Here is a 57449-nt window from a genome sequence, read left to right as displayed (position 1 = left end):
CACCAGCGTCGTCGGCCCCTACGACGTGACGGTGACCTGATGGCGGATCGTCCCTGGCCCTCCGTCCTCATCCCGTCGTCCGAGCAATGGGGGCTCAAGAACAGCTCACGCTCGGGCGGGCAGTCGTTCACCGGCGCCGAGCAGGTGGTCATGTCGCCGGCCGCCCGCTGGGCCGCCTCGCTGACCATCCCCTGCAACAACCGGGAGAAGATCCTGGCGCTGCGCTCGGCCACCCTGCTCGGCCGGGCGCAGAACTGGATCATTGGCCCCGTCGAGGTCACGCGCGCGCCCTGGTGGATCGATCCCATCTACGGCACGCCCGTGACCTACGGCATCGGGGCGCGGGATGCGGCGGTCGATCCGGCCTACGAGACCCACCCGGACACCGCCTCGACCCTGGATTTCCGCGCCGCGTCGCCGGCGCCGATGAACGCCACGCAGATGGCGGTCTACCGTTTCCGTGGCGGTCACCTGTTTCCGGGCCAGTTCTTCTCGATCGCCAACCGCCTCTACCAGATCGCCACGCTCGACAGCCCGGACCCGACCGACCCGAACACCGGGCTCGCGGTGCCCGAGGCCATCGTCATCTCGTTCCGCCCCTGGCTGCGCGCGCCCGTCTCCACGGGTGACGCGATCGAATTCGGCCGGCCGGTCTCCACGATGCGGCTCGCCTCCGACGACACCGGCGCCTTGGCGCTTCAGCTCTCCCGCCTCGGCCCCGCGACGCTCGACCTCGTCGAAGCCTGATCGCCGCCTGACCCCCATCCCCAGCACCTCGAGGACCGCATGGCTCTTCCCCGGGTCTCGCGCTCGCAGTCGCCTGCGCAGAACGACAACGCGATCAATCTCGGCATCGCGAGCCTCGACCAGCTGCTCGCCACGGTGTCGGGGCTCGCCACCACGGCCTACGCGGACGCGGTGGGGGCGACCGAGCGTCAGGCCCGGCAAGCCTTCGACGCGTCCCTTCAGCAGCAGATCACTGACGGTAACACGGCGCGTCAGGGCCTCGCTGCGCGCGTGCAGACCGTCGAGGCTGTGGTCGCCAAGACGCGGACGGCGGTGCTCTACGCGGCCGACCGGCCGGGAGACGGGGTCAGCTACTTTACCGGCGCCCCCGACAATCTCGGCCCCCTCGACGCCGTCGACATGGACCCGGCGCGTGTCGTCGTCACCAGCGAGGGGCAGGCGATCCGGCTGAACGGCCAGCAATGGGTGGTGTCCAAGTCGCGGTTCCAGGCCGAGCCCGGCCGCATCGGGCAGGCGCGCTTCGCCCTGTTCCGCTCGCAGAACGCGGCCGACCCGAGCAACGATACGATCCGCATCGGCCTGCTCTGCTACGACGCGGCCGGCGGCTCTCTGGCGGATTACCCGTTGGCCGATCTCGCCGACGTGACGACGGTCTCGGGTCGCGTCGAGCGCAGCTTTCGCTTCACCCGCGACGCTGCCCTTCGCGATGGGGTCGTCAACATCAACCCGGCCACGCGGTCGGTGCGCCTCTACGTCTACACGTTCGGCGGCGCGCAGCAGACCAACATCGAGGTGATGGAGTGGCAGGACGCCACCGACCTCATCACGTCGGGGAACGAGCAGCACATCGGCGGCGCGCCTGGTTTCGGCCCCGAGCTCGTCGCCGTCGCCAACGTGCGCCGCGCGTTCGCGAACGGCGTTCAGCCGGCCTTCGCCGACCGCGGGTTGCTGATCCCGGCCGGGCAGAGCGGCGCCGACTCGTACCTGATCCCGGGCCTGCCGGCCCAGGGGCTGTCCGTCGGCACGAAGGTGCGCCTCCGCTTCGACTTCCAGGCCAGCGCGGACCTGACCAGCGGGAGCGTGTTCAACGGCGTCGGCGGCACCGTCCTCAAGGCGGACGGCAGCGAGGTCGGCGGAAACGGGTCGGTCCTGACGGCCCTCGCGCCGGGCGCGTATCGCGCCGAGTACACCTACACCCTGACGGGCGGTGAGGCGCGGTTCGATTTCACCACCCGGATCTCCGGCTCGGCCCGCGCGACGCCCGCCTTCGTTGCGCTGCGCAGCGCCAGCATCGAGGTGCTAGCGACTCCCGACACGAGCACCGTCAACGCCGAGACGACCCGGCACATGGAGCAGGTCCGGGCTCGGCTGGCGCTGGTGCCGGGCTATCGTCGGATGATCAGGGTCGAGGCCGACGGGTCGTCGCTGGATGGCTTGGTCAAGGTCATCGACGGCGTCGCGCTCCTTTCGGCCGCAGGACCGGCGGGCGCCGACGAGCGCTCTGTCGTGGCTGTCGGACCGGGGAGCTACCTCGGTGAGTGCGCCCCCGGCGCCACGCCGGAGACGGCCCCTGCGATCTCGCCCGCGGATTATGTCGACGTTGTCGGCCAGGGGCGGCCCGAGGACGTGCAGATCGTCTCGCGCTTCCCGGACAACCAGTCCGGACAGGACACGATCCAGCCCTTCCGGATCCAGCGCACAGGCCGCATCGCCAACCTGACGGTGATCGGCTGCAACCTCCGTTACCCGATCCATATGGAGGTCGGCAACGCGCCGAACCGCGCGGTGCAGGTGGTCGAGGATGTGATCGCGATCCACGAGGGCGCGACCGGCTGGGCCTCGCCCACGGCGATCGGCGTCGGCCAGCACGAGGCCAACGACCAGACGTTCCGGCGCGTGCGCGCTCGCTCGCCCCAGGGCGCCATTGGCATCCACGACAACATCAACTGGAGCCGCCCCAGCCGCACCCTGATCGAGGACAGCGTCCTCCACGGGACAGGGATTGATGGGCGCTCGCTCGTGCTGACCAGCACTGGCTCCGGCCTCGTCTCGCCGGTGGTCGTGCGCGGCTCGACCCTAGCTGGGCACGTCCGCCTGGACTGCTCGTACCTGCCCGGCGCCCTGCTGACGAACCATAAGGCCAACCGTTTCGGCTACAGCCTCACCGTCTACGCCTCGTCGCCGATCGACGTGGTGGGCGTGTGCGACGTCTCAGCCCTGACGCTGACCTCGGTGGCAGGCGCCTCGTCGGCGGTGGCGGTGAGCGGCCCCGGCGCCGCGGTGCTGTTCGGCGCCACCCCGGACGTGCGCGACGGCGCGGCCGACTACGCGGCGCGGGTCTACAGCTACCACGCGGTGGACGTGCCGACGGGCGAGGTGGATCCGGGCGTGACCCTGGCGGCGCGGCTCGGCAATCGCTCGGGCTCCCCACTATCGCTCGGGGTGGCCTGGGACGGCCAGCAGCCGGTCACGGTCACCCTGTCGGCCGACTACCGTGGGATGAGCAACGCGGCGATCGTCTCGGCGCTGAACAACGCGCTCGCCTCCGCCATGGGCAATAACGCGGGCGGCCGGGCGTTCTCGCTCTCGCAGCCCTACAACAACCGCCCGCCGGTCCATCAGCCCGACCGCGAGGGCCGCGGGCTCAACGTCGGCTCAACCACGATCCTCCACGGCATGGCCCTGGCCTGGTCCGGGCACGACGTGCGGGCGATGACCTCGACGGACGCGACTTCGCTGTTCGCCGGGTTTGCGATCGGCGATGCGGTCCCGGGCCGGCCGGCGCGGTTCCTGCGCACGGGCTGGATCGGCCAGGCGCAACTCCGGTTCGACGGCACGCCTGACATCCAGCCCGGTGACCGGTTCCAGGTGTCGGCCTCGGTCCCCGGCGCGCTCGTCGAGGGCACCGACCTGCCGCTGCTCGTCGTCCGCTCGGTCGAGCCGCATGGTGCCTGTCTCGAAATCATCGAGAGCGTGCTGTTCACCGGCGACACGCAGCAGGCGGTCCGGGATGCGTTCGCGAGCATCACCTATCGCGATGTGCCGGGCCTTTCCGACGCGGTGGATGCCAAGGCATTGCGCGGCGCCAACCTGTCTGACCTGGGAGACCCCGCCGCAGCTCGCACCAATCTGGGCCTGGGCAGCGTCGCCAATCTGAGCCCTGCGCAGCTGGCGTCGCTCGGCAACGCGGTGGGCGACGCCATCGCGGGGCGCGTCGCCGACAATCAGGCCCTGGGCGGCGCGAGTACCGTGCCGCGCCCCTATCTCGCGCGAGCGCAGGATGCGCCGTGGAGCCTGCTGGAGTTCGGCAAGTACGGCGGTGTCAACACGGGCCACACGGATCTCGTGACCGCGGCCCTCCAGAGCAGCGAAAAGAATATCACGGTCCCCCACCGTGACTTCAACTTGGAAGATGCTGTTGCTCTGACGGTCAGCCAACAAAAAGTGCTCGGGTCCGGGCTGGGGTCGGCCTTCATCAACCGGCGGGCTTCCGGCTCCGCGGCCGTGCCGCTGCTGATCATCCCGCCCGGCGTGACCGACAGCGTCGTCGGCGGCATCGTGTTTCGCCACAACGGCGCCGACAAAGTCAATCCGGTGATCGGCGACGGCGGGCTTTACTCTGTCCCCTACGGCAGCGCGATCCTCGTCTGCGGGGACCGCTCGCACCTGCGCGACCTCTACGTCTATGACGCCTGGGACAACGGCATCGCCGTCCTCTCCAAGCCCTACGGGACCGGAGGGGCGGCCGGCAGCCCGGCCGACGTCGACATCGCCGGCTGCCGCACCTACAACTGCGGCGTCGGCAATCACCGGGCCGATGCCGGCGGGCCCGGCCAGATCGGATCGGGCGTCAACAACGTCTCCGGCGCCAACCTCCTGGTGCGCGGCCACATCGATCGCGGGTCCCGCGGGGCGGTGACGGCCGACGACGGCGGCGGTGCTTCGGGGCAGGCGATCGGGTGTCTCGCGTTCGAAAATCCCCGGGGCGGAACGGGACTTGGCGCGGCGTTCTACACGGGGACCAACGAGTTCAACTTCTACGGCTGCGACGCCTACTACCAGGATGGTTACGGTTTTTGGATCGCAGGCGGCGCCGTCGTCAGCGGTGGCCTGGTCAAGGGGTCCTCGGACGCCGCCATGTACATCACGCGCAATCACGTCATCGTCAACGGCCTGCAATTCAAGGACATCGGCTACACGTCCTCTTCCAGCCTTGCCGATGTCATTCGCGTAGATCCCCTGTTCGAGACCATCGACGATCTCAGTATCGAGAATGTGCGGTCGTATTCGAGCCAAAGCAATTTGCCGCGCTACGGCTACTACGAGGTCCCGGGGCGGCCCTACACGGTCGATGCGGACGTCTCTGGGCGCCTGCGGGGCCGTGTTGCGCACTACCTGACCCTCGGCACGAGCCGGGCGAGCGACCCCCGGCGCGTCGTGCGCCAGCAGCTCGGCCAGACCGGCTATCGCGTGTGGTCGGACGGCGAGATCGAGCAGTGGGGCTATGTCGGATCGAGCGATGCCGACCCGGCCGTGACCTTCCCGATCCCCTTCCGGGTTAAGGTCTGGGATTTGCAAGCCACCATGCAGAGCGTGTCGACGAGCTCGGGCGTGCTGGAGACGATCGGCACCAGCACGCCCAGCCTGACCGGCTTCACGGGATACCCGCGCTACAATAATGGCTCGACGACCAGCCATGCCGGCGAGCCGTGGACGTGGCGCGCCCGCGGGCAGTAGGCGCCGGGACCGGGATGCCGGTGTTCCGGAATGGCTCGGGCTGGCGCTCGACCGCTGGCGGCCCCGCAGCGAACTGACGAAGCCCTGACAATCCGGAGATCCTGATGACCGCGGACCTGGATCGCGCAGCCCTGCGGGCGCCGCTCACCCAGATACGCGAGCGCGAAGGATCTTGCCGGCCACAGCGCCCCCGAAGGCCTCTGTGATCTGCAGAGGGAAGCATCGAGCAAACTCGGCCACCGCCGCCTCGCGGAATGTGCGCTGTGCATCGGCGTCGCCGACCAGTCGGGAATCATCAATGCGGGGATGCCCGAACAGGCTGCCATCGCGGCGAACGCTGAACCGCACTCTGACCCAGGAGCCTTCGGTGCCGGGCGGAGCGCTCTTGAGGCGAGTGCAGGCCTCATACTGACTGCCGAGATCCCTGAGGCTGCTCGCCGGCTCGGCCTGCACCTCAGTGGCGACGAGCACCGCCGCTGACACGAACACACCCCTGATCGCCCTACGCACGTGCCGCTCCGTTCGTGCCTGATCAGGTCCCTCTACTCAATCGGCACCCCTTCCTACAATCTGGAGATCCTGATGACCGCGAGCACATTCGAGCGGGCGCTGCCGCTCGTCCTGAAACACGAGGGCGGATGGTCGGACGATCCGGCCGACCCGGGCGGGGCCACCAACCTCGGGGTGACGATCGGCACGCTGAGCCTGTGGCTCGGCCGGCCAGCGACAAAGGCGGAGGTGCGGGCGCTGACGGTCGCGACCGTGGCGCCGATCTACCGCCGGAACTACTGGGACGCGGTCCGGGCCGACGAGCTGCCGCCCGGCCTGGCCTACGCGCTGTTCGACTTCGCCGTGAACAGCGGGAAGAAGCGGGCGGTGATCGGGCTGCAGCGGGCGCTCAACGTCGCCGACGACGGCAAGCTCGGCGACATCACCCTGGGGGCCGTCGCGAAGCACGCGCCCGCCGACCTGATCGACGCCCTGTGCGATGGGCGGCTCGCGTTCCTGCGGCAGCTATCGACCTGGGCGCGGTTCGGGAAGGGCTGGGGCCGGCGGGTCGAGGAGGTGCGCAAGGCGGCAGTCGCCATGTCGGCCGAGCCCGCACCCGCGGCGCCGGCGAGGTGCCCGACCTGCGGCAAGGCGATGGCTGCCTGACCAACCTCCCGGGATTTCCGGGCAGTTCACCCGCGCCGGCCGGGCCAGCCGAGCCGAGCTCCCCTCTTTACGGGCCGAGCTCCCCTCTTTTGCCCCCGAGCTTACCTCCTAAGCTCCTCATCAAGGACACCATCATGCCCCGCATCCTCCTCGCGGCGCTGGCGCTCGCCTGCGTCTGCTCTCCCGCCATGGCTGGCGCCATCCCGGTCGCCGAGATCCTGCCCGCCACCGGCACCCCCGCCCACGGCCTCGCCTTCGGCCTCATCCTGCTCGGAGCAAGCGCCGTCTCGTTCGCCATCTTCGTCGCGATGGCCGCCTGGGGCGTTCGCTACCTGCTGGAGGGCGCTCCTCGCTGGCCCGGGTTCGCGCTGCTGGCGGCGCTGGTAGCGGTCGTCTGGGTCGGCTTCGGGTGCGTCGCCCCCGCCTTCGCCGCCGAACTCGCGGCCACCGACACCACCAGCGTGACCCTGTCGGCCGCGCCCTGGATCTCCCTGCTGCAGGAGATCGTCATCACCGCCGTGATTCCGGCGGTCGCCGCCTACGCGATCCAGGCCATCCGCAAGGTCTACCCCTGGGCCGCCTGTTCCTCACCCAGAGCCGGGTGGAGCAGATGGCGAACGCCGTGACCGAGTACGCCATCAACGCGGTGCCCGGCGCCGTGAAGGAGGGCAAGCTGTCGATCAACGTCGGCTCGGCCGTGATCGCCAAGGCAGTGCAGCGGGCGGTGGACGCGGCGCCAGCCAAGGCGCTCGAAGCGGCCGGCGGCCAGGCCGGGCTCGCCCAGATCGTGTTCCGGAAGCTCAACCTCGAAGACGGCGCCGACGAGCACAACACGCTGGCGCCCGTGGTGGCGAGCCTGCCGCGCGCGGGCAAGTGACGAACCCGGGAGGTTCCGATGGGGCTCTTCGAAGCGGACCCGTCCCACCCGGCGGGTCCCTACAGCAGCGAGCGGCTGTTCGAGTGGTGCATGGCGGTGATGATGGTCTTCATCGCCCTGACGCTGGCCGTGCCCGGCGACACCCTTGAGCGGGCGGCCCTCCGCCCCATCGCGGCCCTGGGCGCTACCGAGGAGAACATGGCGGTGTTCTTCTCCCTGTGCGGAGGCCTGCGGGCCTTCGCGCTCTTCATGAACGGGCACATCAACAACGGGCGCGTCTTCCCGTCCGGCGCCAACATCCGGGCGATTGGGGCGCTGCTCAGCGCGATGGTCTGGGGGCAGCTGACGCTCGCCCTCTTCCTCGACGCCTTCCAGGCCAACTCGGCCAGCCTGAACATCCCGATCTTCGGGACCCTGACGATGTTCGAGCTGCTGACCTGCTTCATCGCTCGCAAGGACGCGGTCCGGCGCAAGGACACCCTGGAGGGGCAGATTGTCGCCCTGAAGGAAGAGGCGGCAGGCCAGGGCGTGTCCCTCGTTCCGGCGCCACCCGGGCCGTCACCCGAGCAAGTCATATCCGACATTCGCGCGAGGAGGCGGGCGAATGCACGAGGAGAGCGGGCCGATGGGTGATGTGGGTTTCCTCAAGGCGATCTTCGACTCTCTGGCCGGCTTTCCCGTCCTCCAGGCCGCCGTCGGTGCCCTGATCCTCCTGGGTGGCCTGAAGCTCATGCTCAAGGCGGACAAGATCAAAGACACGGCCGTGGCGCCCGCTCCGGCCCCGATCCCCGATGCCCCGCAGATGCACCTCCAGGGCAACATCGCGTACCTCGACCTGCAACGGGAGAAGCGCGACCTGCATCGCGAGATGCGGGACCACCTCGGCCGGATCGCCGAGTGCGTGCGGATCATCCGGGAGGAATCGCGGCGCCAGACCGAACTCCTGGAGAGCATCGAGCGCGAGCAGGACATCCAGGGCCGAGCCCGGCAGCGGCATCACGACGACTGATCCGGAACCCGACCCACCGCCGGCCCGTTGACCGGCGACTTCAGTGGGACCCCGAACCTTCAGCCCCGCCGACAGCCGCCGAGCGGGGTTTTTGCGATCTAGGTCCAGGTTGCGGCCATCAATTATTTGTGCTCACTTCTGGTTGCAACAACAAAAGGGGGAAACGCATGACGCCATCATGGAAGACGCTGGCCGAGGTGGCCGCCGCACGCAATATTGGGATCGAGAAAGCACGCGCCCTGGTGGACGCCGCCAATTGCCCGAAGGTGTTCGGGCTGCACGGCACCACCTACCTGATCTGATCCATCGAATTTAGGAAAGCCCGCCCGGGTCACCCCGCGGCGGGCTTTTTGCTGTCCGACCTACGTGGCGATCCAGGCGAAGCGCTCTGACTCGTCCCAGGCGCAGGCCTCACGGAGGGACGTGGCGAACACGCCCGAGAGGCGCGCCCGCTCCGCTTCGACCACTGGACCGTCGGTCGCAACTGGCCGACAGCGACCATGCGCGTCTGCCGGCACGAAGTCGGGATCGACCAGCGCACCATCGACACCGGCAAACCACACGCGGCTGCCCATGTCGTAATAGCTCTCGGCGGGCAGGCCCTCAGCGAGCAGGATGTCGTGGGTGTCGAGCTCGACGTGCCAGTAGGTGACGGAGGCCACCGGCTCGCGAGCGATGGTGGTGCCGTTGATCAGGCACATGATCGGCACGAGGTGACCGCCCGTGCCGTCGGCATCGGCGCCGACGAGTACCGGGTGCCCGGGCGAGAGGCGGAGATCGCGGGCGGGCAGCCCTGGCCCGAAGGCGCCGGCGCGGATGCGAACCGGCTGCTGAGCCGCGGGCAGAGTCCGGCCGTCGGCTGCAAGACGACGATGGCCGATCCATGTCACCGTCCGGGTGGTGTTGGATGCAGTGATGGCCCGGTCACCGATTTTTAGATCCTCGACTGCCACTTCGCCGCGCGTCGTGCGTATCCGCGTTTCTGTCGTGAAGCAGACCGGAGAGAAAGGAGTGTCTGACACGGACGAAGTCGTCACGTCATAGCGCGTGATTTGTGGCTCGGTGCTGAACCTCCTTTGAAAAGACGACATATACGAGCCGCTGTCTATAAATTTCGGATTGGTGCCTGTGAAATTGAATGTTAAAATCTGACTACCGGTGCCACCAGACTCAATTGGTCTATAGATTTTTATTTGATACTTATCATCTCCTAAATTGGTCAATGAAAAAGTTGTGGTTATAAGGTTAGTTTGTGAGTCTAAACTTTGCCCTGGCGCGTATATCTCGCGATTATCAATTATTATTCTACCTCCAGCCGTGAGGTTGTTGAAATCTAGATCGAAATATCCATCAAACATGCGACTGTCAGAATAAGTACCCCTAACGTACTCGCGAGCCATGACGGTCACCCCTAATCAGATTTGATAAATTCCTCTGACGAGTCGGCGTGACTCCGATAGTGCACGCAAGACACGGAGGCCAATAAGTAGAGATGCCTTCAGCCCGCCCGGCTCACCCCGGAGCGGGCGTTTTGCTGTCCGGGCCCGGCCACGGCTTCGGATCCATCTTCCACCCGGTCTCGGCGGTGAGGCGCGCGTAGTGCGCGGCCATGTCCATCATCACGCCGATGCGCTTGCTCTGGCAGGTCGAGCAGCGCAGCCGGAGCGCGATGTCGGGGATGGGTAGGTCGGCCGGGAGCCGGTCGGTCGAGACGACCGCGTGATGCCCGCAGTCGTGGCAGTGGGCCGAGATCGTGGTCTCGCCTTGGGCGCGGGCGGATCCGACGGTGGGCGGAGCGATCTCGCGGCCCTCCTCGTCGTAGGCACGGCGTGGGTTGCGACCGCGCCTCACCCCTCATCCCCGCCGTTCATCTCCACCCGCGCCCGCGCCCGATCATAGTCATAGGCTCCCCGGATCAGCTCCTCGTCGAGCGGGTCGGCCGGATCCAGGTTCGCCCATGCCGGCCACCACGCGTGCCGCTCGCGGGCGTGGTGAAAGTTGTATCCGATTGATTTCTAAGCATTGCATGGAAACAAAGAGGCTGATACATCTGGCGAACTAAGCCTCAGCAATTTATCTCCAGCCGGGCCTAAAGCTTTCGCCTAAGTTGAACGAAGGCGAGCCATGGCGTACCCAGCGGCATCCAATATGTTTGCCCTTTCGGATCGCCTCACAACCCGTCAGCCCGGTGCTGGCGGGTTTTTTGTGTTTGTCCAGCCGGTCACGACACATCCCGGCCGATGACGAGGGTCAGCGGCCCGCGTGACTGCAAGTCGACATACCAGCCCGCCCGGCTATGCCACGACGGGCTTCTTTAGGGCCACATCAACAATGGACGATAGAAAGTAAGCTTGTAGATGATCGACAACAAAAATATAATCCAGGCTATGTGGATCAGGCCGATGGTAACAGCGAGAGCAAATCTCATTAAGTGGTGAAATCTATGAGGCTCTACATAGCTATGAGCATGACCCCTGTTAGCCTCGTGCCGCAACGCTCGTCCCCCTTAGACCCCGTTTCAGAACGAGTGTGCAAGCTTGGGCATTGGGTGAGCGGCAGGCGTCGCGGGTGTTGGGGGAGTGTCTGACGCTCACCCGAGAGACCCGATGTGGACGCCCGCCGCCCGTGCCGAGCTTGTGCGCGAAACCTTGCCGTATGCAACCTGCCTGAGCGACGCCGAATGGGCCGTGCTCGCGCCGCTGCTGCCCGCCCCGGCCCGGACTGGCCGCCCGTGGCTCTGGTCGCAGCGCGCCGTCCTCGACGGCATCCTCTACGTCCTGCGCACCGGCTGCGCCTGGCGCCACCTGCCGCTCGACTTCCCACCCTGGGGAACGGTGTACCGCTGGTTCCTGCGCTGGGCCGAGGCCGGCGTGTTTGAGCGGCTGGCCCATGCCCTAACCCTGGCTGATCGCGAGCGGGTCGGGCGCGAGGCCGGACCGACGGGGGCGATCCTGGATGCGCAGGTCGCGCGCTCGGGTGGCGTCGGGGTCAAGGGCGTGCGCGGCTACGATGCCGCCAAGCGCGTCGTCGGCCGCAAGCGCCATGCGCTGACAGACACCGACGGCCGCCTGCTGATGGCCGCGGTCTCGCCCGCCGACTTGCATGACAGCCACGGTGGTGTCGCGCTCCTGCGGGCCTCGCGCCAACTCTGGCCGTTCCTCGCCCACTGCTTTGCCGATCGCGCCTATCGGGGAGAGCGGGTCGGCACGTCCACCACCATCACCGTCGAGATCGTCGAGCCCGAGGACGGGCAGACAGGTTTTGCGGTGCAGCCAAGACGCTGGGTAATCGAGCGCACCCTGGGCTGGATCAGCCGCTGCCGCAGGCTGGCGCGCGATCACGAGGCCACCGTCTCCTCCGCGCTCGCCTTCTTCGTGCTCGCAGCCGCCATGGTTCTCGTCAGGCGTCTCGCACGAGCCTTATGAAACGGGGTCTTACGATACTGCGAGGAGTGCGTTACAGGCCAAGTTCTTCACGACAGCTCGCGAGAGGAAGTTTGTGCGTTCTCGCCTGATGATGACCCACCTCCGTGACAGCGCGGCACAAGCCTGAAGATGTCGTCGTTAGGCTGCGGCAAGTGGATGTTCTGGTCTCGCAAGGCCGGAGCGGGCCTGAGGCGATCCGGGCCATGGGCGTGACTGGCCTTCGAGACACCCGGTAGGCGTGACATCAGGGCGATGGGGAAGGACACCTGGTTCTCGCTCATGACTTGGGAGGTGAGGATCGAACCGGGCTCGTCGCGCGTCTTTTGGACTCTCGGGGTGTTCCGACATCCTCGGTTGAAGCGGTGCGATCCGCGGCAACGCCGGGCTCCAGCAGGGAAGCCTTGCACCCAACCCGCTTGCCAGCCGCGCATCCTGGACACATTCAGGACCGGTGCCGCCCCTCCCCCCTCCCCGCCCCTCCCCCGACATGCCCCCAACCGAACCACCGGCCCGCGAAGGCCTGCCGCCGGCCCGGCGCCGGCAGGCGATGGCCGCGGTGCTCGCCGGCGTCGCCCTCGCCACCCTCGACACCGCCATCGCCAACACCGCGCTGCCGACGATCGCGGCCGATCTCGGCGTCGACCCGGCCGATTCGGTCTGGATCGTCAACGCCTATCAGCTCGCCGTGGTGGCGACGTTGCTGCCGATCGCGGCGCTCGGCGAGATCGTCGGGCAAAGGCGGGTCTACGTGGTGGGCCTCGCGCTGTTCACGCTCGCCTCGCTGGTCTGCGCGCTCGCCTGGTCGCTGCCGGCGCTCGTCGCCGCGCGGGTCCTCCAGGGCGTCGGGGCGAGCGCGCTGATGGCGGTCAACGTCGCGCTGATCCGCTTCATCTACCCCACCCACGAGCTCGGGCGGGGCCTCGGGCTCAACGCCTTCGTGGTCGGCGTCGGCTTCGCGCTCGGGCCGACGGTGGCCTCGCTGATCCTGGTGGCGGCGCCCTGGCCGTGGCTGTTCGCCGTCAACCTGCCGATCGGCCTCGCGGCCCTGGCGCTCGCCCGGCGCGCATTGCCGGAGACGGGCCGGGCCGGCCACGCCTTCGACCGCGGCGGCGCGCTCCTCACCGCCGCCACCTTCGCGCTGTTCGTGCTCGGCCTCGGCGAGGCGGCCCATGCCGGGCCGCTCTGGCGCGTGCTGGCGGAATTCGCCGGCGCGCTCGCCTGCGGCGCGGCGCTCCTGCGCCGCCAGGCCGGCCACCCCGCCCCGATGCTCGCCGTCGACCTGTTTCGGCGCCCGCTCTTCGCGCTCTCGGCCGCGACCTCGGTCTGCTCCTTCGCCGCGCAGGGGCTCGCCTTCGTGTCCCTGCCGTTCCTGTTCCAGCATGCGCTGGGGCGCTCGCAGGTCGAGACCGGCTTCCTGATGACGCCTTGGCCGGTGGTGGTCGCCCTGATGGCGCCGATCGCCGGGCGCCTGTCGGACCGCTACCCGCCGGGCCTGCTCGGCGGCATCGGGCTCGCGATCCTGGCCGCCGGCATGGCCTCGCTGGCAGCGCTGCCGGCCGAGCCGAGCGTCGTCGGGATCGCCTGGCGGATGGCGTTGTGCGGGGCCGGCTTCGGCTTCTTCCAGGCGCCGAACCTGCGCGCCATCATGACGAGCGCGCCGCAATCCCGCGCCGGCGGCGCGAGCGGCATCGTGGCGACCGCGCGCCTCCTCGGCCAGACCACCGGGGCGGCCCTGGTGGCGGCCTGTTTCGCGGTCGCGGCGGCGCACGGCCCGGCCCTGGCGCTCGGGCTCGGCGCCGCCTTCGCGGGCATCGCCAGCGTGGTCAGCGTGGCGCGGCTTGCCGTGCGGGCGGGACAGGGGGCGGGGTGATCGCCCGACCGCCCGCGCGCGTCCCTCGTGCCGGTGGACGGGGTGTACCGGCCTAACCCCCGGCCCCTGTCGGAGCGGCCCGCGCCCGGATACCCTCGCGGGCGAGGCCGGGGCCACACCGGCCTTGGAGGGACGAGACGGGATGCCGACGCGCCGAACGATCATGCGGGGAGCCGGGGCCGGCCTGCTGCTCGGCCCCCTCCCCTTCCGGCGGGCGCGGGCCGGAACCGATGCGCTGCGGCTGAGCATGGGCTCGCCGATGCCGCAGGCCCACCCGGCCACCACCTGCCTCGTCGAGGCGCTCGACGCGATCCGCCGGGACAGCGACGGCCGGATCGACATCACGCTCTATCCCGACAGCCAGCTCGGTAGCGAGCCGAGCATGCAGTCGCAGCTGCGCTCGGGGGCGATCGCCTTCACCCTGTCCTCGGCGAGCTCGCTCCAGACCCTGGCGCCGCTCGCCGGCATCCCGGGCGTGGCCTACGCCTTTCCGGGCTACGTGCCGCTCTGGGCCGCCCTCGACGGCGGTCCGCTGAGCGAGCGCATCCGCGACTCCCTCGGGAAGTTCGGGCTGAAGGCGTTCCGGCTGGTCGATAACGGATTCCGTGACGTGATCACCAGCGTGCGGCCGATCGAGACGGTCGCCGACCTGCACGGCCTCAAGATCCGGGTGCCGCCGAGCCCGCTCCTGACCGCGCTGTTCCGGGCGCTCGGCGCGGCGCCGACCACCATCAACCTCGCCGAGACCTACGCCGCGCTGCAGACGCGGGTGGCCGACGGGATGGAGAACTCGCTGCCGCAGATCGAGGCGACGCGGGTCTACGAGGTCCAAAAGTACCTCTCGCGCACCGGCCACTCCTGGGACGGGTTGTGGATCCTCGCCCATGGCCGGACCTGGGACGCCCTGCAGGCCGACGCGCGCGACCTGATCGCGCGCCACTTCGACGCCGCGGTCGAGCGCCAGCGCCAGGCCTTCGTCCAGATGAACACCCAAGCCGAGGCGCGGCTGCGCGCCAAGGGCCTCGCGGTCAACGCGCCCGACCGCGCGCCCTTCCGGGTGGCGCTCGACCGGGCGGGCTACTACGCCGAGTGGAAGGCCCGGTTCGGGGCGGAGGCCTGGGCGGCGCTGGAGCGCCATACCGGACCGCTCGGGGGGTAACGCGCGAGCCCTGCCCTGCCGGGTCCCCTGCCCTGCCGCCGGGATCCTTGCCGAGGGAGCCCTGTCTCGGGCAGCCTGCCGGCGAACCGAACGAGCGGGGCTTTCTTCGATGGGTGAGCGGGCGGATTTCCTGGTGATCGGCCTCGGGGCGATGGGCAGCGCGGCGCTCTACCAGCTGGCGAAAAGCGGCGCCTCGGTGATCGGCCTCGATCGGTTCGCGCCGCCACACACGATGGGATCGAGCCACGGCGAGACACGCATCACCCGCCAGGCGATCGGCGAGGGCCGCGATTACGTGCCGCTGGTCCTCGAGTCGCACCGGATCTGGCGCGAACTGGAGGCCGAGACCGGCGAGGACCTGCTGGAGGCCTGCGGCGCGCTGGTGATGGCGCCCGGGACCGGGACCAACTCGCATCACGGCAAGCCGGATTTCGTGCAGAACTCGATTCGCGCCGCGCGCGAGTTCGGCATCCCGCACGAGGTGCTGGACGGGCGCGAGGTCGCCCGCCGCTTCCCGCACTTCCTCGGCCTGACCGGCAGCGAGGTGGCCTATTACGAGCCCGGCGGCGGCTATGTCCGCCCGGAACGCTGCATCGCCGCGCAGCTCGCCCGCGCGGCCGCGCTCGGCGCCACGATCCGCACCGGAACCGAGGTCCTGTCGATCGCGGAGGACGGCGACGGGGTGCGCGTCGAGACCTCGGCCGGCACGGTCCATGCCGGCGAGGTCGTGGTCTCGGCCGGCGCCTGGACGGCGCCGCTGCTGGCTGCGCCGTTCGACCGCCTGCTCGGCGTGAAGCGCCAGCTCCTGCACTGGTACGCCCTCGACGACGACAGCGCCTACCGGGCCGACGCCCCGGTCTATATCTGGATGCACGGCACGACGGACACCGACTACTTCTACGGCTTCCCGCCGCAAGCCGGCGAGGCCAGCGTCAAGGTCGCGACCGAGCAATACGCCGCCGGCACCACCGCCGATGCCGCCGACCGCACGGTCCGACCGGAGGAATCGGCCGAGATGTACCGGCGCCACATCGCCGGGCGCCTCGCCGGCGCGACGCCCCGGGTGGTCCGGGCCGCCGCCTGCCTCTACACCGTCACGCCCGACCGGGGCTTCATCATCGACCGGCACCCGGCCCAACCCCGCGTCCTGGTCGTGTCGGCCTGCTCGGGCCACGGCTTCAAGCATTCGGCCGGCATCGGCCTCGTCGCCGCCGAGCTTCTGACCGAGGGACGCAGCCGCATCGACGTCCGGCCCTTCGCCCTCGACCGGTTCGCCTCCGCGCCCGCCTGACCCCGGCCCGGGCCCGCTCCATAAAGACCTAACGGCTCGACGCTATCATCGAGGCCGCGATACGCTATCACGTCGAGCCGTCCAGGCTCGACCGCACGACCCCGCCGCTTCGATGATGCAGACCACGCCACCTCGTGGCGACCTCGCGATGCAATTGTTCGATCTCGCGCCCACCTCGCTGTGGCTGCAGGATCTGAGCGCCTTGAAGACCTGCCTGGACGGGTGGGCGCGCGAGGGCATGACGGACCTGCGCGCCTGGCTGCGCGATCCGCAGCGCCTGCTGACCTGCCAGACCCTGATCCGCATCGTCCGCATCAACCGCCAAACGCTTCTGACCTACGAGGCGCGGGACGCGGCCGAATTGTTCGGGCACATCCCCGCCCTCTTCCACGACCCGCACGCCACCGCGCTCGTCGACGTCCTGTGCCAGCTCTGGGGCGGCGCCACCCAGGCGCGGCTCGTCACCCGCAACCGCACCGTCACCGGGCGGGTGATCGACGTGAGCTATGCCGGCCAGATGCTACCGGGATCCGAGGCGGCCTGGGACCGCTACCTGATCTCGATCGAGGACATCACCGCGCGCGAGGAGCAGCGCCGGCGCGAGGAGGCGCGCCTGACGAGCTTGAGCCTCACCGATCCGCTGACCGGCCTCCTCAACCGCGCCGGCTACGAGGCGGATCTCGACCGGTTCGAGGGCGAGCCTCCGGTGCCGGTCTCGGTGATCGCGGCCGACCTCAACGGGCTCAAAGGAGCCAACGACCGCCTGGGCCACGAGGCCGGCGACGCGCTGATTCGCGCCTTCGCCATGATCCTGGTGAACCACGCCCCGGCGCCGGCCCGCATCGCCCGGGTCGGTGGCGACGAGTTCGTTGTCCTGCTGCCGCGGACCGGACCCGAGGCGGCGGCGGCCCTGGTGGAACGGATCCTCGCGGCGATCGAGGCCGCGGGCCCCGCCCCGCTCAGCGCCGCCCTCGGCGCCGAGACCTGGACCGGCGAAGGATCGCTCCGGGCCGCGATCGCCCGGGCGGACGCGCGGATGTACGCGGCCAAGCGCCGGCATTACGGCGTTGCACCGGACGCAGCGTGGAGCCCGGTTGACGGGCCGGACGGTCTGCCGCGCCACCACTGAAGCGGCGGTTTGACAGCCGTGCAGATCGGGAGAAAACCCTGATGCGTCCGAGGGTTGGTGCAGGTCTGTGGCTGCGGGCTATGGCCGCGGCACGAGTGCCGGCCCGTGTGGGCAGAGCGATCTGCAACCCTCTTGGTCATCCCGGGGCTCGCTGCAAGCGAGAACCCGGGATCCATAATCGCGGACGATGCAGAACCCGGCGATAACCGTTCTGCCTCACGCTGAGCTGCCGGCGGTTATGGATCCCGGTTTCCGCTGCGCGCCCCTGGGCTGACCGAGGAGGGCGTCATGGTCTTCCGCCGCCGCGATCGCACGCGCCCTCGCCGTTAACGATTCGTCAACCTTAAAAAGCTTGGCCGCAAAGCGGGAATCCCCTATAATAACGCTTGTGACGGGGATTCGCCCGGAAAAGCGTTACTCAGGGTACAGCGCGGATGGACATGCCGGTGCCAGCAGAGGGCATGGAGGCGGTCAGCTTCCATGACATCATACTCCGTCAGGGCGGCCTCATCTCCGACAAGCTGAGCATGCTCCGCATGGAGCATCACCCGCCCAACGCCACCAAGGGCCTGCGCCCGTTCACCCTGGCGGAAGCCGCGTATTTCCTCGGCGTCACGCCCTCCAACATCAAGAAGCTGCACCTCGAGGGCAAGGGGCCGGTCCCGGCCACCTCCTCGTCCGGCCGGCGCTCCTACTCGGCCGAGCAGATGCTGGAGCTGCGGACCTACCTCGACCGGCACGGGCGCTCCGACCTCAAGCGCTACGTGCCGCATCGCCGCGCCGGCGAGCGGCTGCAGATCATCTCGACGGTGAACTTCAAGGGCGGCAGCGGCAAGACCACGACGGCGGCGCATCTCGCCCAGTTCCTGGCCCTGACCGGGCACCGGGTGCTCGCCATCGACCTCGACCCGCAGGCCTCGCTCTCGGCCCTGCACGGCATCCAGCCGGAGCTCGACAAGGCGCCCTCGATCTACGAGGCCCTGCGCTACGACGACAACAAGCGGCCGATCTCCGAGATCATCCGGCCGACCAACTTCCCGGGCCTCGACATCGTGCCGGCGAGCCTGGACCTGCAGGAATACGAGTACGACACGCCGCTCGCCGCCTCGAACCGCAACCCGGAGGGGCGCACCTTCTTCACCCGCATCACCAACGCCCTGAAGGAGGTCGACGAACGCTACGACGTGGTGGTGATCGATTGCCCGCCGCAGCTCGGCTACCTGACGCTGACGGCGCTCACCGCCTCGACCTCGGTCCTCGTCACCATCCATCCGCAGATGCTCGACGTGATGTCGATGAGCCAGTTCCTGCTGATGCTCGGCGGCATCCTGAAGTCGATCGCCGATGCCGGGGCGGCAGTGAACCTGCAGTGGTTCCGCTACCTCGTCACCCGCTACGAGCCGACGGACGGGCCGCAGGCGCAGATGGTCGGCTTCATGCAGGTGCTGTTCCCGAAGAACATGCTGCGGACCCAGATGCTGAAATCGACCGCGATCTCGGATGCCGGCATCACCAACCAGTCGCTCTACGAGGTCGAGCGCGGGCAGATGATCCGCTCGACCTACGACCGCGCCCTCGAATCGGTGAACGCCGTCAACGAGGAGATCGCCAGCCTGATCCACCAGGCCTGGGGGAGGCGGGTTTGACAGCCGTGCAGAACACCGGATTCGTCTGCCGCCGCAACGGGATGGGAGTCACGCGCGATGCGTAAGAACCTCCTCGCCAACATCCTCGACGCGCCGGTCTCCACACCGAGCACCGATGTCGCCCATCGCGGCGCCGCCCGGTCGATGACGCGCTCGATCGAGGAGATGGCCGAGAACACGCGGCGGATGTCGGACGGCGAGGCGATCGTCGCCCTCGATCCCGCGCTCGTCGACGCCTCCTTCGTCTCCGACCGGATCGACGAGGACGACGAGGATTACGCGCGCCTGCGCGACGCGATCGCCGAGCACGGCCAGTCGACCCCGATCCTGGTGCGGCCGCATCCGGAGCGGCCGGGGCGGTTCATGATCGTCTACGGCCACCGCCGGGTGCGGGTGGCGCGCGAGCTCGGGCGCGAGGTCCGGGCCGTCGTGAAGTCGATCGAGGACATCGCCCATATCGTCGCGCAGGGGCAGGAGAACGCCGCGCGCGCCAACCTGTCCTTCATCGAGAAGGCGTTGTTCGCCAGGAAACTCTCCGGGATGGGACAGAGCAAGGCCACCATCAAGGCGGCGTTGACGGTGGACGACACGCTCCTGTCGCGGATGCTGTCGGTGGCCGAGACGGTGCCGGCCCCGGTGATCGACGCGCTCGGCGCCGCCCGGGGGATCGGTCGCGACCGCTGGGAGGAGCTGAAGAAGCAGGTCTCCCACCCGGCGAAGGCCGAACTCGCCCGCGAGGTTGTGCAGTCGTCCGACTTCCTGGACAAGGATGCACCCGAGCGCTTCGGCCACCTGCTGGCCGCGGTGAAGGCCGGGCGCAAGGCCCCGCGCCGGCCGGCCGAGCCGCATTCCGTCACCTGGGCGGCACCCGACCGCGCCGTCGAGGCGACCTGCCGGCGATCGGGGAAGAGCTTCAGCCTGTCCCTGACCTCATCGGAGGCCGGGGCCTTCGGCGAGTACATCGCGGCCCAGCTGGAGCGGCTCTACGGCGCGTTCCGGGAGGCGAAGGCCCGCGACCGGTCGGGGGAGTAAGGCGCGATCGTCTCCCGATGCGAAGCATCCCGACTCTGGACTAAAGTCTGCTCTCCCGCGCCGTTGCGGGCTTCGACAAATCGCAGCACAGATCGGACCACTCAGCGAGCGGTCCGAGCCGCCGCCCCGCTAGATGGGGCACCCCGCTCTCACGCGAAGACGATCCGGTTGGAGACGATATGAAGACGCGCGCGGCCGTTGCCTGGGAAGCCAAGAAGCCCCTCACCATCGAGACCATCGACCTCGAAGGGCCGAAGCCCGGCGAAGTCCTGGTCGAGGTGATGGCCACCGGTATCTGCCACACCGACGCCTACACGCTGTCGGGCCTCGATTCCGAGGGCAAGTTCCCGGCGATCCTCGGCCACGAGGGCGCCGGCATCGTGCGCGAGGTCGGGGCCGGCGTGACGACCCTGAAGCCCGGCGACCACGTCATCCCGCTCTACACGCCGGAATGCCGCAACTGTAAGTCCTGCCTGTCGCGGCGCACCAACCTCTGCACGGCGATCCGCGCGACACAAGGCCAGGGCGTGATGCCCGACGGCACCAGCCGCTTCCGCTGCGACGCGACCGGCGGGAGCCCGGGCGCGAACACCGTGTACCATTACATGGGCTGCTCGACCTTCTCGAACTTCACCGTGCTGCCCGAGATCGCGCTGGCGAAGGTCCGCGAGGACGCCCCCTTCGACAAGATCTGCTACATCGGCTGCGGCGTCACCACGGGCATCGGCGCGGTGATCTACACCGCCAAGGTGTGGCCGGGCGCCAACGTGGTGGTGTTCGGTCTCGGCGGCATCGGCCTCAACGTGCTCCAGGGCGCCCGCATGGTCGGCGCCGACAAGATCATCGGCGTCGACATCAACCCCGACAAGCGGGCGATGGCCGAGAAGTTCGGCATGACCCACTTCATCAACCCCAACGAAATCGGCACCGACAAGGTCGTGCAGGCGATCCTCGACGTGACCGGGGGCGGGGCCGACTTCTCGTTCGACTGCACCGGCAACGTCAACGTGATGCGCCAGGCGCTCGAATGCTGCCACCGCGGCTGGGGCGAGTCGATCATCATCGGCGTGGCCGAGGCCGGCCGCGAGATCGCGACCCGTCCGTTCCAGCTCGTCACCGGCCGGGTCTGGAAGGGCTCGGCCTTCGGCGGCGCCCGCGGCCGCACCGACGTGCCGAAGATCGTCGACTGGTACATGGAAGGGAGGATCAACATCGACGATCTCATCACCCACACCATGCCGCTCGAGGACATCAACCACGGCTTCGACCTGATGCACGAGGGCAAGTCGATCCGCTCGGTGGTGGTGTTCTGAAGGCCATGAGCCCGGCGGCGCGCCGCCGGGCTCGACCGAGAGGCGAGGGGGGATCACGGCATCATGGAAACAGTGTCCAAGGCGCGCGCGCACGGCGGCATCCAGGGCGTCTACCGGCACGAGGCCGAGGCGACGCGCTGCCCGATGACCTTCGCGGTCTACCTGCCGCCCCAGGCCGAGACCGGAAAAGTCCCGGTGCTGTGGTACCTGTCCGGCCTGACCTGCACCCACGCCAACGTGATGGACAAGGGCGAGTACCGCCGCGCCGCCGCCCGGCACGGCATCGCCATCGTCGCCCCTGATACCAGCCCGCGCGGGCCGGACGTGCCGGACGAGCCCGACAACTGGCAGTTCGGCTGCGGCGCCGGCTTCTACGTCGACGCGACGCAGGCGCCGTACGACCGCCATTACCGCATGTGGTCCTACGTCACCGAGGAGCTGCCCGCCCTCGTCGCCCGCGAATTCCCGGTCGACATGGATCGCCAGGGCATCTTCGGGCACTCGATGGGGGGCCATGGCGCGCTCACCATCGCCTTGCGCCACCCCGACCGCTACCGCTCGTGCAGCGCCTTCGCACCGATCGTCCAGCCCTCGACCGCGGGCTGGTCGAAGCCCGCCCTCGCCAAATACCTCGGCGAGGACGAGGCCGCGTGGCGGCGCCACGACGCCACCGCGCTGATCGCGGACGGCCACCGCTTCCCGGAATTCCTGGTCGACCAGGGCACGGCCGATTCCTTCCTGAACGACGGCCTGCGCCCCTGGCTGCTGGAGGAGGCGTGCCAGAAGGCCGGGATCGGGCTCACGCTCAACATGCGCGAGGGCTACGACCACTCCTACTTCTTCATCTCGACCTTCATGGACGACCACATCGCCTGGGCGGCGGAGCGGATGCGTTAGACGGGCCTCAACTCCCGACTTTGTACACCGCCCCCATGGCACCGGCCGGGTAGCGCGTCCCAGACGCGGCGCCCGCCGGCACGGCGGCGGCGATGCGGGCGAGATCCTCGGGCGAGAGCGCGACTCGCAAGCTCGCGAGATTCTCCTCGACGCGATCGAAGCGCCGCGTGCCGGGGATCGCCACCACGTCGTCGCCCTGCGCCAGCAGCCAGGCGAGCGCCAGTTGCGACGGCGTGCAGCCCTTGTCGCGGGCGATCTCCTCGACCCGTGCCACCAGGGCCCGATTGGCGGCAAAATTCTCTTCCTGGAAGCGGGGATGCGCCGCGCGCCGTCCGTCGACCTGGGAGAGATCCTGGATCGTCCCGGTGAGGAAGCCGCGCCCGAGCGGGCTGTAGGCGACGAAGCCGATGCCGAGTTCCCGGGTGGTCGCCCGGGTCGCCTCCGCCTCCTGGCGGTAGAGCAGCGAATACTCGGTCTGCACCGCCATGATCGGATGGACGGCATGAGCCCGGCGGATCGTGTCGGGCGAGGCCTCGCTGAGGCCGAGGAAGCGCACCTTGCCCTGCTCGACGAGCCGCGCCATCGCCCCGACCGTGTCCTCGATCGGCACGGCGGGATCGACCCGGTGCTGGTAGTAGAGATCGATCACCTCGACGCCGAGCCGCTTCAGCGAGGCCTCGCAGGCCTGCTGCACGTAGGCCGGCGTGCCGTTCGTCCCGTTGGGCCCGCCCGGATTCTGCACCTGACCGAACTTCGTGGCGAGCACCACCCGATCGCGCAGGCCTTTCAGCGCGCGGCCGACCACGTCCTCGTTCTGGCCCCAGCCATACATGTCGGCGCTGTCGAAGAAGTCGATGCCGGCCTCGACCGAGCGGCGGATCAGGTCGATCGAGGCGGCCTCGTCGGCCTCGCCGTAGACGCCCGAGAGCGACATGCAGCCGAGGCCGAGGGTGGAGACGAGGGGGCCGGCGCTGCCGAGGCGCCGGTGGGGCAAAGCGGTCATCTTGGGCGTCTCCCGCAGCTGTGTCAGGGTCTAACTAGGTTGCGGGTCGCGCCCGACGCCGCACGGGTCGGGGGCGCATTGCCGCATGCTCCGAAGGCCTCTGCCGCGTGATGCCGCTCTCTCGATGAAACTCGTAGATGTTCGAATAGCTCGACGATATCGACACCCTCCGGGTCATTCCGGGGCTCGCCGAAGGCGAGAGCCCGGAATCCAGAAACTCGAGTCGTTCAGAGTAGAGCGGCACGCGTTCCGCCTCTTTCCGCATCACCTGCGGTTCTGGATTCCGGGCTCCGCTGCGCGGCCCCGGAATGACCAGGAGGGTATGGAAATCGGCGGTAACCGATCAAACAGACATTCAGAAAAGCGGACCTCACCGCTCCCAGAACGCATCGCGCTCACGCTTGCTGAGCGCCGGCAGCTTGGGATGCGCCGCCTTGGCGAGCGCCTGCGCACGTAGCGCGGCAACCCGCTCACGCAGCGAGACTTCGCTCCCGGTGTGGTGCCCCGGGTTCTGCGGGCCGAGCTTGATCGCTTCAGGGAGGACAGGGGTGTCGGGCGTCTTCATCATCGTCTCGGCAAAGCATGCGAAACTCGCGATCGCAGGGCGTCCATACGAAGGGGCCTGCGGACCTGTCGATGCCGCTGCTTCGGTGCACGCGCCCTCACGGCAGCCCCGCGAGATAATGCGCCAGCGCCTTGATGTCGGCGTCGGACAGCGAGCCCGCGACCTCGGTCATCGCCGCGCCGCCCGAACTCGGGCGGGTATTGGCGCGATAATCGCCGAGCGCCTTGGCGAGGTAGGCCTCGGGCAGCCGCGCGACACGGGGCGCCGCCTGGATGCCCAGATAGGTGTCGCCATGGCAGGCGGCGCAGCGGTGCTGGAGCGCCGCCGTCTCGCCGGTCTTGGTCAAATCGGGCTGCGTGTCCGCCGGCGGCTTGGCGTCGGGGACGGGGAGGGAGGCGAAGTACTTGCCGAGCGCCCGGATGTCGTTGTCCGACAGGCCCTCCGCCACGCCCTGCATGATCTCGTTCTTGCGCCGGCCGGCGCGGAAGAAGACCAGCTGCAGCTGGATGTAGTTGCTGGAATGGCCGGCGATGGGCGGCGCCCCCTCGGCCAGGGCCTCGCCGTGGCAGGACAGGCAGGCCTGCGCCACCTCCGGCGCCTCGGCGGCCAGGACCGGGGCGCCGGCGAGGAGCGCGAGGAGGCTGAGCGCGGCGCGGGCCGGCCCGGAAAACCTCCGGGCCGGCTGGCGGGCGCTGGCGTTCGCGCCGCTCACTTGGTGTAGGCGATGCGATAGATCGCACCGGCCCAGTCGTCGGCGACCAGCAGCGCGCCGTCGGGCGCGACCAGGATGTCGGCCGGCCGGCCGGTATAGTCGCGGTCGCCCTTGAGCCAGCCGGAGGCGAAGGTCTCCATCTTGGCGTTCTTGCCGTCCGGATCGACCACCACCCGCTCGATGCGGCCGCCCTGGTACTTGTGCCGGTTCCAGGAGCCGTGCTCGGCGATGAAGATGTTGTTCTTGTACTCGGCCGGGAAGGACGAGCCGGTGTAGAACTTCATGCCGAGCGGCGCCACGTGCGCGCCGAGCTTCGCCACCGGCGGCGTGAACTCGGCGCAGGTGCGCCCTTGGGCGAATTTCGGATCCGGCATGTCGCCCTGGTGGCAGTACGGATAGCCGAAATGCTCGACGACCTTCGAGATCATGTTGAGCTTGTCGCTCGGGATGTCGTCGCTCATCCAGTCGCGGGCGTTCTCGGTGAACCAGTAGCGGCCGGTGCGCGGGTCGATGTCGCCGCCGACGCTGTTACGCACGCCGAGCGCGACGATCTCCGCCGCCCCGGTCTTCAGGTCGACGCGGCGCACCTGCGACACGCTGCTCGGCGGATTGCCGATGTTGAAGGGCGGGCCGAACGGCACGTAGACCCAGCCGTCCTTGTCGAAGGTCAGGTATTTCCAGCCGTGGGCCACGTAGGACGGCATGTCGTCGTAGACGACGACCGGCTCCGGCGGCTTGTCGAGATTGGCCTCGATGTTGTCGTAGCGAAAGATCTTGTCGATCGCCACGACGTAGAGGGCGCCGTCGCGAAAAGCGAGGCCGGTGGGCATGTTGAGGCCCTTGAGGATCGTCTTGACGACCTTCTTGCCGCCCTGATCGACGATGGCGTAGACGTTGGTGGCGCCGAACGAGCCGACGAACAGCGTGCCCTTGTCACCGAAGGCCATCTGGCGCGCCTCGGGCACGCCGCTGGCATAGACGCTGATCGTGAAGCCCGGCGGCAGCTTCACCGCCTTCAGGTTGTCGGCCAGTTCCTCGTCCGAGGCGGGCAGGGCGGGATTCGCGGGCGGCGCCAGGCCCTTCTGGGCGGAGGTCTCGTCGCCGAGGAACCAGTCCGGCGGCGGGTTCTTCCAGAACGCCTTGCCGCTCGAATCGTACTGCTTGAGGCCTTGGGCAAGGACGGTCCCGCCCATCAGGCCCGCCGCCAACAGGCTCGCCGCCACCTGGGCCGCCGCCGTCCAGGCCGCACGGCGCGTTCCGGTTCTCACGGTCATGTCCGCCTCCTCCCGATGTCGTTCGCGTCGCCCTTCTGGGCGCTCGTCGCGAGGCGCTCCTTGCGGCGCCGACCTCGCTTCGCCCACTGTCGAATTGGACGCGGCCTGTCGTCAAGGGGAGGGCGGATGGTCCCTCAATGCGGCGCCTGCGCCAGCAGCTTGCCGAAATCCTTATCCAGCGAGGCGAGACCGGCGTCGATCCGACCGCGTTGCTCGCCGATCCACGCCGCCTCTCCGGCCACCGCCCGGTCGGCGGCGTCGAGCATCCGCGCCATCTCGGCCGGCTGCGGCCCGCCGGTCGTCGCGCGGTTGCGCACGATCGCCACCGGGTCGAGGGTCTGGCGGAACTCCGCCTCGCTCATCGGCAGGGGGGCGGCGGGCAGGCTCATCTCGTGCAGCGTCCGCTCGTAGATGTTTTGCGCCTCCGCGTAGGGAAAGTCGCTCGGGCGGATGTCGTGCGCGCGGGCATAGTCGACGACCTCGGAGGCGAAGTGGTGCCCGGCGCGGAAGGGCAGGGCGTAGCGGCGCATCAGCACGTCCGCCAGTTCCTGCGAGGCGGTCCAGTCGCTGTTGAGCTCTTCGAGCGCGCGTTCGGGGCTGATGACGAGGGCGTTGAGCGCGCGGTCCCACAATTCGAGCATCCGCGTCGCGCCCGCCAGCACGGCGGCGTTGTCGCGCACGGTCTTGGCGTCGCTCATCCCCGGCGGGATGTTGTGGGCCTGGATCGCGCGCCCGATCCCGAGCGACAGGACCCGCGAGGCCTCGGCGCGGGTGTCGTTGAGGAGGCCCGGATTGCGCTTCTGCGGCATCGCCGAGGAGACGTAGGTGTTGCCGCCGCCCTCCCGCAGGAGGATCCAGGGCCGCGGCTGCGCGTATTGCGTCATCACGTCCTCGACGAAGGCGCCGCAATGCAGCGCGATCGCGGTCGCGACCGCACCGATCTCGACCGGAATCTCGGTCGCCGAGATCTGCGCGGCGTCGTAGGCGTTGTCGATGAGGGCCGGGAAGCCGAGATAGGCCGCCATCCGGGAGCGGTCGAGCGGCCAGCTCGTCCCGTTCAGCACCGTCGTGCCCATCGGCGAGCGGTCGAGGCGCGCGAAGGCCTGCCGCAGCCGCTCGGCATCGCGCGTGAGCCCGGCGACGTGGCCGAGGAGGTAGTGGCCGTAGCTGTTGGCCTGCGCCGCCACGCCGTTGGTGTAGTTCGGCACCACCGTGCCCTCGTGCGCCCGCGCCAGGCGGGCCATCGTGGCGGTGGTCCGGCGCAGGGCCTCGGCGAGCCGCAGCATCTCGTCGCGGATGATCGCCGCCCGTACGGTGGCGAGCATGTCCTGGCTCGAGCGGCCGGCATGCAGCAGCGTCGCCTCGACGCCCGCGGCCTGGATCAGCAGCGGCTCGAAGGTGATGACCAGGGTCGGCCGCTTTCCTCCGGGCTGGTCGCCGGCCCGCAGCACGGCGTCGAGCCCCTGGGCGATCCGCGGCGCGAGCGCGGGGTCGAGCAGGTGCTGCTCGGTGTTGATGACGGCGCTCGCCTTGTTGATCTCGCCGAGCCAGTAGAACTCGTCGCGGGGCGCGGCTTGCGGTGCCGCGAGGGCGTGGCCGCCGGCGAGCATCGCTCCGGCGAGCAAGGCGAATCTCAGCATCATCCACCCTCCGGCGGATCCTTCGCGCCCGCCCGCCGGCCGGGATAGCTGGCGGGACGGGGTGGGCTCAAGCGTGGAGCGCGGGTCAGGACCGCGAAACGACACGGAGACTTCGTACCACCGCCTCGACCGGCCGTGCCGGTCGATCCGATTGTCAGCGCAGGAAGCTCGACATCGCCGACAGGCAGTTGATCACCCGCACCGCCTCCGCGACGCTGCCGGCCTCGAAGCGGAGGGTGCTGCCGTCGAGGCGGTGCAGGCTCGGCCACTGGCAGAAGAGATCGGCGAGGGCCGGCGTCTGGGCGCGGACCTCGACGCCGAGCGGCGCGGGGATCCGGAACGGCGGCGGCAGCGGCCGGGTCAGCGCGGCCGTCACCCCCGCCCGGATCGCCGCGCAAGCGGCCTCCGGCGACAGGCTGATGCCGCTGTGGCAGCCGGTCGCCCGCTTGGTCTCGACGAAGACGGCGTCGGGGAAGAGCGCCCGGGTCTCGGCGATGAACACGTCGTCGCCGCTCGCCATCGCGACCGGTACGCCGAATTCGCCGGCGAGCGCGCCGTAGATCCCGGCCTCGCCGAGTTCCTGTCCGTTCAGCGCGATCGACGCGAAGGCGAAGCCGTTGATCGTGTGGGCGAGGATGCCCCGGCCATGGGCCCGGGAATGGTAGCCGACGAGGCAGACCGCATCGACCCCGAGATCCACCCCCGCCATCATGCCGAGGGGACGCGGCTTGCCCTGGATCGCGCGGGCACGGCGATCGAGGAGGTCTGCCGGCATGTTGCGGAAGTCGCCGTGCGAATCGTTGATCCACACCTCGTCCGCCCCGGCCGCGACGGCGCCGGCGATGGCCGCGTTGGCCTCCTGCACCATCCAGAGCCGCGCCCGCTCGTAATCGGGCGCACCGCGGCGGGTCTGGTCCGGGTGGACGACGCCCGCGACGCCCTCGATGTCGGTGGAGATCAGGACTTTCATGGCGCGTCCGGAGAGGGGAGGGCGGCCCAATCGGGTAGCACCTCGGTGAGGGCCTGGCGGGTATGGCCGTTGCGGCCGGTCACCGTCTCGGCGCGCCAGAGCGCGTGGAGGATCGCCTGCTCGATCCCGTCGGCGACCGCCTCGAAGAGCGGGTCGAGATGGGTCTCGTGCAGCATCGCGACCGCCGGCATCGGCGTGCCCGGATCCTGCGGCAGCGTGGTGGCGGTCGAGAAGGCGAGCGCGATGTCACCGCTGCCGTGACCGAAGACCGAGCCGGTGCGGGCGAGGCCCGCGCCCGCCCGGAGCGCGAGGCGCCGGAGCTGGCGCGCGTCGAGGGGCGCATCGGTGGCGATGATCAGGATGATCGAGCCCTTCTCAGGCTTCGCGACCGCCTGGGCGGTCTCCAGCCGATCGGCGAGGACGGGCCCGAGCGCCCGGCCGCCGATCCGCAGCTGCGACGGCCGGCCGAAATTCGCCAGAACCAGCGTGCCGACCGTGACCGCGCGCCCGCCCGCCTCGACCCGGCGCGAGGCGGTGCCGATGCCGCCCTTGACCCCGAAGCACGACATGCCGCGCCCCGCGCCCACCGCGCCCTCCGCCACGGTGACGTCGGCGGAATCGTGCGCCTGGCGGTAATGCGCCTCGGTGACGGCCATCCGGGCCATGTCGTTGAGGTGGCCGTCGTTGCACTCGAAGACGAGGGGGTTCACCGTCGGCAATTCGCGGCCGATGCCGGGATTGACCGCCAAGGCCGCCCGGATCTGGGCGGCGGCCACAGCCGGCACCCCGAAGGTGTTGGTGAGCGCGATCGGCGTCTCGAGGACGCCGAGTTCCTCGAGCTGCATCAGGCCGATCGACTTGCCGAAGCCGTTCAGCACCGCGGCTGCCGCCGGCACCCGGTCGTGGTAGAGGTCGCCTTCATGCGGCCGGATCACCGTCACGCCGGTCTGGATCGCGCCCTCAGACAGCGTGCAGTGGCCGACGGTGACGCCGGGCACGTCGGTGATCGCGTCGCGCGGGCCGCTGGGCAGCGAACCAACGCGGGGAGCCGTGTCGCTCATGCGCGGTCGAGCTTGGGGTCGAGGGCGTCGCGCAAGCCGTCGCCGAGGAGGTTGAAGGCGAGCACGGTCAGGAAGATCGCGAGGCTCGGGAAGATCGCCACGTGGGGCGAGGAGACCATGTCGGCGCGCGCGTCGTTCAGCATTGCGCCCCATTCGGGCGTCGGCGGCTGCGCGCCCATGCCGAGGAAGGACAGGCTCGCCGCGGTGATGATCGAGGTGCCGAGCCGCATCGTGAAGTAGACCACGATCGACGAGATCGTGCCGGGCAGGATGTGGCGGAACAGGATCGTGCGGTCGGAGGCGCCGATGCTGCGGGCGGCCTCGACGTAGGTGGCGCGCTTGAGGACCAGGGTGTTGCCGCGCACCAGCCGCGCGAAGGCCGGCACGCTGAAGACCGAGACCGCCACCACCACGTTGACGAGGCTGCTGCCGAGGATGGCGACGACGCCGAGCGCCAGCAGGATGCCCGGGAAGGCGAACAGCACGTCGGACAGGCGCATGACGATGCGGTCCCACCAGCCCTCGTAGTAGCCCGCGAGCAGGCCCAGCACCGTGCCGATGAGCCCGCCGATGGCCACCGACAGGAAGCCGGTGGCGAGCGAGATCCGCCCGCCGAGCAGGATGCGGCTCAGGATGTCGCGCCCCAGCGGATCGACGCCGAGCCAGTGCGCCCAGGACGGGCCCTCGTTGAGCCGGTCGTAGTCGAAGTAGTTCTCCGCGTCGTAGGGGGCGATCCAGGGGCTGAGGATCGCGAGCGCCACCAGCAGGACCACGAAGGCGAGCGCCAGGACGGCGACGGGCTGGCGGCGGAACTTGCGCCAGAACTCGGACCAGGGGGTGCGCACGGCGCCGGGAATGGCGGCGACGGCCTTGGTCGTGGTGAGAGCGGTTTGGGTCACGGCCGGCTCACTTGTAGCGGATGGTCGGGTTGATCAGACCGTAGAGCAGGTCGACGACGAGGTTGATCAGGATGAATTCGAGCGAGAACATCAGCACCAGGGCCTGGATCACCGGATAGTCGCGCTGGTTGACGGAATCGACGAGGAGGCGGCCGACGCCCGGCCAGTTGAACACCGCCTCGACGACGATCGAGCCGCCGAGCAGGAAGCCGAATTGCAGGCCCATCATGGTGACGACGGGGATCAGCGCGTTGCGCAGGCAGTGCTTGGCGATGACGACCCGCTCCTTGAGGCCCTTGGCCCGGGCGGTGCGGACGAAGTCTTCCCCTAAGACCTCCACGAAGGAGGCGCGGGTGAAGCGCGCCATCACGGCGGCCACCGCCGCCCCGAGGGTGAGCGAGGGCAGGACGTAGTGCTTCCACGAGCCGGCGCCGACGGTCGGCAGCCAGCCGAGGCCGACGGAAAAAATCTGCATGAGCAGCATTCCGAGGGCGAAGGCCGGGAACGAGATGCCGGAGACCGCGAGCGTCATCCCGAGCCGGTCCGGCCACTCGTTGCGGTAGACCGCCGAGACGATGCCGATGACGAGCCCGAAGGCGACCGCCCAGGCCATGCTGGTCAGCGTGAGCAGCAGGGTCGGCAGGAAGCGCTCGCCGATCTCGGTCGCGACCGGCCGGCGGGTGCGGATCGAGACGCCGGCATCGCCCCGCGCCATGTTCAGGAAGTAGCGGCCGAACTGCTCCGGCAGCGAGCGGTCGAGGCCGAGCTCGGCGCGCACCAGCTCCACGGTCTGCTGGTCGGCATCCTGGCCGGCGGCGAGCCGCGCCGGATCACCCGGCAGCATGTGCACGAACAGGAAGACCAGCACGGCGACGATCGCGAGCGTCGGCAGGAGGCCGAGGAGCCGTTTGAGGAAGAAGGTCAGCATGGCGCCGGAACGGGAAGGGAGGGGGAGGGGCGCCGTCTGAACGGCGCCCCGGATGCGTTACGGCGCGACCGCGACCTGGCGGCTGTCGATGTTGCCGTCGGGCATGACCACCACGCCGGACAGGCGCGCGGAGGTGGCGTAGAGGTTCTGCTCGATGACGAGCGGCGCCCAGGGCGCGTCCTTGAGGATCTGCTCCTGCGCCTTGGCGTAGAGCTCGGCCTTCTCGGAATCGCTCGTCGTGACCAGGGCCTTGGCGATCAGGGCGTCGACCTCGGCGTTGCTGTAGTAGGCCGTGTTGTTGAGCTTGGGCGGCCAGGCCTCCGTCGACAGCAGCGGCCGCAGGGCCCAGTCGGCCTCGCCGGTCGAGGACGACCAGCCGGCGTAGTACATCCGGACCCGGGCGGTCTTCGGGTCGGGGGCGGTCTGCACCCACTCGACGCGCTGGCCGGGCTCGAGCGCCTGGGTCTGCACCTTGATGCCGACCTGGGCGAGCTGCTGCTGGACGAACTGGATCGCCTTCTGCGCCGTGCTGGTGGTGTAGGCGCTCCACAGGACGGTCTCGAAGCCGTTGGCGTAGCCGGCCTCCTTCAGGAGCTGGCGCGCCTTGGCCGGGTCGTAGGGCCAGGCCTGCATCGGGTGGGCATAGAGCACGCCGGCCGGCACGATCCCCTTGGCCGGGCTAGCGTAGCCGCTGAACGCCACCTTGGCGAGCGCCTCCTTGTTGATGGCGTAGTTGATCGCCTGGCGCACGCGCAGATCGTCGAACGGCTTCTGCAGCATGTTCATGCTGATGTAGCGCTCGATGATCGAATCCTGCGCGATGACCTTCAGCTTCTTGTTCTCGGAGAGGGTCTTGGCCTGCTCGTAGGGCAGCGGGGAGGCGAAGTCGGCCTCGCCGGTCTGGAGCATCGCCGCGCGGGTGCCGTTCTCCGGCACCGGCTTCCAGGTGATGCCGTCGACCTTCGGCAGGCCGGCCTGCCAGTAGCCGGCGAATTTCGCGCCCTTGACCGAATCGGTCTGCTTCCACTCGACGAAGGTGAAGGGGCCGGTGCCGACCGGATGGAAGGCGATGTCCTTGCCCCATTTCTGGAGCGCGGCCGGCGAGATCATCGCGGCGGAGGCGTGCGCCAGCGAGTTGATGAAGGGGCCGAAGGGCTCCTTCAGGGTGATGCGCACCGAGAACGGGGAGACGACCTCGATCGTCTTGATCCGGTTGAACTGGTTGTAGCGCGCGAGGCGATTCTCGGGGTTGAGCACCCGCTCCAGGTTCGCCTTCACGGCGTTGCCGTCGAACGCCGTGCCGTCGTGGAATTTCACGCCCTCGCGCAGCTTGAAGGTGTAGGTGAGGCCGTCGGGCGTGACCTCGTAGCTCTCGGCGAGCACGTTCTTGACCTTCAGGTCCTGGTCGAACTCGAACAGGCCTTCGTAGAACGACTTGGTGACCGCGGTCGTGAGCGTGGTGTTGGTGTTGTAGGGATCGAGCGTCTCGGGCGGGACGCCGATGACGAGGACGGGGTCGCCGGCGGCGAGCGCGGGGGCGATGAGGCCGCAGAGCAGGCCGGTGGCGAGGAGCGAACGCGCGATCGTGGGCATTGTTCGGGTCATCGGAGGAGTCCTCTGGAAGTCTCGGAGCCTGTTTGAAGCAATCGATAGTCTTGATACCCACCGCGTCATTCCGGGGCTCGCCGCAGGCGAGAGCCCGGAATCCAGAACCGCGGATGATCCAGGATAAGGCGGGATGCTCCCCGCTTCTTTCTGAATGACCTGAGTGTCTGGATTCCGGGCTCCGCTGCGCGGCCCCGGAATGACGCGGTGGGTATCAGTCATGGCGAGGGCAATCACACAGGCTCGCAGGGTGAAGTCGGTCGGTCACGCCGCCAGCCCGCCGACGGCATGACGGGCGGTCCAGTGGCCGGGGCCGACCTCGACCAGCGGCGCCACCTCCGGCTCGTCGCCGAGGGCCCGGACCGGGCTCGGGATCTCGCCGGTGAGGAGGCCGCGCGCCTTGGCGTGGCGCCGGGCCGGATCGGCCACCGGCACCGCCGCCATCAGCTTCTTCGTGTAGGGGTGCTGCGGGTTCTCGAAGATCGCCCGGCGCGGCCCGATCTCGACGATCTGGCCGAGGAACATCACGGCGACCCGGTGGCTCACCCGCTCCACCACCGCCATGTCGTGCGAGATGAACAGGTAGGAGAGCCCCAGTTCGCGCTGCAGGTCGAGCATCAGGTTGACGATCTGGGCCTGGATCGAGACGTCGAGGGCCGAGACCGCCTCGTCGGCAACGATCACCTTCGGGTTGAGGGCGAGCGCCCGCGCGATGGCGATGCGCTGGCGCTGGCCGCCGGAGAATTCATGCGGGTAGCGCGCGCCTTGCGCCGGCGTCAGGCCGACCCGCTCCAGCAGCCAGGCCACCCGCGCCTCGGCCTCGCGCCGGGGCGTACCGTGCACGAGCAGCGGCTCCATGATCGAGAAGCCGACGGTCAGGCGCGGGTCGAGGGAGGCGTAGGGGTCCTGGAAGATGAACTGGATGTTCTTTCTGAGCGCCTGGAGCTTCGTCGGGGGAAGATCGCGGATGTTCTCACTGGCGAACTCGATCAGGCCGCTCTGGCTCTCGACGAGGCGCAGGAGCGAGCGGCCGGTCGTCGACTTGCCGCAGCCGGATTCGCCGACGAGGGCCAGGGTCTCGCCGGCCTGGAGATCGAAGCTGATCCGCTCGACCGCGTGGACGCGCCGGCGCACCCGGTTGAACAGGCCGCCGCGGATGTCGAACCGGGTGACGAGGTCGCGCACCCGCAGGATCGGCGGGCCGGGACGGCGCGTATCCTGAGCGTCGTCAACGGGGCTCGCGGCCGGCGCGTCGGCCCGCAGCAGGTCGAACTTGCGCGGCAGGTCGCTGCCCGCCATGGCGCCCAGCCGCGGCACGGCGGCGAGCAGCGCCTTCGTGTAGGCGTGGCGCGGGGCGGCGAAGAGGGGGGTCGAGGCGCCCTCCTCGACCTTGTCGCCACGGAACATCACCAGCACCCGGTCGGCGATCTCGGCCACCACGCCCATGTCGTGGGTGATGAAGACGACGCCCATCTTCATCTCGTCCTGCAGGCTGCGGATCAGCTCGAGGATCTGGGCCTGGATCGTGACGTCGAGCGCCGTCGTCGGCTCGTCGGCGATGAGGAGCTGCGGCCGGCACGCGAGCGCCATCGCGATCATCACCCGCTGGCGCATGCCGCCCGACAGCTGGTGGGGAAAGCGGGTCAGCACGTTGCGCGCCTCCGGGATGCGCACGAGGTCGAGCATCCGCAGCGCCTCGGCGCGGGCGGCCCCGTGCCCCTTGCCCTGGTGCACCCGGATCGATTCCGCGATCTGCTCGCCGGCGGTGAAGACCGGGTTGAGCGAGGTCATCGGCTCCTGGAAGATCATCGCGATCTCGGCACCGCGCATCTCGCGCATCTCGGCGTTCGAGGCCGTGGCGAGATCGAGGATCGCGCCGGAGCGCCGGCGGAACAGCATCCGCCCGGCGGCGATCGTCCCGCCGCCGTGCTCGACGAGGCGCATCAGCGCCAGCGAGGTGACGGACTTGCCCGAGCCCGATTCGCCGACGATCGCCAGGGTCTCCCCGGCCTCGACGTGGAAGGACAGGTGACGCACCGCCTCGACCGTGCGCTCGGAGGTGGTGAAGCGCACGCTGAGGTCCGAGACCGACAGGATGCGCCGGTCGGGCAGGATCAGCGACGGGGGAGGGGAGGGGGGCAGGGCGGTCATCGGTCAGAAGATCGCGGTCGTGGGCGCATCGCCGGCCCGGACGAGGCCGCGATACATGCCGGCGGTGTTGAACGGCATGGCGACCCGGCCCCGGGCATCGACGGCGATCAGTCCCCCCTGCCCGCCGAGCGGCGTGAGCCCGTCGCGCACCACGGCCTCCGCCGCGGCCTCCAGGTCCCGGCCCGCATAGGCCATGCGGGCGCAGACGTCGTAGGCGGCGGCCGCCCGGATGAAGACCTCGCCGGTGCCGGTGCAGGACACCGCCGCCGTGCGGTCGTCGGCATAGGTGCCGGCGCCGATCAGCGGCGAATCGCCGATGCGGCCGGGCCGCTTGTTGGTCATGCCGCCGGTCGAGGTCAGCGCCGCGAGATGGCCGTTCCGGTCGAGCGCCACCGCGCCGACGGTGCCGAATTTCTGCCGCTCGTCGAGGGGGGCGCGCTCGTCGTGGTCGAGGCTGACCCGCCCGCCGGCCTGCGCGGCCTCGAGCTGGCGGCGGCGCGCCTCGGTCGAGAAGAAGCCGGGCTCCACCATCTCGAGCCCGTGGGCCCGGCAGAAGTCTTCGGCCCCGGCGCCGGCGAGCAGCACGTGCGCGCCGTCCTCCATCACCGCCCGCGCCGCCCGCCCGGGCCGGCGCACCCGGGTGAGGCCCGCGACCGCCCCGGCGCGCAGGGTCGCGCCGTCCATCACCGAGGCGTCGAGCTCGTGGGTGCCGGCGCTGGTGAAGACCGCGCCGTAGCCGGCATTGAACAGCGGGCACTCCTCCAGGAGATCGACCGCGATCGCGACCGCTTCCAGCGCGCTGCCGCCATCGCGTAAGGAGCGTTCGCCGGCGGCGAGGATCTCGGCGAGGGCCGCGTGGTAGGGCGCCTCGCCGTCGCTGCCGGCGGCAGGCCTGGCGATCGTGCCGGCGCCGCCGTGGATGACGAGGACGGGGCGGATGTCGCTCATGATTCGGGATCCAGGTCGGGGGAGGAGGCGAAGTCGCCTTTGGGCGGCCAAGCGGCGTAGTCGCCGTCGAGCCAGGGCAGGACCGATTCGGTGAGCCGGGTCGCCGCGGCGACGAGCTCGCCCGAGGCATGCGCCACGGCGCTCGACAGGGCCTCGACCAGGGCCGCCAGACTGGCGTCGGAGGCGGCGAAGTAGCGGCTGTCGGTGCGCACGCAGAGGGTGATCGTGGCTTGCGCCGCCACCGGCGAGTGCGGCCCGTCGGTGAGGGCGAGCACCGTGGCGCCGCTTTCCCGGCTCTGCGTCGCCAGCCGCACCGTGTCGGCGAAGTAGCGCGGCGTGGCGAGCACGATCACGAGGTCGTCCGCCGTCAGCCGGCGCAGGGCGCGGGCCGCGAAGGCCGGGCCCTCGACGGTGGCGAGCAGGTGGACGTCCTCGCGGGTGAGATCGAGGTTGCGCGCCAGCAGCCCCGCCGGCCAGGACGAGCTGCCGAAGCCGACGACGTAGACCCGCCGCGCCGACCCGATCGCCGCCACCGCCCGCTCGCAGGCGCCCGCGTCGAGGCTGCTCCTCGTCGCCTCCAGGTTGCGCGCGACCGCCGCGAAGGTCGCGTCGAAGACGCTCGCCGGATCGGCCGGCCGCTCCAGGTCGCCGCGCAGCTTCTCCACCGGCGCCAGCGCGCCCTCGAAGCCGAGGACAAGGGCGGCGCGGAACTGGGCGTAGCCCTCGAAATCGAGGGCGCGGGCGAAGCGGTTGGCGGTCGCCACCGAGACGCCGACGAGCTCGGCCAGCTCGGCCACCGGCAGGGTCGCGACTTTGAGCGGATGGGCGAGCACGTAGCGCGCCACCTCCCGGTGCGACTGGCTCAGGCTCGGGAAGCTGCGGGCGATGCGCTGCGCGACGGAGGCGTCGCCGGGGAGAGGCATCACGGCCCCGCTCTCCCGCACGCTCTCCCGCCCAGGTGATCGAAAAATCTCATAGACGCGATAGAGGCGAGATTTTTGTGCCGATTGCAAGCCCGGGGATGGCGGGATTGCGGGCAGGGGCGGCCCGGAATGGCGGCAGGGGCCGCGGGTCGCGCCTCATCGTCCGGCGTCGAGGGGAAGTCCGCGCTTTGGATCTAACGGCTTTTCCTAGAACTTGTTTGATTGACCGCTACAGACTTGGCACGCTCCGCATCATTCCGGGCTCCGCTGCGCGGCCCCGGAATGACGTGGTGGATGTCGACACGGTCGAGACGGTCGAACAGGCTCTCCGTGAACCCGACCCAGGCCCCCGCCCTCACTCCCCGTCGCGACGCGTACCCAGGCCGCGCACCGCCTCGGCAAGCCGCGGGATCATCGTGCCGAGATTGGTGTGGCCGCCGAAGAACCAGCCCGCCCTGTCCTCCCCGCGCCAGCCGATCGCCGGGTCGTCGGTCCACGCGCCGGCCATGTCCCGCAACGTCCGGCCGACGGCGTCGAGATCGAAGGACTCGAACGCCGTGATGTTGTCGTGCAGGCGGGCCATGTCCTTGTTGCCGTAGTTGTTCGTCAGCACCCGCACGCCGGCATGGGCCAGTTCGAGCGGCGGATAGCTCGGATGGGGCGAGATCATCAGCGACATCGCGAGCGCCGCCCGGGAGGCGAGGTCGCCGTAGCGCGCGAGGGACAGGCGGCCCTGGATCTCGATGCGGTCGGTGCAGCGCAACTCGCTCGCGTCGAAATCCTCGCCGATCGCCACGAAGCGCCAGTCGCGCCAGAACTCCGGATCCGCGTCGATCACCGTGCGCACGGTCATGTCGAGGAAGTGCAGGCAATTCCGCTCGGCATGGGGCCGGGCGTAGAGCAGGACGATCTTCTCCTTCTGCGTGTCGCGGACGATGTGACGGTCGATGTTCCGGTTGATGCCGGGATGGAGGACGTAGCCGCCCGTAAGCCGATGGTTGGCCTCGAAGAACTCCTGCAGGAGGCCGGTATTGAAGATCGGCAGCACCGTGTCGGGCTGGCGGTAGGTCCGCTCCGCCAGCGCGTATTTCGTCGACCACGGGTAGAACCCGCACTCGTAATCCTGCACCAGGTAGAGGAACTTCTCGGGCCGGACGGAGAAGAGTTCGGCCTGCTGGCGCAGGATGTCGAGGGCGCCGCTCGCCGTCCACCACGCCGTCGCGAGCAGGATGTCGGTCTCGCGGAAGAAGACCGGGTAGTCGTAGCGCCGGGACGCGTCGACGATCGTGTTCCGCCCGGCGACGTCCTGCGCGAGCGGCGAGACGATCTCGAACGAGGGCGGGGGCTCGTAGTGGTGCCCGATGCTGACGTCGGTCACGACGATCCGGGCGTCGAACGCGTCCTTGAGCTGCTCGCAGAGCGCGGCGAACACCTCGAGCGCCGTCGCGATCCCGGCATAGCCCTTCTTCTGGTCGATGAGCGGGATCAGCAGGTTGAGCCGCGGCCTGGTGACGGGGCTCGGGCGCACCAGGTATCCGGTGCATTCCGGATAGTACTTGCGGGTCAGGCCGAGGTCGCGGTCCGTCGGCAGGAAGCGGTTGCCGATCGGGCGGTCGGCGCGGCTAGAGCCCTTCACGATCGCGTTGCAATCGCGAAGCTCTCTAGGTCTTTGATTTTGCCGCATTTTCTTCGCGCAACCGGCGGCCACTTGGTCGGAAAATGCTCTAGAGCACCGCCCCATCGCCCTGCGATCGGGCAGTGCTCCAGGTGATTGATTCTGCCGCATTTCTTGCGACGAACCGGTATCCACTTCGTCGGACAATGCTTGAGGCTCAGCCGGCGCCCCGTCGGCGGCCGGGCGCTGGACGACCCACTCGTACCCGGCCATCTCGACGAAGGAGAAGACGCTCCGCTCGATCGCATGCGCCAGGGTGCCGTCGACCTGGCCCGCCTCCGGGTCGAAGTGGCAATAGTCGAGGTCGAGATCGAGCAGCCTCGCGAGCGCCTTCGGCTTGAACCAGAACATCGAGCCGCTGGGGAAATCGAGCACCGCCTCGGTGCCGATCCGCTCGCCGCAGAGCCGGAACAGGCGCGAGACGGTGTCGAAATTGCCGCCCCACTGGATCAGCGGCTTGATCGGCGCGAAATGGTCGGGCGCCACCGCCCCGATCTCCGGCCGCGCCAGCGCCGACAGGATCGCCGCGACGACGGAAGGCGTACCGAGATTCGCCTCGAACAGGTAGTCGCGCCACTGGTCGAAGCCGCCGTCGTAATGCGTCGACTTCTTGGTGTGGATGTGGAGCGCGACGTCGCACGTCCTGAGCACGTCGCGGAACGCCACCACGAGCGGCGCGATATCGCGCCCGCGATTCGGCACGACGCGGATGACGAAGGGGTGCAGCGACCGTTCGGCGAAGACCGCGTTGATCCGCTTGGCGTCGCTCAGCGTCGTGGTGGAGATGTAGATCGTGCAGTTGCCGGGGATGTTGTTGGTGTAGCGCGCGACGTACTCGCTGAGATCGCTGTAGAAGATGTGGGCGAACACGCCGATCGCGGCCTCGTCGGGCAGGCGCCCGCCGAGGGCGCCGAGGGCGGCGATGTCGATGACGGTCCGGCTCGGCGGGAGCGGCCGCGTCGCCGTGTCGACCCGGGAGGCGCGCCGCGGCCGCGCCCCGGATTCGGAAAAGCCGGCGAGGTAGTCGGCCAGCGGGTTGCCGTCGCGGCTCTCGGGATATTGTTCGCGGTAATAGTCCGGCTCGAACAGCGGATGCGGCTGCCGGCCCTCCAGGGCACCCGACTTGGCGTAATGCGTGAGCGGCGCGTCCCGGCTCTCCTTGAGGTCGGGATTCTGCTCGACGTAGAACGCCGTCGAGAACAGCGGGTGCGGATCGATGCCGCCGGCCCGCGACAGCTCGATATACTGCACGAGCGCGGGCAGGTGCGCGACCTCCCGGTAGCGCCGGTGCCGGCGGGCATGCCTGGCGAAGAAGTCGACGTCGAACATCGGGCAGGGGCTGATGTCGGACGGCTTGGTCAGGTAGTGCTCGAGCGGGCTCAGCCCGCCGCAATCGACGGCGTTGCGATAGTGGCGCGAATCGAACAGCGGGTGCGGGTCGCGCGCGGCGTGGCCGCCGTAGATGTAGTCGACGAGGCTGTTGTCGTTGCGCCCGAGCCGATGGGTCTCGCAATACCAGCCGGTATCGAACAGCGGGTTGGGCTGGCAGCCGCGGTCATGCCCCTCGGTCAGGAAGTGGTAGAACGGATCGATGTGGTCGATGTCCTTGAGATATCTTTCGGCATACCACCGCCCCCGGAACAGCGGATGCGGATCGTTGCCCTGCCTCCATCCGGTCTCGATGTAGTGGAACAGCGGATGGATGCTGCTGTCACCGTCCATGTAGGTCCAGCAATACCATTTCGCGTTGAACAGCGGGTGCGGGTCCGCGAGCGCCCCGGCCCCGAGCAGCGCGAAATGCTCGAACGGCGACAGGGCGTCCGCGAGGCCGAGACCGTGGGCGCCGGCGTACCACCGCGCGTCGAAATAGGGCGTCGGGCTCAATCCCCGCTGCCGGCCGACCTCCTCGTAATGCGTCGAGATCCGCGCATTGCTCATCACGAGGTTGTTCTGCTGCGCGTACCATTGGAAGTCGAAATGCTTCATCGTGGCGCCGGACTGGACATGCAGGACGGTCATGGTGCCCCCGTGGGTCGTTGCGTGCGGAAATCCGAGACGGTCGATCGGCCGTTTGCCCGCGACCGTTCCGGAACGTCAGGCGCCGAGCATCGCCTCGTCGCATTCGGCCGCGATCAGGCGGGCGAGGTCGCGAAACAGGCCGTCCGGCCGTGGGACGGGCGGGGCGGCGGCAGGCGCCGGCTCGGCCTCCCGGGTGGCGTTGCGGGCAAAGCTCGCCATGACCTGCGCCACGCCCTCGTCGCTCACCGAGCGCAGGTCGTCGAGCAGGTAGGCCCCGCGGCTCTGGATGCCGGTGATGATCTCGTAGGACGGGAAGTAGCCGATCGTCTCCGGGTGCCGGCGCGCCAGGATCTCCGCCGCGACCCGCAGGACCGCCTTGGAATAGGTGTTGGAGGAAAGCACGTGCCGGTCCTCGGCCGTCGCCGCCAGCGCCACCGGCGACACGGTGAGGATCAGCCGGGCGGCCGGGTTGACCGCGGTGATCAGCGCCAGGAACGCCTCGACGTCGGCCACGATCTCGTCGACCCCGAGATTGACGAACAGGTGCTGCGCCGGATCGAACCGGCCGGCGGCGACGCCCGGGCAGAGCGGGTAGGCCGCGCCGTCGACCGCCGAGACCCAGGCCTCGGTGAGCCCGAGGGTGAAGACGAGATAGTCGAGCCCCTCGATCAGGCGGCGCACGCAGGCGAGGTGCCGCGCCCGGTCGGTCTCCAGCTCCTCGACCGACAGGAACCCGCCGGGCTGCACGGTCGGGCGGTAGGGATCGTGCCAGCCGCCCTGCGGCCCGGCCCAGGCGCGGTCGGCGGGCGTAAACAGGCCGAGCGCCCGCCGGACGAGCTGCAGCATCTGCCGCGAGGTGTAGACGTTGCCGTAGCGGGCCGAGAACTGGTCGTAGGCGCAGGATGCCGCCACGTTGGCGACGAAGGGGTGGGGGGTCTCGGTGACGTAGTGCGAGAAGCCGCGGGCGCGCAGAGCGCGCCCGATATGCTGGGCAAAGCAGCTCCCCGCCGTGGCGACCCGGTCCCGGTGGCTTAGGCGGAACGGGAAGCCGATTCCCGGATCGACGGCCCCGGGCGCCGGCGCGGCCACGGCGTGGCGCCACTTGGTGTAGGGCGGCGCCTGCTCGTAGGGGTGCTTCATCGGGCGAGCCTCTCGATCTGGTCGGCGACGAGCGCGCCGTAGGCCTCGTTGGCGTGGGTCGAGCTGGTGGGGTGCGCGAGTTCGGGGCGCAGGAAGCCGTCCGGGTCCATCGCCGCCTTCGGCGCCGGGACGAAGGTGAGGCCGAGCGCCTCGCAGGCCTCGGCGAACAGGGTGGAGTGCAGCCGCCACATCTTCAGCCGCAAGCCCGCATCGGCCACCCGTGCCGTGGGGTGGCGCTCCAGGAAGTACGGGTCCATCCGGGCGCGGATCAGCGCCTCGTCGCGCAAGGGGGGTGGCGATTCGATGTGGAAGCAGAGCTCCGGCACCGCCGCCTGGGCGGCGTAGAGCATCGACAGGTCGCCCTCGTGGAGGATCTGCCGGACGGAGAGCCGGATGGTCGCGTAGGGAATCGGCTCGGCCCCGGGCAGGAGCGGTCCGGTCTCCCCCGGCATGTGGAAGTCGAAGGGCGGCTCCGTCGCCATCAGGGCGAGCACGTTGTGGGCGTTGCCGGCGATCGTCGAGATGCACAGCGTGCCCGGTCCGATGCGGCGGCGCAGATCCGCCTCGATCGCGGGGTCGAGGCGGATGCCGTCCTCCGTCGCCACCACCGGGCTGCCGCCCGAGGGCAGCCCGATCATGCCCCAGCCGACCGGGGCGGCGCGGGCCTGGAGCGCCGCGACGATGCACTGGGTGTGGCTGTGGCCGATCAGCAGGATGTCGCGGGCGGCGACGGCGGCGGGGCGGGGCTCGGCGAGGATCATGCGGGCTCGAGCTCCCCGGGGAGGCCGGCAGCGACCCGCGCCGACGCCTGTGCCTCGGCGATGATCCGGGCCTGGTGATCCATGATCTCCTGCGCCTTGATCCGGTCGCGCTCGAGGTCGCGGAAGCGCAGCTCGAGCTGCTCGTGATCGTGCCGGGACACGAAGCCCTCCGGCTCCGGCAGCGCGATCATCGCGCGGTGGAGTACCGGGGGCAGGCCGGCATAGGCGTCCTCCGGCAGGCTCCAGCCGTCGAGGCCGGTCGGGCTCGGCGGCGGGTCGTAGCGGTCGCCCTCGACCGGCGGCAGGTCGAGGCCCGGCGGGGGCGTCCAGACGTGGTCCTGCGGGACGGCCAGCACGTTGACCTCGCAGGTGCCGCCGAAGATGTTGAGAGGATAGCCGTTGGCGTTTCGCCGGTTGAACGGGTTGGCGACGTGCCAGCGCAGGCCGTAGCCGGCGTCGCGCAGCAGGGCGACGATCTCGGCAAAATTCACTGGGCTCGTCTGCTCGAAGTAGATCACCGGCCGGTGGCGGGCGAGGGTGCCCGTCGCGCCGAGCAGCACGTCGAGTTCCATCCCCTCGACGTCGATCTTCATCAGCCGGCAGGCCGGCAGGGCGAGGCAGTCGGCCGTGAAGAGCGGGACCGGCAGGGCGGGCCGCTCGGTCTCCGGCGCGCCGACGACGCCGCGGAACGACACGCAGCCGAGATTGTCGGCGCCGTCCTGCGCGCCGGCGTCGAGGCGCATCACCCGGGTTTCGCGCCCGATCAGCCCCTCGATCCGGGTGATCCGGTCCATCCCGTTGAGGCGGATGTTGAGCGCGAGCACGTCGCTCGCCCGGGATTGCCCCTCGATGGCGATCACCCGGCCGCTCTCGCCGACCATCCGGCCGAACGCGACCGCGTGGCTGCCGACATTCGCCCCGATATCGAGCACGACGTCGCCGGGCCGGACGAAGTGCGAGACGAGGTGGATCTCCTCCTCGGCCCACTCGCCGTAATGGCGCAGGGATTGGCCGATGACGCGGTCCTCGGCGTAGTGCGCGAGGAGCCCGTGCCGGGCCTTGTGGACGCTGATGGTCATGCGGATGCTCCTGTCTTCTCTCCGGCAGCGCGGGGCGGGGTTCGAGGCGGGGCCTCGGGGGACGTCAGGCCGCGAGCGGCAGGGCGAGGTCGAGGACGAGGTCGAGGGGCAGCAGGACCGCGTCCGGGCCGGCGCCGTAGCGCAGCCGTGCCGCGTAGCGGCCGGGCGGCAGCGCCCCGCAGGGCACCAGGGCCTCGAAGCCCGCCCACGCCGCCTCGGCCACGCCGAGATGCGCGGCGACGTCGTCGCGGCGCATCCGGGAGAGCCCGGCGCGGAGCGCGCCCTGCGCCCCCACGAGGTCGAGCGCGACCCGGTCCGCGCCGCCCAAGGCCGGCACCCAGGCCCAGCCGCGCAGGTAGAGGTGGCGGTCGCCCTCCGGTGCGTCGCCCGGCCCGGTCTCGACCTCGTCGAGGGCGATCCGGTGCTCCGGCGGCGCGTGGTCGGGCTCCTCGGCGACGGGCGCCGTCTCGCAAGGGCCCACGACGCGATCGGGGCGGATCAGCACGGCCTGTCCGGTCTCGTGCAGCAGGGTCTCGCGGCGGTCCGACTGGGCGACGACGACCCGGTACAGGCCGGGCGGCGCGAAGCCCGGGGAGATCTGCGCCCGGAAGCCCCCGAAGGCGAGGAGCGGGTCGGCGGCGGTGAGGGCGGCGGGCGCCCGGCAGCGCGCCGCCCGGATCCAGACCGGGGTCGCGCCCGGCCGCAGGAGGCCGAGGGCGACGTCCGGCAGCACCCGCCGCCCGGCCCGGTCCGCCGCCCAGCCCTCCAGGCCGAGCGACCCGCCCGGCGCCGAGGCGCCGCCGGGATCGGCGCGGGTGATCGCGCCGTCGCCCCGGACCGTGCGGACCTGTCCGGCCCCGCGCGTCGGGTCGGGATCCGGCTCGGCTCCGGGCGCCTCACCACGGGCAGGGTCTCGGGCGCCCGCCTGCGCCGCGCCGCGCGTCACCGCGATCTCCCCGAGGGGGCCGAGATCGGCGACGACGCCGTCGTAGATCTGCAGCAGGCGGACCGCGTAGGCGCCCGGGTGCAGGTCGTGGAGGTCGAGGTCGAGGTCGAAGGCGAAGCCGCTCGCCTCGGCCTCGGGCGCGGCGAGATGGGCCCGGACGTCGCCGCGCGCCACTGGCGGGCTCACCGCGTAGATCTCCCGGGCCTCGCCCTTGAGGTGGAGGATCACGTCGAGCGGCCGCCCGCGCCCCTCGACGAAGGCCCAGCCCCGCAGCGAGAGGGCGCGGCGCAGCACGACCCGCGGCCATTCCGCCGGCTGGTGGTCGCCCTGCACGGCGTCGATGCTGAGGCGGACCGGGTCGTGCCCCGGCTCCAGGCGCGCGAGATGGGAAAAGCGCGCCGGGAAGGTGCGCCACAGGGTGTGGGCCTGCGCCTCCCGGGCGGGACGGTGGGGCGGCGCGTCCCAGCCGCTGCCCTCCTGGACCCAGGACGGGGTGTTGGTGCGCAGGCCGCAGGCCCGCAGGCTCAGGATGTAGTCGCGCTCCGGGCGGAGCGGCGCCGCGGGCGGGCGGACGGGACTCTCGGCGATCAGCCCGCGATAGATGCCGGAGAGCGCGGCGACGTGCTCGGCGGGCGACACGCTGCGGCAGGACGAGGCGGCGTCGCGCATCGCCGTCAGGCGCTCGCGGTCGCGGCTCAAGGAGCGCAGGATGTCGCAGACGTGCCCGGCATCGTCGGGGGAGACCTTGAAGCCGTCGATGCCGTCCCGCACCCGCTCGGCCGGTGCGCCGAGATCCGAGACCAGCGGCACCGCGCCGGCGTCCCGGGCCTCGTTGAGCGAGATCATGTAGGTCTCGGGCCAGGTCGACAGGTGCAGCGAGACGTCCATCCCCGCCATCAGCCGCGGCAGGTCCTGCACCGCGTAGCCGCCGCGGATGGTCACCCGCGGCAGGGCCAGCGCCCGCAGGTGCCGGTCGAGGTCCGGATCGGGGACCGCCCCGAGGATGTGGAACTCCACCGGCTCGTCGCGCAGGGCGGTGAGGACGCGCAGGATCGTGTCCGCCCCCTTCGGCCGGGTGAAGTTGCCCGGCACCGCCACCCGCAGGGCCGTGCCGACCGGGGCCCTCTCCGCAGCCCGGAGGTTCCGGTGGCTTGCGGGCGTCAGCATCTCGACGATCCTGATCCGCTCCGCCGGCACCTCCGGGTAGATCGCCCGCAGGTAGTTCGCCGTGAAGGGCGAGTTGGCGACCAGGACGTCGAAGGCCTCGATCATCCGGGCGACGAAGTTGCGGCGGCGCTGCTGCGCGCCGGCCGGGATGCCCTTCGCCGAGAGGCAGATGTCGCACTCGGTCGGCGAGCGCCCGGCGATGTTGCAGTAGCCGCCGCGGTAGTCGAGCAGGTTGAAGTGGCTGCAGACGAGGTAGAAATCGTGCAACGTGTAGAGCGAGGGGACGCCGCAGGCCCGCGCGATCAGCGGCAGCGAGAGCGGCATGCCGATCAGGTGCTGGAAATGCACGAGGTCGATGTCGTTCTCAACCAGGATCTGCTCGAAGACCCGCTCGTGCGCGGCGTCGTGCAGGGTCTCCATGCCGGCGGCGTGGGGAACGCCGTAGAGGTGCTGCTCGCCGGTGCGGTGGGCGATCAGCGTGTAGGCGGCGGCGCCGTCGACCACCCGGGGATACAGGGTGTAGACGTCGAAGGCCGTCGCACCCTCGGCGAGCTCCTGCTGGTAGACCTCGACCCCGCCGCCGGGAAGATGCCCGGCCACGTTGTGGGTCACGAGGAGAAGCCGCTTGCGGGCCTCCACCCGGCCGGCGGGCGCGGGAGCCGGGGCGGCGACGCCGGTCAGCGCCGAGAGGATCGCGGCGACGCGGTGGTCGTAGAGGTGCTCGGCCCGCGCCCGCTCGCGGGCGGCCTGCGCCATGGCGATGCGCTCCTGCGGGTGGTCGAGCGCCCGGGCGATCGCCGACAGGAGCTCGTCCTCGCTGTCGCAGAAGGCGATCTCGCGCTCGGTGAAGTAGCGCGTCGCCTCCGCCCGGCCGCCGAGCGCGATCTGGAACGCTCCCGCGAGCGCGTTCTCGAACAGGCGCGGCGGCGGCGTCGTGCCGCTCGCCTGGTCGGCCCGGGCGGAGGAGAACTTGCGCTCCAGGCTCAGCGTGATCCGGCTGCGGTTGGCGATGCGGGCGAGCTCGGGATTCGGCACCCGCCAGTTGGTGACGAGCGATCCGTCGCCGAGCACGACCGGCGGCAGGTGCGGGTTGGTGGGCAGGCCGATCTTCATCCGCAGCGGCCGGTCGAGCCCGTCGATGATGCGGTTGATCGTCCGCACCCGGTTGGGCCAGGCGGTGCCGACGAAGCAGACGTCGTACAGGAAGGCGTCGTCGTCGCGGATGGGGGCGAGGTCGTGGAAGAGCCGGCTCGCCGCGAGCGGGAGATGGTGCGCGTTCGCCCCGTAGGCGGGCAGGACGCCGAGATCGTTGGTGAAGACGAGGTCGAAGGGAGCGGCGACGCGCCGGTTCTCCTCGAGCTCGTAGGGATCCTCCGTGGTCCAGAGCACCGAGCGGGCCGCCATGGCGCAGAGGCGGCCGAGCACCGCGAGGTCGCCGCCGGACCCGCCGAGCGCCAGGAGGGTGTCGCAGCCCCCGCGCCGGAAGAGGTCGATGGCGTTGCCGTAATCGGCCTGGCCCACCCACTCGACCGCCGGGTGTCGCTGCAACGCGTCGACGATCGCCAGCGCGATGTAGGAGTTGTGCGTCTGCGCCGCGGTGTCCAGCACGAGAACGCGGAATGTCATGCTCATGACGTGCCCATGGTGTGGCGGCCGGGACGGGGCTTGCACCCGCCCGTTGCCGCGCCGGATCGGCCGGTTTTCGGTTCGTCGTCTTCGGTTTGTCGCTTCGGGCTCGCCGCCTATTCGGCCGCGATCGCGAGGGGCACCGCCCCCGGGGCTGAGGCGCGGCGCGGCATCAGGCCGAGCAGGCGCAGCTCTCCCAGCAGCGTCTCGGCCCGCCGCGCATAGGTGTGCTCGCTGAGGGCCCGCTCCTGCGCGCGCGCCGCCACGGCTAGGAGGGCGTCGGGCTCGTCGCGGGCCCGTTCGAGCCAGCCTTCGAGGTCGCGCGCGCCGTCGATCAGGATGATCTCGCGGTCGCGCTCGAAGTAGTCGAGCACCTCCAGGCTCTCGGCGACGAAGAGCTGCGCCGAGCCCATCAAGGCGACCTCGAAGGTCCGCGGGCCGGGCGTCGAGGGCGCCAGGTTGTAGCGCGCATTGGCGATGCTGAGATCGCGGCCGATATTGAGGGTGAGGAGGGCGCGCGATGCCGTCTCGGCGAAGGCCGAGGGCGACAGGCGCTCGTTGCGGGCGAAGGGCAGGTCCTGCGGCCACTGGTCCCCGGACACGGCGGTGCGGTGGCGCCGCAGCAGGGGGGCGCCCTCGCGCAGGAAATCGATGCGGTTCTGGTAGGCGTAGCCGCAGAAGAACAGCGCGAGGTCGCGCGGGGCCGAGCGATCGACCGGCCGCAGATGGGTGTGCGGGCAGGCCGCCAGGGGCAGGTGCGCCGCCGGCACGTCGCCGTAATGCATCGCCGCCCAGCGGTCGGTGCTGAACACGATGTCGGCGATGCCGCGCAGGCGGAAGGCGTAGTCGAACTCGTAGGGATCGTCGTGGAGCCAGAAGGCGAGGACCGCACCGGCCCGGTCGGCGAATCGGCGTAGGCTGCGCAGGTTGCTCGCATCGACCGCGACGCCGCCCACCGCCAGCACCAGATCGGCCGTCACGCGGTCGGCCCCGCGCAAACCCGCCAGCGCCTCGCAGCCAAACTCTTTTACAACCACAGCGTGCGATCCGAGATCGCGCAAGCCTCGCGCCACGTAGGTCCTGATCGCCGCATTGGTGTTGAGCCGGTCCTCGACGGTCCCGGTGACGACGATGGTGAGCGGTCTCTCGATCATGGGGAGGGCATCCGTTCCGAGCGGGAGGAGAGCAGTCGTCCGACGTCCAGAGGGGGGAGGGCTCGTCAGGCGGCCGCGCGGTCAGACGCCGTCCGCGGGCGGAGGGCGGCGCGAAAGACCGCCGCCCAGGCCGCGTCGTCGCCGAGCACGTGCGGGTTGTGGTGATCGAGCCGGTGGACGCGGCAGGCGGGGTCCGGATCGGCGCCCGTCCCGTCGCGGTCGGTGACGAAATGGACCTCGCCGGCCGGTCCGATCGTGTCCTGCACCGCCCGCGTCAGCGCCGCCATCGCCTCGCGGCCGAAATGGAAATTCATCGTCGGCGAGACGCGCACCACCTCGTCGAGGTTCGACTGGGTGTTCGAGACGAAGATCAGGCAGCGCCGAAAGGTCTTCAGCCCCGAGAACCTGTCGAGCAGGTAGGTGAATTTCATCTTCGTCTGCGCGAACGTCTCGTCGAGGGCGACCACGTCGTCCCGGGTGAATTCGTGCCAGAAATGCAGGTTGTGCCGGGGCCAATAGAAATTCGGGTGGACTACGATCTCCCCGGGGTGGTCGGGGAAAAGCCCGCCCGCGCCCATCCAGCTGGCGAAACTCGCCGGCGGCATGATCAGCCAGTCGAACGGCCCGGTCGCCTTCACCAGCGGCTCGCCGAGCAGATCGGACAGGAGATCGACGTGACGATCGATCTGCCACGCCGTCTGGCACGACACGCCGAGACTGATGATGGCCGTCTCTGTACCGAATGCGGACATGCGAGTTCCTTGTATGAACTCTTCGACAGAAGACTATTCGTACGAAACCAGGGTCCGGCGACGTGCGCTCAAGCGACGGCGTCTGCCCGGCCCGGATCGGTGGGTTGGCTTATGTTGGTTGCATACAAATTTTTTCGCAACCCCAGATTTAACTTTCTCGGCCCCAACGGTCCCTGCCGCGTCCATCGCCCTCTGGCGATCCACCGCTCGCCCGAGAGGATTGTGGCATGCTCGCAACACGCGATTTTTTATCAAGATCACAACGCCAAGCTGCATATCCCCGGCTTGACACCTCAACTCGGGGTTGTGTTGATGGTCGGGCCAACCATATGGGGGAATTGCTGTGGCCGTCACCTTCGACAACACAGTCTTCAACGCCAGTCAGGCGACAACCGGCATCTATGCACTCGGGGGGTTCACTGGAACGAACCTTCTCTCCGGCGCGACTCCCGTCACGATCAATGGAAGCATCGATCAGCCGAACTCGACGGTTGGCGTCAATCTCAACGTCGGCGGCGTGACGACGGTAGGGGCGACGGGAACCTATCTCGGCTACAGCGCGGCCGACAACGACGACTACGTCTATTACTTCAACGTAACCGGCGGCGGATTGGCCACGCCGGTGACGATCGGCGTGTCCGGCGTTGCGGCGCCGGCCCTCGGCGTGGTGACCCCGGTCACCACCGCCAACGTGACCGCGCCGGTCGGGCCGAACACCCCGTGCTTTGCCACCGGCACGCTGATTCGCACCTCGGAGGGCGACGTCCCGGTCGAGGCGCTGGCGGAGGGCGACCTCGTGGTGACCGCCGCCGGCGCGCACCGTCCCGTGCGCTGGATCGGCCGCCGCCGGGTCGCCTGCGACCGGCACCGCGACCCCCACGCCGTCTGGCCGGTGCGGGTCCTGGCCGGCGCCTTCGGCGACGGCCTGCCGCAGCGGGACGTCTGGCTCTCGCCGGACCATGCCGTCTGCGTGAGCGTCGTCGCGGAGGTGCTGATCCCGATCAAGCACCTGGTGAACGGCGCCACCATCGCCCAGGTGCCGGTGGACGAGGTTACCTACTGGCACGTCGAGCTCGACAGCCACGACGTCCTCCTCGCCGAGGGGCTGCCCGCCGAGAGCTTCCTCGATACCGGCGTGCGCTCCGGCTTCGAGAACGGCAGCGACCCGGTGACGCTCCACCCCGACTTCGCACCCCGCAGCCACGCCGATTTCTGCCGCCCCCTGGTGCAGGGCGGCGCGCTCGTCGCAGCGGTGCGCGCCCAGCTCGCCACCCGGGCGGCCGCGCTCGGCTGGACCATCACCAGCGATCCCGACCTGCACCTCGTGGCGGACGGCGCGGTAATCCGGCCGGTCGTGAGCGGGGACGTCGCCCGCTTCGCGCTCCCCGCCGGGACGCGCAGCCTGCACCTGATGTCGCGCACCTACACCCCCTACCTGCTCGACGCGACGACGGGCGACCGGCGCCGCCTCGGCGTGCCGCTGCGGGGACTGTCGGTGCGCGACGGGCTGGGCTTCTCCCGCGACGTCGCGCTCGACGACCCGGCCCTCGCGGCCGGCTTCAGCTTCGTGCAGGGGCAGGCCGGCGACCTCTGGCGCTGGACGGATGGCTCCGCCGTGCTGCCGGCCGCCCTGTGGGCCGGGGCGCGGGGTGAGGTGACGCTCGAGGTCGCGCTGGTGTCCGCGAGCCACTGGGCCGGCGACGGCGTCTACGCGTCGCCGGCCTCCGCCAGGGCCGCGACGGAGAGCCGCGCTCTCGCCGCCTGACGGGCGCGAGCCGGGCGGGGCGCCGCCGCGCGCCCTGCCGCATCTGCGCCGTTGCTCGCGGCGGACGCAGAGACCAGAGCCAGGACATCGACTTTCGTTGACCGGAGACGACCGATTTTCGCAGACGATCAGGACCACTGGACAGTTGATCGAACGATCATGGTGGTCCTGCTCTCCTCACCGCGACAATCCTCGCCGGCTTCGATCGACTTGCACCGGCAGCGCGCACGCCGATCGTCTGGGGCGTAAAATCCCGTCATGATCTGGCCGGCACGCAACCTGATCAGACGCATGTTGCGACTGACAAATCCTATGGTTGCATTCGCAACGCTTCGATGGCTGTACGCCAAATGCTAGCACACCAGATAGTTGTGCATCGTCCTCAGCATCAGCACGCCTAACTCACCGTGCGCCAAATCGCGCCAGAATTCCAATATATTTTGAATTATCGGCAGCGCTTGCGTCTCTTGCCACAGATAAAAATTTGAAGACACCCACCCATTGGCGGTATATTCAGGGGAATCCTGAATGATCGATCGTTCTCGCCGGCACGGGGGCCACATGGGCGCATCGGGAAGATTGCTTACCAAAGAGGCATTGCGGCCGCGTTTCGTCGATATCCCGCAAGCGGTCGGCAGCTGGGACTGGGATATACCGAACGACCGGATCTATTGCGACGACATCGTCGCAAGTCTGTATGGGATCGACTCCGCATCGGCCAGCCATTCGGGCTTCAGCCTCGATATGTTCGTATCCGGACATCATCCGGGCGACCGCGACTGGATGAACGACGCCATCCGGGGCGCGATGCAGGGAACGGGCGTCCTGGTCGCCGAGTATCGGACGCAGCCGGAGGAGGGGGTCGAGAAGTGGGCCCTGGTCCGCGCCCGCTATTATCACGATGCGCAGGGGCGCCCGATGCGGGCGCGCGGCATCATCGTCGACATCACGAACAGCAAGCTCGACGGCCAGGCTCCTTCGGTCGCCCAGGATCTCCCGGACATGCATCTCCCGGACATGCATCCGCTCGACCGGGCGGCCGAGCTGTGCATCTCGGCGCGCGAGGTGATCGCGACGGCGCGCAAGCCCTTCCTGCTCCGCCTCGTGGACATGATCCTCCTGGAACTCGGCCGGGAGCTGGGCAAGCTCGCCCACTAGATGTGCAGTCCCGGAGCGTCACGGAGCGCGAGCGGGCCTCGCGCGTCCCGCCTGCGCCCGATCCCGGCACCTGCTCGACGGTCTCGGGGCTCCCGGCGTCAGTCCCGGCTCCGCTGCGCGGCCCCTGACTGACGCGGAGGCGTTCGGAACCGACCGGACCGGCTCTCAGCTCTTGCCCACCAGCGGGCAGCCGCCCTGGTTCATCGGCTTGAAGGCCTGCTCGCCGGGGATCGTGGCGAGCTTGTTGTAGACGTCCCAGGGGCCCTTCGATTCGGACGGCTTCTTGACCTCGAACAGGTACATGTCGTGGATCGTGCGGCCGTCGGCCCGGACCAGCCCCTTGCCGAACAGCGGATCGTCGGTCGGGTTGGCCTTCATCCACTCCATCACGACCTTCGCGTCCTTCGACTTCGTCGCCGCGACCGCCTTCAGGTAGTGCATCAGCCCGCCATAGACGCCGGCCTGGTTCATGCTCGGCATGTTGCCGTTCGCCCGCTTGGCGAAGCGCTCCGAGAAGGCCCGGGTCCCGTCGTTCAGGTCCCAGTAGAAGGCTTCCGTCAGCACCAGCCCCTTGGCGGTCTCGAGGCCGAGCGCCTTGGCGTCCTGGGCGTAGAACAGGAGCGCCGCGAGCTTCTGCCCGCCCTCGGTGATGCCGAACTCGTGCGCCTGCTTGACGGCGTTGATCGTGTCGCCGCCGGCATTCGCCAGCCCGATCACCTTGGCGCCGGACCCCTGCGCCTGGATCAGGAAGGACGAGAAGTCGCTCGCCGGGAACGGCACCTTGGCCGAGCCGAGGACCTTGCCGCCGCTGCGGGTGACGACGGCGGCGGTCTCGCTCTGGAGCGACTGCCCGAAGGCGTAATCCGCCGTCAGGAAGAACCAGCTGTCGCCGCCGCGCTTGACCATGGCGCCGCCGGTGCCGTTCGCCAGCGCGTAGGTGTCGTAGGTCCAGTGGATCGTGTTGGGCGAGCATTGCGACCCGGTCAGGTCGGTGGTGCCGGCGCCCGAATCGATGAAGATCTTGTTCTTCTCGCGCGTGACCTGGCTCACCGCGAGGGCGACCGACGAGGTCGGCACGTCGAAGATGGCGTCGACGCCGTCGCGGTCGTACCATTGCCGGGCGACGCCGGCGCCGATATCCGGCTTGTTCTGGTGATCGGCCGAGACGATCTCGACGGTGACGTCCTTGCTGATCGCCGCGAAGTCCTCCGCCGCCAGCTGCGCCGCGACGACCGAGCCCTTGCCGCCGATATCCGAGTAGACGCCCGACATGTCGTTCAGGACGCCGATCTTGACCTTGGTCTGAGCCAGGGCGGGCAGCGCCGACAGCACGAGGCAGCCGGCGGATAGAAGCAACCGCTTCATGGGCATCATGGTCTCCTCCCGACCGATCTTGCCGATCGGTCTCGTTGTCGGGGCAGAAGGGGGCACGCGGCCGGGATCGTCAAGCTCGACGATCGGACGCAGGGACGAGGAGCTTTCCGGCTCGCGCCGGCCGCCTGTCCGACTCGGCGCTGCGGGACTACTTTTCCCCTCCCGGCGCGACCCGCGCGCAAACCAGGAACAGGCCCGCGACGCCGAACGCGACCAGCGTCGAGGCGAGCACCGCGGCCAGCGGGCCGGCAAGGGCCGCGCCGGTGACGTCGCCGAGATTCATCGCCGCCATGTAGATCTGGAACTGCGTCGCCGCGGCGCCGCCGGCGCGGCTCGCCAGCAGCACCGCCGGCTGCAGCGCGACGTAGAGCAGCGCCGGCACCACGCTGGCGAGGCCCAGGATGACCGGGCCCGCTGCGGCCTCCAGCCCGGCCGCGATCAGCGCGCCCGCCGCCGCGAACGCCGCCGCGCAGGCGAGAAGGAGGAGGCGCAGGGCCCGCCCCGGCCCGATCCGGTCGACGGCAGCGCCGATCCCCGCCGCCCCGAGGGTGCCGCCGAGGAGCGCGAGCAGCGCCTGCAGGCGCGAGAGACCCTCCGCGTCCCAGCCATGGACCTGCACCAGCGCGACGGCGAACGGCACCTGGAACAGCGCGAGCCCGAGATCGATCGCGAAGCACATCGCCAGCAGGAGCGCCGCGTCGCGCCGCCGGAACGCCGCGAGGAGTTTTTGCGCGAAGGCGAAGCCCCCCGGGGCCGGCCGCTGCCGCGGGGCGAACCCTCGCAGGCAGAGGAGCGCGTCGCCCGGATTCTCGCGCACGAGGGAGGCCGCGAGGGCGAGCGGCGTCGTCAGGCCGAGGAGGGCGCCCGCCGCCGGCGCAAAGCCGTGCGCCGCCAGGATCCAGGCGAAGACCGCGCTCCCGGCGGCGCTGCCGATGACGAAGCCGGCCCGGGTCGCCGCGCTGGTGCGCCCCAGCTCCTCCGTCGGCACGCTGCCGGCGATCATGCGGTCGGTGGCGGTGTCGGCGAGCGACGCGGCGAGGCTGTGCAGGGCGAGGACGAGGCTGATCGCGGTCAGGCCCGCTTGCGCGCCGAGGAGGAGCAGGCCGGCGAGGCTCGCCTGCGCCCCGAGGAGGGCGAGGGCCAGCCAGGCCCGGCGCGGCCCCATGCGGTGGGGCGTCCCGCGGTCGATCACCGGGCCCCAGAGCAGCGGCTGCAGCACCCAGGGCAGGCCGACCAGCGCGAGATGGCGGCCGACCTCCGCCGTGGAGGCGCCCGACGCGGCGAAGTGGTTGGCGAGCGCCGTGAGGCCGAAGCCGGCGACGACGCCCTGGTAGAGGTAGAGCAGGGTGAACAGGCAGAACCGCCAGCGCGACCGGTGCAGGCTCGGCGGTCCCTGGTTCATCGCGTCCATCCCCGCTCAAGCCCCCGGGCCGGCTGCCCCGCGTATCGAACCGCGAAGCCCGCGCGGGTTCCCCATTCCCGGTTCACCCCTGCGCCGCGCGCGGTTCCTGGTGTACCGATGCCGGAGACCTAAGGAGGAGACGACGAGAATGGCCCGCATCCCCTATGCCGACACCACCCGGCCCGAGACGGCCCCGCTCGCCGAGCGGATCGTGGCCGAGCGGGGCGAGATCCTGCACCTCTACGCGATGCTGCTGCACAGCCCGCCGGTCGCCGAGGGCTGGCTCGCCTTCCTGACCGCGATCCGGCAGCGATGCGACCTGCCCGGCGACCTGCGCGAATTGGTGATCGTGCAGGTCGCGCACCTGAACGGCGCCCGCTACGAGGCCGAGCAGCACGTGCCGATCGCGCTCCGCGAGGGCGTGTCGCAGGCCCAGCTCGACGCCCTGCCGGACTGGCAGGGGGCGGAGGTGTTTCCTCCGCGCGAGCGGGCGGTCCTGGCCTATTGCGACGCGATGACGAAAGACATCCACGTCGCGCCCGCGATCTTCGCGGCGTTGCGCGAGCATTTCGACCCGCGGGCGATCGTCGAGCTCACCGCCACGATCGGCGCCTACAACATGGTGTCGCGGTTCCTGGAGGCGATCGGGATCGACTCCGCCGACGACAAGGGAGCGATTCGATGAGCCGCCGCATCGCCGTGATGGGCCTCGGCCAGATGGGCTGGCCGATCGTCCGCAACCTCGCCCGCAAGGGCGACGGGGCCGAGACGATCGTGGCGGTCGATGCCGATCCGGCGCGCATCGCGGGCCTCGCGGAGCCGGGGGTCGCCGTCACGACCGACCGGGACGCGGTCGCGGGCGCCGACGTGCTGGTCCTGTGCCTGCCCGACGGCGACGTGGTCGAGAGCGTGCTGTTCGGCCCCGACGGGCTCGAGCCCCGCCTCGCGCCCGGCGCGACGGTGATCGATCTGAGCACCATCGCGCACGGGCAGGCGGTGAGCATCGGCAAGGCGCTGGAGGCACGGGGCTTCCGTGTCCTCGACGCCCCGGTCTCCGGAGCGCCGGCCGGGGCCGAGGCCGGGACGCTCACGGTGATGTGCGGCGGGGCGCCCGAAACCTTCGCGGCGATGAAGCCGCTGCTCGACCGCATCGGCGCCGAGGTGCTCCATATGGGGCCGCTCGGCAGCGGCCAGCTCACCAAGACGATCAACAACGTGATCTACGACATCAACATCGCGGCGCTCGCCGAGGTGCTGCCGATGGCGGTGGCGATGGGCCTCGACCCCGAACAGCTGGCGGGCGTGGTGACGACCGGGACCAGCCGCAGCTACGCCTCGCAATACTTCGTGCCGCGGATCCTGCGCGGCGAGTTCGACGAGGGCTATCCCCTGGCGAAGGCCTACAAGGACCTCGTCAGCGCCGCGGCGGTCGCGGTCGGCCGCGGCTTCCCCCTGCCGGTGACGGCGGCGGCCACCACGACCTACCAGATGGCCCTGCGCGCCGGCCATGGCGGGCGCGACAAGGGCGCGATGGTGCTGCCCTTCGAGGCGATGCTGGGGGTGAAGGTCCGGGCGCCCTCATGATGAGGGCGCCGGGCTTCGGTCAGGCCGGCGACAGCACGTGGATGACGCGGGAGGCGATGAGCTCCTTCGTCTTCGCCCCGTAGGCCGCCATGTGGGGCGCGGCCGCGTGCGCCTTGAGCGCGTCGAGGCTCGCCCATTTCTCGACCACCACGAAGGTGTCCGGCCCGAGCGGCGCCTGGATCGGCCCGGCCCCGTCGGTGTCGATCGCCGCCCCGTACTCGATGCAGCCGTCCTCGGCGTGGACGGCGGGCACGTTGGCCCGGAAGGCCTCCAGCACCGTGTCGCGCTGGCCGGGCTTGGCGGTGATGATGGCGAGGACGTGGATCATGGTGGTTCCTCCCGATGGATCGTTGTTCGTGGGACGTCACCCCGGCGGCGCGGGATCGCCTCTCGCGGGAGAGGCGGGGCGCAGGTGACGGCGGCCCGCTTCCGGAATCAAGCGCCGCGTGTCGGGCCTCGAGCGGAACGGTCCGGGTCGGGGACCCTCATCCGCCCCCTTGACCCCGGTGAAACCCGCCGCGCCCAAGAGCATCCCGCCGATTCGAGGCTATTGCCGATGATTCGCGCGAATCCCGCATGGAACTCTTCACGAATCGGCCGGTGCAGCCGTGCCGAGGGGCCAGATCACCCCGAATCGGCAGCCGTCGCGGCCACGCGCCCGATTCGTCTGTGAATCGAATTTAACATCCACCGCCGAATCTCGACTCCGCATTGCCCGGCCCGCCCGAGTCATGACACGACTCGTAACGTTACGAGTCGTGGAGCCCAAGCGATGGCCGATACCCCGTCTCAGCGCGTCAAGAAGCTCCGCGAGGCCCGCAAGGCCTCCGGGGAGACGGAGACGAATGTCTGGGTGCCGGCGCAGGTGCAGCAGGCGATCG

General features: G+C 70.1%; 49 protein-coding genes (2 of these 49 cut by a window edge). 23 read left to right on the top strand and 26 right to left on the bottom strand.

Translation table 11 applies throughout. The features are described 5' to 3' along the window. The 3 genes in view from DK412_RS30080 to DK412_RS07700 are tightly spaced (at most 39 nt apart) and all read left to right on the top strand, a layout consistent with a single transcriptional unit that may run on beyond the window. Window positions 1-40, top strand: partial view of a hypothetical protein gene (locus DK412_RS30080; RefSeq protein WP_162596145.1) — the 3' portion only. It extends 1010 nt beyond the left edge of the window; only the last 40 of its 1050 coding nucleotides appear in the window; the start codon falls outside the window, past its left edge; its stop codon occupies window positions 38-40. After that, window positions 40-747 carry a hypothetical protein gene (locus tag DK412_RS07705; protein ID WP_109971477.1) on the top strand — a complete coding sequence of 236 codons (708 nt, stop codon included), beginning with the start codon at window positions 40-42 and terminating at the stop codon, window positions 745-747. The genes DK412_RS30080 and DK412_RS07705 overlap by 1 nt, the downstream gene beginning before the upstream one ends. A 39-nt stretch (window positions 748-786) precedes the next feature. Then, entirely contained in the window at window positions 787-5484 is a 4698-nt protein-coding gene (locus DK412_RS07700; protein WP_109971476.1) for a hypothetical protein, read from the top strand. Window positions 5485-5628: 144 nt separating this feature from the next. Here DK412_RS07700 and DK412_RS07695 read toward each other — a convergent pair whose 3' ends face one another. Further along, window positions 5629-5994 carry a hypothetical protein gene (locus DK412_RS07695; protein WP_109971475.1) on the bottom strand — a complete coding sequence of 122 codons (366 nt, stop codon included), beginning with the start codon at window positions 5992-5994 and terminating at the stop codon, window positions 5629-5631. A gap of 72 nt (window positions 5995-6066) precedes the next feature. Between DK412_RS07695 and DK412_RS07690 the strand changes: the two genes are divergently transcribed. From DK412_RS07690 to DK412_RS31355, 6 genes are all read left to right on the top strand, one after another. Further along, window positions 6067-6639, top strand: a complete 573-nt coding sequence (locus DK412_RS07690) for a glycoside hydrolase family 108 protein (protein ID WP_109971474.1) — start codon at window positions 6067-6069, stop codon at window positions 6637-6639. 134 nt (window positions 6640-6773) lie between these two features. Then, window positions 6774-7265 carry a hypothetical protein gene (locus DK412_RS07685; RefSeq protein ID WP_109971473.1) on the top strand — a complete coding sequence of 164 codons (492 nt, stop codon included), beginning with the start codon at window positions 6774-6776 and terminating at the stop codon, window positions 7263-7265. Then, a complete protein-coding gene (locus tag DK412_RS07680) occupies window positions 7250-7516 on the top strand; it encodes a hypothetical protein (RefSeq protein WP_109971472.1) in 267 nt (88 codons plus the stop codon). The genes DK412_RS07685 and DK412_RS07680 overlap by 16 nt, the downstream gene beginning before the upstream one ends. 90 nt (window positions 7517-7606) lie before the next feature. After that, window positions 7607-8149 carry a hypothetical protein gene (locus tag DK412_RS07675; RefSeq protein ID WP_204165524.1) on the top strand — a complete coding sequence of 181 codons (543 nt, stop codon included), beginning with the start codon at window positions 7607-7609 and terminating at the stop codon, window positions 8147-8149. Next, window positions 8142-8525 (top strand): hypothetical protein, encoded by a 384-nt coding sequence (locus tag DK412_RS07670; protein ID WP_109975125.1) that lies wholly within the window; start codon window positions 8142-8144, stop codon window positions 8523-8525. Before DK412_RS07675 ends, DK412_RS07670 begins: the two co-directional genes overlap by 8 nt. A gap of 167 nt (window positions 8526-8692) precedes the next feature. Next, window positions 8693-8827: a hypothetical protein gene (locus DK412_RS31355; protein ID WP_280953976.1), complete on the top strand. Its 135-nt coding sequence runs from the start codon at window positions 8693-8695 to the stop codon at window positions 8825-8827. Between the two features lie 60 nt (window positions 8828-8887). On the opposite strand, the gene DK412_RS07665 is transcribed toward DK412_RS31355, so the two are convergent. Both DK412_RS07665 and DK412_RS07660 read right to left on the bottom strand, forming a co-directional pair. Next, the gene (locus DK412_RS07665; protein WP_109975124.1) at window positions 8888-9925 is read right to left on the bottom strand and encodes a Hint domain-containing protein; all 1038 of its coding nucleotides are present in this window, start codon (window positions 9923-9925) and stop codon (window positions 8888-8890) included. A 112-nt stretch (window positions 9926-10037) separates the two neighbouring features. Beyond that, the gene (locus DK412_RS07660) at window positions 10038-10376 is read right to left on the bottom strand and encodes a hypothetical protein (protein ID WP_204165523.1); all 339 of its coding nucleotides are present in this window, start codon (window positions 10374-10376) and stop codon (window positions 10038-10040) included. A gap of 755 nt (window positions 10377-11131) precedes the next feature. On the opposite strand from DK412_RS07660, the gene DK412_RS07655 reads away from it, so the two are divergent. From DK412_RS07655 to fghA, 9 genes are all read left to right on the top strand, one after another. Further along, window positions 11132-11950: an IS5 family transposase gene (locus DK412_RS07655; RefSeq protein WP_109971471.1), complete on the top strand. Its 819-nt coding sequence runs from the start codon at window positions 11132-11134 to the stop codon at window positions 11948-11950. A gap of 487 nt (window positions 11951-12437) precedes the next feature. Then, window positions 12438-13820: an MFS transporter gene (locus tag DK412_RS07650; protein WP_109971470.1), complete on the top strand. Its 1383-nt coding sequence runs from the start codon at window positions 12438-12440 to the stop codon at window positions 13818-13820. Window positions 13821-13962: 142 nt separating this feature from the next. Further along, entirely contained in the window at window positions 13963-14979 is a 1017-nt protein-coding gene (locus tag DK412_RS07645; protein ID WP_245447466.1) for a TRAP transporter substrate-binding protein, read from the top strand. Between the two features lie 109 nt (window positions 14980-15088). Further along, complete coding sequence (gene solA / locus DK412_RS07640; protein WP_109971469.1) at window positions 15089-16270, top strand: N-methyl-L-tryptophan oxidase; 1182 nt, start codon at window positions 15089-15091, stop codon at window positions 16268-16270. 112 nt (window positions 16271-16382) lie between these two features. Further along, entirely contained in the window at window positions 16383-17399 is a 1017-nt protein-coding gene (locus DK412_RS07635; protein ID WP_109971468.1) for a GGDEF domain-containing protein, read from the top strand. A 434-nt stretch (window positions 17400-17833) separates the two neighbouring features. Further along, window positions 17834-19045: a plasmid partitioning protein RepA gene (repA, locus tag DK412_RS07630; protein ID WP_109971467.1), complete on the top strand. Its 1212-nt coding sequence runs from the start codon at window positions 17834-17836 to the stop codon at window positions 19043-19045. Between the two features lie 57 nt (window positions 19046-19102). Then, a complete protein-coding gene (gene repB / locus DK412_RS07625; protein ID WP_109971466.1) occupies window positions 19103-20077 on the top strand; it encodes a plasmid partitioning protein RepB in 975 nt (324 codons plus the stop codon). A gap of 179 nt (window positions 20078-20256) precedes the next feature. Continuing rightward, a complete protein-coding gene (locus DK412_RS07620; RefSeq protein WP_109971465.1) occupies window positions 20257-21390 on the top strand; it encodes an S-(hydroxymethyl)glutathione dehydrogenase/class III alcohol dehydrogenase in 1134 nt (377 codons plus the stop codon). A gap of 63 nt (window positions 21391-21453) precedes the next feature. Beyond that, complete coding sequence (gene fghA / locus DK412_RS07615; protein ID WP_109971464.1) at window positions 21454-22287, top strand: S-formylglutathione hydrolase; 834 nt, start codon at window positions 21454-21456, stop codon at window positions 22285-22287. 7 nt (window positions 22288-22294) lie between these two features. Here fghA and DK412_RS07610 read toward each other — a convergent pair whose 3' ends face one another. The 20 genes from DK412_RS07610 to DK412_RS07515 all read right to left on the bottom strand — a co-directional run bounded on the left by DK412_RS07610 (window position 22295) and on the right by DK412_RS07515 (window position 49285). Next, complete coding sequence (locus DK412_RS07610) at window positions 22295-23281, bottom strand: aldo/keto reductase (RefSeq protein WP_109975121.1); 987 nt, start codon at window positions 23279-23281, stop codon at window positions 22295-22297. 379 nt (window positions 23282-23660) lie between these two features. Continuing rightward, a complete protein-coding gene (locus tag DK412_RS07605; RefSeq protein ID WP_162596144.1) occupies window positions 23661-23855 on the bottom strand; it encodes a hypothetical protein in 195 nt (64 codons plus the stop codon). 97 nt (window positions 23856-23952) lie between these two features. Continuing rightward, window positions 23953-24567: a c-type cytochrome gene (locus DK412_RS07600; RefSeq protein WP_109971462.1), complete on the bottom strand. Its 615-nt coding sequence runs from the start codon at window positions 24565-24567 to the stop codon at window positions 23953-23955. Next, window positions 24564-25760, bottom strand: a complete 1197-nt coding sequence (locus DK412_RS07595) for a PQQ-dependent sugar dehydrogenase (RefSeq protein WP_162596354.1) — start codon at window positions 25758-25760, stop codon at window positions 24564-24566. The genes DK412_RS07600 and DK412_RS07595 overlap by 4 nt, the downstream gene beginning before the upstream one ends. Window positions 25761-25975: 215 nt before the next feature. After that, the gene (locus DK412_RS07590; protein WP_109975120.1) at window positions 25976-27481 is read right to left on the bottom strand and encodes a lyase family protein; all 1506 of its coding nucleotides are present in this window, start codon (window positions 27479-27481) and stop codon (window positions 25976-25978) included. 154 nt (window positions 27482-27635) lie between these two features. After that, the gene (locus tag DK412_RS07585) at window positions 27636-28451 is read right to left on the bottom strand and encodes a M55 family metallopeptidase (RefSeq protein WP_109971460.1); all 816 of its coding nucleotides are present in this window, start codon (window positions 28449-28451) and stop codon (window positions 27636-27638) included. Further along, complete coding sequence (locus tag DK412_RS07580; protein ID WP_109971459.1) at window positions 28448-29512, bottom strand: P1 family peptidase; 1065 nt, start codon at window positions 29510-29512, stop codon at window positions 28448-28450. Before DK412_RS07580 ends, DK412_RS07585 begins: the two co-directional genes overlap by 4 nt. After that, window positions 29509-30411: a glutathione ABC transporter permease GsiD gene (gene gsiD / locus DK412_RS07575; protein ID WP_109971458.1), complete on the bottom strand. Its 903-nt coding sequence runs from the start codon at window positions 30409-30411 to the stop codon at window positions 29509-29511. Before gsiD ends, DK412_RS07580 begins: the two co-directional genes overlap by 4 nt. Before the next feature lie 7 nt (window positions 30412-30418). Continuing rightward, on the bottom strand, window positions 30419-31339 hold the full coding sequence (gene gsiC / locus DK412_RS07570) for a glutathione ABC transporter permease GsiC (protein ID WP_109971457.1): 921 nt from the start codon (window positions 31337-31339) through the stop codon (window positions 30419-30421). 57 nt (window positions 31340-31396) lie between these two features. After that, window positions 31397-32944 (bottom strand): glutathione ABC transporter substrate-binding protein GsiB, encoded by a 1548-nt coding sequence (gene gsiB / locus DK412_RS07565; protein ID WP_109971456.1) that lies wholly within the window; start codon window positions 32942-32944, stop codon window positions 31397-31399. A 264-nt stretch (window positions 32945-33208) separates the two neighbouring features. Continuing rightward, window positions 33209-35095, bottom strand: a complete 1887-nt coding sequence (locus tag DK412_RS07560) for a dipeptide ABC transporter ATP-binding protein (RefSeq protein ID WP_109971455.1) — start codon at window positions 35093-35095, stop codon at window positions 33209-33211. A 3-nt stretch (window positions 35096-35098) separates the two neighbouring features. Continuing rightward, window positions 35099-36043 carry an isoaspartyl peptidase/L-asparaginase gene (locus tag DK412_RS07555; RefSeq protein WP_109971454.1) on the bottom strand — a complete coding sequence of 315 codons (945 nt, stop codon included), beginning with the start codon at window positions 36041-36043 and terminating at the stop codon, window positions 35099-35101. After that, window positions 36040-36966 (bottom strand): MurR/RpiR family transcriptional regulator, encoded by a 927-nt coding sequence (locus DK412_RS07550; protein ID WP_109971453.1) that lies wholly within the window; start codon window positions 36964-36966, stop codon window positions 36040-36042. The genes DK412_RS07555 and DK412_RS07550 overlap by 4 nt, the downstream gene beginning before the upstream one ends. A 355-nt stretch (window positions 36967-37321) precedes the next feature. After that, on the bottom strand, window positions 37322-40660 hold the full coding sequence (locus DK412_RS07545; RefSeq protein ID WP_109971452.1) for a rhamnan synthesis F family protein: 3339 nt from the start codon (window positions 40658-40660) through the stop codon (window positions 37322-37324). Between the two features lie 75 nt (window positions 40661-40735). Then, window positions 40736-41800 (bottom strand): GSCFA domain-containing protein, encoded by a 1065-nt coding sequence (locus tag DK412_RS07540; RefSeq protein WP_109971451.1) that lies wholly within the window; start codon window positions 41798-41800, stop codon window positions 40736-40738. Beyond that, window positions 41797-42561 carry a hypothetical protein gene (locus DK412_RS07535; protein WP_109971450.1) on the bottom strand — a complete coding sequence of 255 codons (765 nt, stop codon included), beginning with the start codon at window positions 42559-42561 and terminating at the stop codon, window positions 41797-41799. Before DK412_RS07535 ends, DK412_RS07540 begins: the two co-directional genes overlap by 4 nt. After that, complete coding sequence (locus DK412_RS07530) at window positions 42558-43640, bottom strand: FkbM family methyltransferase (RefSeq protein ID WP_109971449.1); 1083 nt, start codon at window positions 43638-43640, stop codon at window positions 42558-42560. Before DK412_RS07530 ends, DK412_RS07535 begins: the two co-directional genes overlap by 4 nt. A gap of 64 nt (window positions 43641-43704) precedes the next feature. Then, window positions 43705-47379 (bottom strand): glycosyltransferase, encoded by a 3675-nt coding sequence (locus tag DK412_RS07525; protein ID WP_162596143.1) that lies wholly within the window; start codon window positions 47377-47379, stop codon window positions 43705-43707. Window positions 47380-47495: 116 nt separating this feature from the next. Continuing rightward, complete coding sequence (locus DK412_RS07520) at window positions 47496-48533, bottom strand: glycosyltransferase (protein ID WP_109971447.1); 1038 nt, start codon at window positions 48531-48533, stop codon at window positions 47496-47498. A 65-nt stretch (window positions 48534-48598) separates the two neighbouring features. Continuing rightward, complete coding sequence (locus tag DK412_RS07515) at window positions 48599-49285, bottom strand: hypothetical protein (RefSeq protein WP_109971446.1); 687 nt, start codon at window positions 49283-49285, stop codon at window positions 48599-48601. 517 nt (window positions 49286-49802) lie between these two features. Between DK412_RS07515 and DK412_RS07510 the strand changes: the two genes are divergently transcribed. Next, the gene (locus tag DK412_RS07510; protein WP_162596142.1) at window positions 49803-51050 is read left to right on the top strand and encodes a Hint domain-containing protein; all 1248 of its coding nucleotides are present in this window, start codon (window positions 49803-49805) and stop codon (window positions 51048-51050) included. Between the two features lie 528 nt (window positions 51051-51578). After that, window positions 51579-52208: a PAS domain-containing protein gene (locus DK412_RS07505; RefSeq protein WP_109971444.1), complete on the top strand. Its 630-nt coding sequence runs from the start codon at window positions 51579-51581 to the stop codon at window positions 52206-52208. Between the two features lie 165 nt (window positions 52209-52373). Here the strand turns inward: DK412_RS07505 and DK412_RS07500 are convergent, their stop codons facing one another. Continuing rightward, window positions 52374-53579 (bottom strand): ABC transporter substrate-binding protein, encoded by a 1206-nt coding sequence (locus DK412_RS07500; protein WP_109971443.1) that lies wholly within the window; start codon window positions 53577-53579, stop codon window positions 52374-52376. Between the two features lie 151 nt (window positions 53580-53730). Further along, complete coding sequence (locus DK412_RS07495; protein ID WP_162596141.1) at window positions 53731-54984, bottom strand: MFS transporter; 1254 nt, start codon at window positions 54982-54984, stop codon at window positions 53731-53733. A 148-nt stretch (window positions 54985-55132) separates the two neighbouring features. Between DK412_RS07495 and DK412_RS07490 the strand changes: the two genes are divergently transcribed. Beyond that, window positions 55133-55669, top strand: coding sequence for a carboxymuconolactone decarboxylase family protein (locus DK412_RS07490; RefSeq protein ID WP_109971441.1), 537 nt, complete (start codon window positions 55133-55135; stop codon window positions 55667-55669). Further along, window positions 55666-56568 carry an NAD(P)-dependent oxidoreductase gene (locus tag DK412_RS07485; protein WP_109971440.1) on the top strand — a complete coding sequence of 301 codons (903 nt, stop codon included), beginning with the start codon at window positions 55666-55668 and terminating at the stop codon, window positions 56566-56568. The genes DK412_RS07490 and DK412_RS07485 overlap by 4 nt, the downstream gene beginning before the upstream one ends. A 19-nt stretch (window positions 56569-56587) precedes the next feature. Here DK412_RS07485 and DK412_RS07480 read toward each other — a convergent pair whose 3' ends face one another. Continuing rightward, window positions 56588-56896, bottom strand: a complete 309-nt coding sequence (locus DK412_RS07480; protein ID WP_109971439.1) for a putative quinol monooxygenase — start codon at window positions 56894-56896, stop codon at window positions 56588-56590. Window positions 56897-57340: 444 nt separating this feature from the next. Between DK412_RS07480 and DK412_RS07475 the strand changes: the two genes are divergently transcribed. Continuing rightward, window positions 57341-57449, top strand: partial view of a hypothetical protein gene (locus DK412_RS07475; RefSeq protein ID WP_109971438.1) — the 5' portion only. 89 nt of this gene lie beyond the right edge of the window; the window shows 109 of its 198 coding nt (coding positions 1-109); its start codon is at window positions 57341-57343; the stop codon falls past the right edge of the window.

This window comes from Methylobacterium sp. 17Sr1-1 (genome assembly GCF_003173775.1).
Taxonomy (GTDB): Bacteria; Pseudomonadota; Alphaproteobacteria; order Rhizobiales; family Beijerinckiaceae; genus Methylobacterium.
Note: the sequence above shows the minus strand (reverse complement) of the source record. Positions and strands in the feature narration are given on the sequence as shown.

What these genes read in the sequence shown, in the direction of transcription:
- DK412_RS07560 (WP_109971455.1), bottom strand. Translation starts at nt 35,095, where the DNA reads ATGACCGCCCTGCCCCCCTCCCCTCCCCCGTCGCTGATCCTGCCCGAC.
- DK412_RS07540 (WP_109971451.1), bottom strand. Translation starts at nt 41,800, where the DNA reads ATGAAGCACCCCTACGAGCAGGCGCCGCCCTACACCAAGTGGCGCCAC.
- DK412_RS07635 (WP_109971468.1), top strand. Translation starts at nt 16,383, where the DNA reads ATGATGCAGACCACGCCACCTCGTGGCGACCTCGCGATGCAATTGTTC.
- DK412_RS07490 (WP_109971441.1), top strand. Translation starts at nt 55,133, where the DNA reads ATGGCCCGCATCCCCTATGCCGACACCACCCGGCCCGAGACGGCCCCG.
- DK412_RS07700 (WP_109971476.1), top strand. Translation starts at nt 787, where the DNA reads ATGGCTCTTCCCCGGGTCTCGCGCTCGCAGTCGCCTGCGCAGAACGAC.
- DK412_RS07650 (WP_109971470.1), top strand. Translation starts at nt 12,438, where the DNA reads ATGCCCCCAACCGAACCACCGGCCCGCGAAGGCCTGCCGCCGGCCCGG.
- DK412_RS07555 (WP_109971454.1), bottom strand. Translation starts at nt 36,043, where the DNA reads ATGAGCGACATCCGCCCCGTCCTCGTCATCCACGGCGGCGCCGGCACG.
- DK412_RS07675 (WP_204165524.1), top strand. Translation starts at nt 7,607, where the DNA reads ATGGCGGTGATGATGGTCTTCATCGCCCTGACGCTGGCCGTGCCCGGC.
- DK412_RS07485 (WP_109971440.1), top strand. Translation starts at nt 55,666, where the DNA reads ATGAGCCGCCGCATCGCCGTGATGGGCCTCGGCCAGATGGGCTGGCCG.
- DK412_RS07505 (WP_109971444.1), top strand. Translation starts at nt 51,579, where the DNA reads ATGATCGATCGTTCTCGCCGGCACGGGGGCCACATGGGCGCATCGGGA.
- DK412_RS07550 (WP_109971453.1), bottom strand. Translation starts at nt 36,966, where the DNA reads ATGCCTCTCCCCGGCGACGCCTCCGTCGCGCAGCGCATCGCCCGCAGC.
- solA (WP_109971469.1), top strand. Translation starts at nt 15,089, where the DNA reads ATGGGTGAGCGGGCGGATTTCCTGGTGATCGGCCTCGGGGCGATGGGC.
- DK412_RS07655 (WP_109971471.1), top strand. Translation starts at nt 11,132, where the DNA reads ATGTGGACGCCCGCCGCCCGTGCCGAGCTTGTGCGCGAAACCTTGCCG.
- DK412_RS07580 (WP_109971459.1), bottom strand. Translation starts at nt 29,512, where the DNA reads ATGAGCGACACGGCTCCCCGCGTTGGTTCGCTGCCCAGCGGCCCGCGC.
- repA (WP_109971467.1), top strand. Translation starts at nt 17,834, where the DNA reads ATGGACATGCCGGTGCCAGCAGAGGGCATGGAGGCGGTCAGCTTCCAT.
- DK412_RS07705 (WP_109971477.1), top strand. Translation starts at nt 40, where the DNA reads ATGGCGGATCGTCCCTGGCCCTCCGTCCTCATCCCGTCGTCCGAGCAA.
- DK412_RS07680 (WP_109971472.1), top strand. Translation starts at nt 7,250, where the DNA reads ATGGCGAACGCCGTGACCGAGTACGCCATCAACGCGGTGCCCGGCGCC.
- DK412_RS07500 (WP_109971443.1), bottom strand. Translation starts at nt 53,579, where the DNA reads ATGCCCATGAAGCGGTTGCTTCTATCCGCCGGCTGCCTCGTGCTGTCG.
- DK412_RS07685 (WP_109971473.1), top strand. Translation starts at nt 6,774, where the DNA reads ATGCCCCGCATCCTCCTCGCGGCGCTGGCGCTCGCCTGCGTCTGCTCT.
- DK412_RS07690 (WP_109971474.1), top strand. Translation starts at nt 6,067, where the DNA reads ATGACCGCGAGCACATTCGAGCGGGCGCTGCCGCTCGTCCTGAAACAC.
- DK412_RS07590 (WP_109975120.1), bottom strand. Translation starts at nt 27,481, where the DNA reads ATGCTGAGATTCGCCTTGCTCGCCGGAGCGATGCTCGCCGGCGGCCAC.
- DK412_RS07605 (WP_162596144.1), bottom strand. Translation starts at nt 23,855, where the DNA reads ATGAAGACGCCCGACACCCCTGTCCTCCCTGAAGCGATCAAGCTCGGC.
- repB (WP_109971466.1), top strand. Translation starts at nt 19,103, where the DNA reads ATGCGTAAGAACCTCCTCGCCAACATCCTCGACGCGCCGGTCTCCACA.
- DK412_RS07525 (WP_162596143.1), bottom strand. Translation starts at nt 47,379, where the DNA reads ATGACATTCCGCGTTCTCGTGCTGGACACCGCGGCGCAGACGCACAAC.
- DK412_RS07595 (WP_162596354.1), bottom strand. Translation starts at nt 25,760, where the DNA reads ATGGGCGGGACCGTCCTTGCCCAAGGCCTCAAGCAGTACGATTCGAGC.
- DK412_RS07495 (WP_162596141.1), bottom strand. Translation starts at nt 54,984, where the DNA reads ATGAACCAGGGACCGCCGAGCCTGCACCGGTCGCGCTGGCGGTTCTGC.
- DK412_RS07480 (WP_109971439.1), bottom strand. Translation starts at nt 56,896, where the DNA reads ATGATCCACGTCCTCGCCATCATCACCGCCAAGCCCGGCCAGCGCGAC.
- gsiC (WP_109971457.1), bottom strand. Translation starts at nt 31,339, where the DNA reads ATGCTGACCTTCTTCCTCAAACGGCTCCTCGGCCTCCTGCCGACGCTC.
- DK412_RS07620 (WP_109971465.1), top strand. Translation starts at nt 20,257, where the DNA reads ATGAAGACGCGCGCGGCCGTTGCCTGGGAAGCCAAGAAGCCCCTCACC.
- gsiB (WP_109971456.1), bottom strand. Translation starts at nt 32,944, where the DNA reads ATGACCCGAACAATGCCCACGATCGCGCGTTCGCTCCTCGCCACCGGC.
- DK412_RS07535 (WP_109971450.1), bottom strand. Translation starts at nt 42,561, where the DNA reads ATGATCCTCGCCGAGCCCCGCCCCGCCGCCGTCGCCGCCCGCGACATC.
- DK412_RS07520 (WP_109971447.1), bottom strand. Translation starts at nt 48,533, where the DNA reads ATGATCGAGAGACCGCTCACCATCGTCGTCACCGGGACCGTCGAGGAC.
- DK412_RS07515 (WP_109971446.1), bottom strand. Translation starts at nt 49,285, where the DNA reads ATGTCCGCATTCGGTACAGAGACGGCCATCATCAGTCTCGGCGTGTCG.
- DK412_RS07665 (WP_109975124.1), bottom strand. Translation starts at nt 9,925, where the DNA reads ATGGCTCGCGAGTACGTTAGGGGTACTTATTCTGACAGTCGCATGTTT.
- DK412_RS07585 (WP_109971460.1), bottom strand. Translation starts at nt 28,451, where the DNA reads ATGAAAGTCCTGATCTCCACCGACATCGAGGGCGTCGCGGGCGTCGTC.
- DK412_RS07670 (WP_109975125.1), top strand. Translation starts at nt 8,142, where the DNA reads ATGGGTGATGTGGGTTTCCTCAAGGCGATCTTCGACTCTCTGGCCGGC.
- DK412_RS07645 (WP_245447466.1), top strand. Translation starts at nt 13,963, where the DNA reads ATGCCGACGCGCCGAACGATCATGCGGGGAGCCGGGGCCGGCCTGCTG.
- DK412_RS31355 (WP_280953976.1), top strand. Translation starts at nt 8,693, where the DNA reads ATGACGCCATCATGGAAGACGCTGGCCGAGGTGGCCGCCGCACGCAAT.
- DK412_RS07530 (WP_109971449.1), bottom strand. Translation starts at nt 43,640, where the DNA reads ATGACCATCAGCGTCCACAAGGCCCGGCACGGGCTCCTCGCGCACTAC.
- DK412_RS07545 (WP_109971452.1), bottom strand. Translation starts at nt 40,660, where the DNA reads ATGACCGTCCTGCATGTCCAGTCCGGCGCCACGATGAAGCATTTCGAC.
- fghA (WP_109971464.1), top strand. Translation starts at nt 21,454, where the DNA reads ATGGAAACAGTGTCCAAGGCGCGCGCGCACGGCGGCATCCAGGGCGTC.